Genomic DNA, 56,359 nt, shown 5'->3' with positions numbered 1-56,359 from the left:
CAGGCCACCGCAATCAGTAAACCGGCAGATTCACCGTGACTGAAGGCCAGAACCAGCAGTGGCAATGCCATTCCGCACAATGACAGCCGGTAAACCGCGTTCAGCCCGATACGGGCAGCGACCGGGCCGGTTGCGGCACCCACAATGCCTGCACCTCCGGCAACCAGCCAGAGTAAACGGGCGGTCTCTGCATCAACGCCGACATGCTGGCGCAGCAGCGCCGACCCAAAGCTCCACCAGGCCGCACTGACAAGACCCGACATTAACGCTATGCCCATCAGCCGCCGCATCGCGCGACGGTAAAGACGCTGGTACCAGCGGGTGACGCGGGCGGCGCGACCAGCCCCATGAACCGACAGCACGCGCATCACCGGCAGCAGACAGGCCAGTGACAGCAGGGCGAACAGCAGGCAGGCGGCCCGCCATCCGCCAGGCAGCACGCTCAGGATCACCACGGTCAGAATGATACCTGCGCTGGTGCCGGCGTTGATCAGGGTATTGATGCGCGGCTGATCGGCAACCGCAATCCGGTTACTGACTGCCGCGGCCAGAGCGGGCGATGCCAGCCCTGAACTCAATCCTGCAACAAACAGTCCTGTCGCCAGCAGTAGTGGTGAGGAGGCACAGGCGAGCAGCAGCAGCCCTGATGCTGCACTCAGGGCCGCCAGCAGCGCGGTCAGTCGGGCACCATAGCGGTCTGCCAGTGCGGCTGCGGTGAGAATAGTGAGGCAGTAGGCCACAAAGCTGCAGGCTGACAATAATCCCGCCTGCTGCGGGCTGAACGGAATATCTGCTGAAATCGAAGGCAGCATTAACCCCCACGAGAAGCGCGCCATGCCGTAAGTCACAGCAATCAGGCTAAAGCCTGTCAGCGCCAGCGTGGCGGGTGACCTCATCAGACCGCACCACTCTGCAATAACTGGCTGGCGACCTGTTCCGCCTGCCGCACAGCGTCAGGACCGGTAATCAGCGCTGTGGTAATCGCCCCCTCAAAGAGTATCCAGATGGCATCACTCAGCTGCTGATTAACGCCGCCGCGCAGATGCGTCACGCATTGCGTAATGTAAGCACGCATCGTGGCGCGAAAGGTCAGTGCCTGCGATGCCAGCTCACTATCCCGCTCGGCATACTCTCCCCAGGCTTTCAGAAAGAAGCAGCCACGCGCGCCGTTTACTACCGTCCACTCATTCAGCACTGCAAACAGATGCGCGATTGCCTCAGGCTGTTGCGCTGGCAACAGTTCCGCCATAAAGCGCTGCTCGCGGGCGTCAAGCACCGCGGCGGTAAGTGCTTCGCGAGAGGCGAAATGATGATAAAGCGTGCGTGTTGAGACGCCCGCTTCGCGACAGAGTTGATCGGTACTGGTGGCGTGGAAGCCATGGGTATAGAAGAGCCGCTCGGCGGCCTGAAGAATATCGTCTCTCTTTTTCATTCCTTAAAAGTAAACCGATCGTTTTACTTTTTCAAGCCAGTTACGGTTAATTACTCCCGCCGGTATTGATAAACCCCTGACTCTGCCTGTATCAGCGCTTCGCTAAAAGAGAGGCGCTCTGCCGCTTTCACACTTTTTCAGCCTCAGTTTATCAATACTCATAAGTACCCCTGCGGCGAGTAATATCGTTTGTTGTGGCTCTAATCATAACGGCCGTGACATATCAGGCTGGTTATAGTGAAATTTCAAATAAATGACTGTTTTATAACGATTATTAGGATTGCTGGCTTTTTATTGATGCATTAGAACCCTAAATGAAAGCGGGGCTGTAAAGCGGGGCGGGAAGTTTAAGCGCGCTGAATGACTGAAGCGATAATCGTGGCTGAAAAGGGCATATTCTCAAAGTCGGTTTGAGTTACGCAATAAAGTGGTTTTAGGGATAATTCTCAGTTAGTTTAATAAAGCTTCAGATTACAAATAAAAACTCTTACGAATTTTGGTTCGTTTTTTACGATACATACAGCAACTATCAGGATGACTACCATGCTCAAAGCCAGCTATTATTATCTGTGCCCGCGTCCCATGGGTGGATGGATTTTACACAAAGAAGGTTGCGTAAATCTGTCAAAGAACGATAAACGCGTTTTTATTGGTTCGCTTTATACCCGACAGCAGGCGCTGGCGGTGGCGAAAGTCCATCACGCTAATGCCATATTGTGTAATGCCTGTCTGAGCACCTTTATTTGCCCGACCACAATCAGCACGGCAATTAAACCGGCCCGGGCGGCAACGCCAACCCGCCACACGCCAAAACATTGATTGCTGAAATTAAATGGCAGCAGTAAAAGAGAATAAAAGGAATTAACAGGGCGGGGCGTTCAGAATAAAAAAGGCAGCGTAATACGCTGCCCTGATACTTATGCCTGCTTAGGCTGGCCATTTGAGGCGGTAATTCCGCCATCAACCGGCAGATTGACGCCGGTAATATAACTGGCTTCATCGCTGGCAATAAAGAGAATCGCACGAGCAATATCATCCGCTTCACCGGCACGGCGCAGCGGAATACGATCGTAAAAACGCTCCAGCAGTTCCTGATCCTGTTTGGCATCTTCGGTGAGATCGGTAAAGGTGAATCCGGGACAGATAGCATTGACCCGCACGCCATCCGCACCGTAATCCATCGCCAGCGCACGGGTGAAGTTGGTAATCGCCCCTTTAGCTGCGTTGTAGATGCTCATACCCCAGTCGCCGCCTAAGCCGGAAACGGAGGAAATGTTGACGACGTTACCTTTGCTCTTCAGCAGCGCTGGCATGAAGTAGTGAACACCGTGGAAAACGCCGTCGAGGTCAGTTTTCATCAGGGTTTTCCATGCGTCGAGGTCGACTTCATGGATGCGACCCTGAACGATAACGCCCGCATTATTTACCAGCACATCTACACGGCCATACTTCTTCAGCACCGTTTCTGACAGCTGTTTAACCTGTTCGGCTTCTGAGACGTCGCAGGCAGCCACCAGATGATCGCCCGCCGTCATTTCGGCCAGCGTCTCTTCCAGTTTCTGTCGGGTGCGTCCTACCAGCACCACGGATGCCCCTTCTTCAGCAAAGCGCTTTGCGCTGGCTTCGCCAATGCCGGATCCGGCACCTGTCACAACCACAACCTTCTGTGTAAATCTGGACATTATGCCTCCTTATCAGCATCAATTCTTACTGTTAACAACCGGTTAAGCCTGGCAACGATCTGCAAAAAAACAAGCGCAGCGCGAAATGCGCTGCGCCTGATGCCTGATTTTTAACCTGTTCAGTGACTAGGGACGTCTGAACAGGGCAAAGCTGCGTCCTTCCAGCTCGAAATCCTTCTCTTTGGTGATCACCAGTCCCCGCTTTGTCACGTCGCTGGTGGTCAGCTCCAGCACCCAGCCGCCTTCGCCAAACTGTGGAATGCGGAAGGGCACATTGCCTTCGAACGGATTAAGCAGCATCAGGACGTCATGCCAGATGCCTTCCTCGGTCTGCAGATCCGGCCGGCCGATATAGACGCCCAGCGTTGAGCCTTCATCCCACTGCTCACTCTGCTGGAAGCCGCCACCGGCGTTAAACCACTTGATATCCATGCCGTCGCGCCAGTTTTCACGGCGCAGCAACGGTTGCTGAGCACGCAATGTCAGGATCTGACGGGTGAACTCGCGCAGCGCCTCGGCAGATTCCGGCAGGTTATCCCAGTGTACCCAGGAGATTTCGCTGTCCTGGCAGTAGCCGTTGTTGTTGCCCATCTGGCTGCGGCCAAACTCGTCGCCTGCCAGCAGCATCGGCGTGCCGTGGGAGAAGATCAGCGTGGCGAGGAAGTTGCGTTTCTGTCGCTCGCGCACCGCGTTAATGCCTTCGTCATCGGTCGGGCCTTCAACGCCATAGTTGTAAGAGCGGTTGTCGTTGTGGCCATCGTTGTTGTCTTCACCATTCTCATCGTTATGTTTGTCGTTGTACGACACCAGATCGTTTAGCGTGAAGCCGTCGTGCGCGGTGATAAAGTTGACGCTGGCCCATGGACGCCGACCATGCTGATCGTAGAGATCGCCGGAACCCAGCAGGCGGGCAGCAAAGTCTGTGGAGACGTTGTTGCCTTTCCAGTAGTCACGCACCGTATCGCGATACTGATCGTTCCATTCTGCCCAGCCTGGCGGGAAGCTGCCCACCTGATAGCCGCCCGGACCGATATCCCAGGGTTCACCAATCAGCTTTTTCTGCGACAGGATCGGGTCCTGCATGATGGCATCGAAGAAGCCGCCGCGCGGGTCAAAGCCATCCGGTTCGCGCCCCAGAATCGTACCGAGGTCGAAACGGAAACCGTCGATATGCATCGACTCAGACCAGTAGCGCAGTGAATCGAGCACCATCTGCAGCACACGCGGATGCGAGGTGTTCACAGTGTTGCCGGTGCCGGTGTCGTTGATGTAGTAACGATGCTGGTCGGGCATCGTACGATAATAGGAGAAGTTATCGATGCCTTTAAATGATAGCGTCGGCCCCAGTTCATTGCCCTCGGCGGTGTGGTTGTAGACCACGTCGAGGATGACCTCAATACCGGCATCATGGAAGGCACGCACCATGTCACGGAAGCCCTGAATGCCGCGCGGCCCGAAGTAGCGGGTCGCGGGCGCAAAGAAGCCCAGCGTGTTGTAGCCCCAGAAGTTTTTCAGCCCCTTATCCAGCAGGTGCTGATCGTCCGGGAACCAGTGCACCGGCAGCAGTTCGACCGAGGTAATGCCTAAGCTTTTGATGTAGTCAACGGTCGATTTGTGGCTCATGCCGTCAAAGGTGCCGCGCATTTCAGGTGGCAGTGCGGTGTTGAGCTGCGTAAAGCCTTTCACGTGGGTTTCATAGATGACGGTTTTCGGCCACGGCACATTCGGGCGGTTTTTATCCTGCCAGTCGAATTCATCAGGGTCGATCACCCGGCACTTTGGCGTAAACGGCGCGCTGTCGCGGGTGTCGAACGTCAGATCTTTATCGTCATGGTAGAGATCGTACGCGAAGTGCGCCTCGTTCCAGGCGATGTCGCCCGCCAGTTCACGGGCGTACGGGTCGAGCAGCAACTTGTTCGGGTTAAAGCGGTGACCATTTTCCGGGTCATAAGGGCCATAGACGCGATAGCCATAGAGCGCGCCGGGCTTCAGACCTGGAATGTAGCCGTGCCACACTTCATGGGTATATTCCGGTAGCTCCAGCCGGGCAATTTCCGTTTTGCCGCTGGGATCGTACAGACAGAGTTCAACCCGCTCGGCGTGGGCGCTGAACAGGGCGAAGTTCACGCCCTGGCCATCAAAATTGGCCCCCAGCAAATGGCTGTAACCCGCCGTAATTTCAAAACGCTGACTGTTTGACATTTATGCCTCGTTATTCAATGAACAGATTGACGCGTAATAAACAAATTCTTTCTGACTTCACTGTGCCACCAGCACGGCGCACCACTGTGACGCCAGTGCGGTAAGCGGCAGCGGGTCGCCTGCATTGAGGGTTTTACCGCTCAGCACATCCTGATAGCCGCGCTGACCGAGTGCCGCGGGCAGGGCGATATGCGTATCAGCCCAGCGCGCCTCAGACGGCTGATCGAGATTCTCCGGCAATGCGTTAAAAACCCGGCGTGAGACAATCACGATGACCGCCTGATCCTCATGGGTGCGGGCAAAGGCGAGCACGTTATCCTGCTGCGCGCCCTCTGCGGACAGCGGCAGGTAGTCACCGTGGCGGAACAGCGCAGGCTGCTGCTGACGCAGCGTTAACAGCTTTACAATCGCCTGCTGATTGACCTGACCGCGCAGCCAGTGCGTCTCACTGTCATCGTGCTGTGGCGCGTTAAGCATCGCCGCCAGCGCATCAAAGTCGGGTTCGCGGCGGTTATCGGGATCAACCAGGCTGAAGTCCAGCGCCTCGCTGCCCTGATAAATATCGGGTACGCCAGGTGCGGTCAGTTTTACAACGGTCTGGGTAAGGCTGTTGACCAGTCCGGCGCGCATAAAGGGTTGCAGCGACTGACAGAAATCAGTCAGGAAGGTGCTGTTGCCGGGCGCAAGCAGATGACGGGCATAGCTCAGCACCGCCTCTTCATAGTCATCGTTATTGTCGGCCCAGTCGGTGCGCAGTTTGGCTTCACGCATCGCTTTCTCAACATAGACCACAAAGCGGGCTTCCAGCGCCGCCAGACCTTCCGCATCCTGCGGCTGCAGGGTGGTCGGCCAGACGCCGGCCAGCGCTTCATACAGCATCCACTCAACCGCCGGTTCCGGTGCCGGGCCATCTTTCAGGCGTACGACGTGATCCCTGTTCATCTCCCGCCAGCGGCTCACGCACGCCGCCCAGCGCTGTGGCGCTTCGGTCAGGGTATAGAGCCGCGCACGGGCATCTTCACCGCGCTTGGTGTCGTGCGTTGAGGTGCCCGACAGCGCATCGGGTTGATGTTCGCGCCGCGCCTGCATTTCCGCATGGAATTGATCCAGCGAGAAGTGGCGCGCCAGCGGCTCAGCGCCGACTTCATTCAGCGCCAGCGCCATATGCTGGCGGAAGAAGAGGGTGTCCTCGACGGATTTCGCCATCAGCGGACCAGTCAGCTGCTGGAAGCGGGTGCGGAACTGCGTGGCATCGTCACGAGCCGTGTCGCCCACCTCTGCACGCAGAATGCGGGTCAGGAAGTCGAGCGCCTGTGTGTCGGGCGCGTGTGCACTGGCTTTGACCTGGCTGACCACCTGGTCCAGCAGCGCGGTATCGGCTGGCGTCAGGCCTTCCGGCGTGCCATAGGTGCGGTAAACCGGGAACGCGACCAGCAGCTCACGCAGGGCATTTTTCAGCTCTGCTTCCGGCTGAGTCGTGCCTTCTGCCTCAGCAATCTTCAGTGCCAGTTGCAGTAAGCGGTTAAATTCGCCAGCAAAGTTGCGGTTGGCCATCAGCAGCTTAGCGGCACGCAGCTCCGCTTTCATGTCGACGGTTTTGCCAATCACGGCCTGGTAGGCTTTACGCAGTCCGCTCAGGCGCTCGCTGTCGACCAGCAGATTAGCGAGTGCAGCCATAAACTCATAACCGGTGGTGCCGGAGACCGGCCACTCGTCCGGCAACTGTTCATTGTCACCAAGAATTTTTTCCACGGTGAGATAGCAGTCGGGACCGGCAGCCTGGCGTAACTGCTCCAGATAGCCGCGCGGATCGGCCAGACCATCCACGTGGTCGACGCGCAATCCCTGCACCGCGCCGCTGTGGACCAGTTCGAGGATCAGCTGATGAGCGGCATCAAAGACGGCCTTGTCTTCCACGCGCACGCCGACCAGACCGGTCACTTCAAAGAAGCGACGGTAGGAGAGATCGTTGGGTGCGTCGCGCCATGACATCAGTCGCCACGGCTGCTGGTCGTGCAGCTCGGCGATCTCTGCGGCATCGCGCAGGGCGAGTACCGCCTCTTCACGATCCTGCCAGGTCTCAGGTTTCAGCGGATAGAAATTGTCAAAGTAGGCCAGCGCCGGTTTACCGGTCTGCGGATCGCGCTGCACGCTGATATCACCGTTTTCCAGCACCGCCTCAAACGTGTCACCGAGGAACGGCAGCGTCAGGCGGCGTGACCAGTCGATATCGAAATAAGTGGCATAGCGACTCTGTTGGCCATGCTCAATGACGTCGCGCCACCACGGGTTCTCCAGCGAGGCGGCCATATGGTTAGGCACGATGTCGAGGATCAGCTCCAGCCCGGCCGCTTTCAGCGCGGCCACCATGCGGTCAAAACCTTCCCGGCCGCCAATCGACGGCTCAATCTGGTTAACGTCGGTCACGTCATAGCCGTGGGTTGATTCAGCGGTAGCGCTGAAGATCGGCGAGGCATAAAGATGGCTGATGCCCAGCTGTTTCAGGTAGGGCACCAACGCCGCCGCACGGTCAAAGGTCATGCCATTGCGGAACTGGATGCGGTACGTTGCGGTTGGAATAGTCATTCTGCTTCTCTCTTAGCCAGACGCACCACGATAGCGTTGGGAATCAGTTCGGTTGCGGTCTGCGGCCAGGCAAACAGCGTTTCACCCGGCAAATCCGGGATTGGCTGCGTGCTGTCGCCAACGTTCAGCGCCAGTGATAGCGTGCCCAGCGGGAAGTCCCAGCGCACCGCCAGGAAATCGTCTGCTGTTTTCACTATCTGCCCGGCATCACCACCAGCGGTCTGTAGCAGCGGCACAATATGTTCCTGACGCAGCGCCAGCAGATGACGCGTCAGCGCCAGCCACTGCTGACCTTCAGGCGTTTCTGTACGCGGCCAGTCAAGTTTCGACTGTTCAAAGGTGGTGATATCGTTAGGATCCGGCACGGTTTCGCCGTGACCGGCATGGCCTTCAAACTCGCGGGCGCGACCTTCACGCACCGCTTTAGCCAGATCGCCGTGGAAATCGGTGAAGAACAGGAACGGTCGGGTTTCGCCATACTCTTCGCCCATAAACAGCAGCGGAATGTGTGGCGAGACCAGCAGCATGGCCAGCAGCACCTGCGTCCGCTCTGCACCCGCCAGCGAGACCAGCCTTTCGCCCTGCGCACGGTTGCCCGTCTGGTCATGGTTCTGGATGAAGTCGACAAAGGCGACCGGCGGCTGACTGCTGCTCTTCACGCCGCGCGGCTCACCCGACTGCTTTGAGATTTCGCCCTGATAGACAAAGCCTTCTGCCAGCGCCCGCGCCACCCGCTGTGCCGGCTGTTCAGCGAAATCCTGGTAATAGGCGTGAGTTTCACCGGTTGCCAGCACATGTACGGCGTTGTGGAAGTCATCGTTCCATTCGCCGGTAAACAGCGGAGCGTCTCCGTTTTCGTCGCGCGGATGCAGGAAAGTGACGTTGCGGCAATCTTCCGTGGTGAGATGAATGGGGCGATCGGTAATGGTGGCGCGGATGCGCTCGGCAATCTCAACCAGCACATGCTTTTCGCTCGGGTCATCAATCTGATCGATGGCATCAAAGCGCAGGCCATCCAGATTAAACTCCTGCAGCCAGTAGAGCGGTGCTTCCACGATATAGCGGCGTACTGCATCAACGTCATAGGCGATACCGGCGCCCCACGGCGTCTGCCGCTCTTTATGAAAGAAGTCTGGCGCGAGCAGCGGAAGATAGTTGCCCTCCGGGCCGAAGTGGTTCAGCACGATATCCAGCACCACCGACAGGCCGTGACCGTGCGCCGCATCGATAAAAGCTTTGAAATCATCGGGTGATCCGTAGGCGGCATGCGGTGCATAGAGCAGCACGCCATCGTAGCCCCAGCCGCGATTACCGCCAAACTGCGACACCGGCAGCACTTCAATCATGGTGATGCCGGTCTCAGCCAGCACTGGCAGTTTCTCAATCGCCGCCCGGAAGGTGCCTTCCTGGGTAAAGGTGCCGATGTGCAATTCATAGACCACTGACTCTGTCCATGGACGACCCTTCCAGCCCATGTTCTGCCACTGATACGCGTCAGGATCGATCACCAGTGAGGGACCGTTGACCTCCGCTTTCTGGGCGCGGGCGGCGGGATCGGGCACTGCCGTACCATCTGCCAGCACAAAATCATATTCGGCATTCGCCGCCACACCGGCGACCTGGGCTTCAAACCAGCCGTCAGCCTGCGGTGTCATCTCAATGTCTTGACCGGCGAGACGCAGCGTCACGCGTTGCTGACCGGTTGCCCAGAGGCGGAAACGCACCTCGTCACTGGCAACCCGTTCAGCGCCCCAACTTTTAGAAAAAGATTTGGATTCCATTCAGTTGCCTCATTTAGCCTGGAATTACGCGATGGTGACCATCGCGCGAATAGGATGTCGATGACGCAAGCGTCAAAAAATCGTAAAGCTATCAGTGAGACCCGGATGCCAGGTGGGCTGGCGCGCCTCTTCAGCCAGGAAGCTGGACTGGTATTCAGCGTGGTGCGTCGGGAAGGGAAAAGTGAGACCGCTTCCACGCGGCATACAGAGAGTAATCATAGACTAAGATGTTGCAGTCGCAGGGCGGCAGGCGGTTCAGGCGCATTAATTTGCGTTAATTGCCTGGAATCGGCCTCTGACAGGGGGAAATCATGGAAGGCAGGTTCAGAAAACCCTGCCGGATGGCGCGGATTCGCTATAAGCTTAAGCGCGATCGCGCCGGTCACGCTGGAGGACCGGCGACACTGAACATATCAAAAGGATATTACGTGAGGAAACGCGTTCTGTTAGTCACGCTGCTGCTACTGATTTCCGCCTGTTCTAACCGGGTCGGGCACCGGCTGGACAGCCGTAATCTGCAGCAAATTCATGCCGGTCAGACGACTAAAGCCCAGTTGATCGCGCTGTTTGGTCAGCCTGACAGTGAGACGCCTTATCCGGACGGTCAGCGGTTGCTGAAGTGGACCTACAGCGAGGCGCGCACGCTGAACACCACCGAGGGGCAGACGCTGACCGTGCAGATGAAAAATGACAAAGTGCTGAACTATGCGCTGAGTAAGAGCTAATGACCTGAGCCTCAGTGAGCTGCTGTGGCGGTGCGGGACTGCCCCAGCAGGTCACCGGTTACGGCATGCCGTTTGGCTCTGCATCCCCGCTGACGGGACGCGGCTGCGCCAGACGGGCGAAATCAGACCCTGCCGGATGCTGGTAAATCTGTAGCTCAAAGTGGCGGGCCATGGCAAAAATATACTCAAAAATCGCCGCCTGGGTATTTTCATAATCGGCCCAGAAAATGGATGAGGTGAAGCAGTAGATCTCCACCGGCAACCCATCCGGCGACGGTTTCAGTGGCCGTACCACGATATACATCTCTTTCTTAATATCATCACGCTGCGCCAGCCAGGCGGTCAGGAATTTACGGAACACCATCAGGTTAGTGATGCCGTTCTCCATAAACCAGCGGTCGCCAACGGCGCTGATATCCCGTCCATCCAGCAGCTCAGTAATTGATTCGCTGGCGATGCGGATCTGGCTCATCGCCTGCAGCATCTCCTGATTTACAAAAGTGATCGATTTCTGATCAAGATAAAAGCTGCGCATGATGCGGCGTGCGCCCGAGGAGAACATCGCCTGCCAGTTGGTGTAGGTTTCGGTCAGGAAGTTCTTGGTCGGAATGCGCGAAATGGTGTTATCCCAGTTGCGGATGGTGATGGTATGCAGCGCAATATCGATCACCTCGCCGCTGATATTTCTGTCCGGCATCTCAATCCAGTCACCCAGTTGCAGGACATCGTTGGAAGAGAGCTGGATATTCGCCACCAGCGACAGCAGCGTATGCTGGAAGATCAGCATCAGCACCGCGGCGACCGCACCCAGCGAGGAGATGATAATCGCGGGCGACTTGTTGGACATAATCGCCAGAATCATGATCGCGGCAATAATATGCACCAGGATTTTGCCAATCTGGATATAGCCCTTGATCGAGTGATTCTTGCGCTTCGATTTGCGTGAGTAAGAGTTGTTAACAATCTCCAGCACTTCGTTGAAGAAGATCGAGAGATAGACAAAAAACAGGATGCCGCAGATGGTCTGAATCGCCACTTTCAGGTTTTCAGGCAGGCCCGGCATAAATTGCAGGAAATTGTAGACCACAATCACCGGCACAAAATTTGACAGCTTCTGAGAGAGGCGGACATCTTTATCCAGCGGAACGTCTTTTTTATGACCGCTGAAAAAGACCTTCCTGATCACTTTGACGATGAAAAATTTGCAGATCAGGTGAGTGACCATCCCGGCCATAATCAGCAGCAGCAGGCTGAAGCCGATCGACAGCACCCGGTTTCCCTCAATAAAACTCATCAGACTCTGAATGTAATGCATGTTAACCACGTGCGAAAAATGTAAGGGGCGAATTCAACCACAGCATGGGGTTGCTTGTTAAGCGCGGAATGCGTTCAGGCCCCGTCGCCCCCTTTTTTCAGTGCAGTACGACGGGCTGGCTGCATCCGGCGTGTTGCGGAGAGCAAGCTTCTCAGCGACTGTGCTCAGATAAATGCCTCGCTGGCCGATAACAACTTTATCTTCTCTGATATGAGTCTGCGGACATGCTTAAAAATCTTAAAATAACTCACGGTATTCTGGCGGTGCTTGCCGTCTTTATTACGTTACTGACCCTGACCGGATTTCTGTTCTACAACGGCGTATCCAAAGCCGACAAAAACTTTGTGGCGGCCGAGCAGTTGACGCTGCAGCAGCAGCACCTGAGTGATGCCGTAAAAACCCTGATAAAAACCCGCGTCACCATCAACCGCGTGGCGATCCGCTTCCTGAAAAATCAGCAGGACCCAAAATCCCTTGCGGCGATGGCTGCGCTGCTAACACAGGCAGGTCAGTCAGCGGAAAAAGCGGATGCAGACTTTAAAGCGTGGCAGGCGATGCCGCGTAAAGCAGGACAGGGCGAAGCCCAGTCAACGCAGGTTCAGACTGCCTATCAGCAGATGCGTGACACCATGCTGGCCTCCATTACCTTTCTGAAGCAGGGCAACTACCCGGCGTATGGCAATCTCGAAGCACAGGCGGCGCAGGACCAGCTCGACACGGCCTATGAAGCCTGGCGTGCGGTGAACATCCAGCTGATGAAAGATACCTCTCTGCACAACCAGCGCAGCCTGACCGACGCGCTCTGGGCGCTGCTGACTATCGGCCTGATTACGGCTGTGATTGGTGTGGCAGTCTGGATGGGACTGCAGAAGCTGCTGATTAACCCGCTGGCCAGGCTGACCGCGCATATGCGCGCTATCTCGGCCGGTGATTTAACCTCTGATATTCAGCACGAGGGCCGCAACGAGATGGGCCAGCTGATTCAGGAGCTGCAGCAGATGCGCGATGCGCTGGTGGTCACCATTACCTCGGTCGATGACGCCACCCGCTCGATCTTCACGGGTGCAGCGGAAATTTCCGCCGGCAGCACCGATCTCTCCTCGCGTACCGAACAGCAGGCAGCCGCGCTGGAACAGACTGCCGCCAGCATGGAGCAGCTTACCTCGACGGTGAAACTCAACGCAGACAATGCGCAGCAGGCGACCACGGTGTCGAAAGAGGCATCAGCTACGGCTCTGCAGGGCGGTGAGACCGTTGCCCGGGTGATCGCCAACATGGATCAGATCAGCGAAAGCTCGAATCAGATCGCCGGTATTATCGCCATTATCGACAGTATCGCCTTCCAGACCAATATTCTGGCGCTGAACGCTGCGGTTGAAGCCGCGCGTGCCGGTGAACAGGGTCGTGGATTTGCGGTGGTGGCGGGTGAAGTGCGCTCGCTGGCCGGACGCAGCGCCAGCGCCGCGCAGGAAATTCGCGGACTGATCGACCGCTCAGCCGAGCGGATTAAAACCGGTGCCGGCCATGCTGCGCAGGCGGGCGTCGCGATGGAGAGCATCGTGACGTCGGTGAGTCGCGTCACGCAGCTGATCGAAGAGATCGCCGCCTCCTCGACGGAACAGACCCGTGGCATTGAGCAGGTCTGCAAAGCGGTCTCGGAAATGGATGGCGTGACGCAGCAGAACGCCGCGCTGGTGGAGGAATCCGCCACTGCCGCCGCCTCACTGGAGGAGCAGGCGAGCTACCTGCGTAAAACGGTATCGGTATTCAAAACCGGCACGCTGCATACGGCGTTCTCTGCCGCACCGGTAGCGAAGGCGATTGTTGTGCCAAAACGTCAGCCTGTCGCTGTGATGGATAATGAGAACTGGCAGACCTTCTGATAATGGAACGTCTGACGGATCACCGCACATGCGACAGTGCTCCGGTTTTCAGCATAAAAAAACCGCCCCTGGAGGCGGTTTTTATTCACTCAACGCATCAGGCCGGGACGGACTGTGCCTTCTGGCTGCGCGACCAGACGCGGTGCGCTTTCATCGCCTGCGTGAACTCTGACATCAGCGCGCTCTCCGCCGAGTCGCCCTGCACAATACCTTCTTCCTGATCCGCATCTTCCAGACCGAACTGCGCTTTAAAGCGACGCGCGTTACCCACCAGACCAATCACCTTAAGGTGCTTGTAGGCTTCCAGCAGGAAATAACGGGCATCGCCGCTTAACAGCAGGGCATCGATATTGCCATCCGGTACGATGACCGCATCAAAGGTCAGAGAAGGCAGGCCGGCAAAGGTGGCATCAACCGGCAACACAGAGCCGTCATCCGCGCGCACCTGACCCATATGCGGCGCCAGCAGTTTGGCATGCACACCTTCCGCTTTCAGCGCCTGCAAAATCGCCAGCACATCAGCGGCTTTTACACCATCGCTCAGCAGCAGCGCCACCTGACGACCTTTAATCTCACCATCCGGGATAGCGTAAAGGCTCAGGCTGTCATCTTTGGTCAGGCCGTTCACCGCAGCCGGTGGCTGGAGATTGAGCTGCTCATCAGTCAGGGCAAGTCCGAGGTTATCCGCCACGCCCTGCGCCAGTCTGGTATCAATGCGTGCCAGATGATCGACCACACGCTCACGAATATAGGCGCGCGCCACTTTACTCAGCTCAAACGAGTAAGCACCGATGATGTGCTGCTGCTCGACTTCAGTCTGGCTGTTCCAGAACAGGCGCGGCTGGGAATAATATTCGCCGAATGACGGGCTGCGCTCGCGCACTTTGTGGCCCTCAACCCGCTCCTGATAGCTTTCGAAGCCGCCGCCTGTTGCAGCAGGTGGGGTTTCGCGCGGCCAGTTGTCGTTGATTGAGTTCGGCTCGTAGTTTGCCGGATTGGTGTCGATATCCTGACGATGCATGCCCTGACGCTGGAAGTTATGGTACGGGCAGGTCGGTCGGTTGATCGGGATCTCATGGAAGTTCGGTCCGCCCAGACGACTGATCTGCGTGTCGGTATAGGAGAAGAGGCGACCCTGCAGCAGCGGATCGTTGGAGAAATCCAGACCCGGCACGATATGGCCAGGGTGGAACGCCACCTGCTCGGTTTCGGCAAAGAAGTTGTCCGGGTTACGGTTCAGCACCATCTTGCCGACAATTTCCACCGGCACCAGTGCTTCCGGGATCAGCTTGGTGGCATCCAGAATATCGAAGTCGAATTTGAACTCATCTTCTTCCGGGATCAGCTGCAGGCCCAGCTCATATTCCGGGAAATCACCCGCTTCAATCGCTTCCCACAGATCGCGGCGATGGAAATCGGGATCGCGACCGGTCAGTTTCTGCGACTCGTCCCACAACAGCGAGGCTTTACCCGCCACCGGCTTCCAGTGGAAACGGACAAAGGTCGCTTTGCCTTCGGCGTTAATCAGGCGGAAGGTGTGGATACCGAAGCCTTCCATGGTGCGATAGCTGCGCGGAATGCCGCGGTCTGACATCGCCCAGATGACGTTATGCATGGTTTCCGGCTGCAGAGAGACATAATCCCAGAAGGTATCATGGGCACTCTGGCCCTGCGGGATTTCGTTGTGTGGCTCTGGCTTCACGGCATGCACAAAGTCAGGGAATTTGTGCGCATCCTGAATGAAGAATACCGGCGTGTTGTTGCCGACCAGGTCAAAGACACCCTCTTCGGTGTAGAACTTGGCGGCGAAACCGCGAATATCACGCACGGTATCAGCCGATCCGGCTCCGCCCTGAACCGTAGAGAAACGCACGAAAACCGGCGTGGTCTGCTCGGGATCGCTGAGGAACTGCGCTTTGGTCAGATCTTTCAGGGAGCGGTAAGGCTGAAAATAGCCATGTGCGGCAGAGCCACGGGCGTGCACGATGCGCTCCGGGATACGCTCATGGTCAAAGTGCGTGATCTTCTCACGCATAATAAAGTCTTCCAGCAGCGTCGGACCGCGCGAACCGGCACGCAGTGAGTTTTGATCGTTGGCGATGCGTGTGCCCTGGTTGGTTGTAAGGGCGCGGTCGGTGCCGTTTTTACGGCTGGCTTCAAGCTGGTCAAGTTTGGCGTTGTGCGTCTGTGGTGCTTTCAGGCTGCCTGGGGCGGTAGGCTGCTTGCCTGGCGGGGTCGGTTCGGCTGGGGGCAGATGCGAACCATCTTTCGGTGCCAGCGATCCCAGCCCCGGCTCTGATGATTCCGGGCCGGTGGTCGGTGCGCGTTCGCTCAGGGGTTTCTTCTCAGTTTCTTTCGACATTAATTCATGCTCCAGCTGGTATTTTACGTTCGGCGACACTAAATATAGAACAACCTGAACAATGCTGAGGTTAATTCGGCCATTTAACTGTAGTGACAGCGCCTTTTTCATCCGACAGCAAAACCGGGCTTATCGCTGACTGCTGATTATCGCTTCGCTTATTTACACCTTGTGCCGTCTGGCTTAGCGGCCTGCCAGCTCGCGCCTGCTGTGCTGGCAACGCGCTTTACAACCCCGTCAGATTGCTCTGCGACAGGAGAAGGCTATGCACCAGAAGATGACTCTGATCATTAAAAAAATTAATAGGGCGACAGGCAGATTTAGGTTGAATTGTGAAATGTTATATCATAACATTTCATCCTGTTACATGAATCGGGGATCGGGCTTTGAAAAATCATGCAGGTAAATGGATAGGAATCGCAGGCACGCTGTTAATCAGTCAGCAGGCGCTGGCACATGGTACGCATGCCCATGGAAAACCGCTGTCAGCGATGGAGCAGAAGGCGGCTGAAGGCATCTTCGCTGACAGCGATGTAAAAGATCGTCCGCTCTCTGACTGGGACGGAATCTGGCAGTCGGTCTATCCGCTGCTGAAAAGTGGCGAGCTGGACCCGGTCTGGCAGAAGAAAGCCCAGCAGGACAACAGTAAAACGGCAGAACAGTACAAGGCCTATTATCGCAAAGGCTACGCCACCGACGTCGATACCATTGGCATCGAAAATGGCGTGATGGAGTTCCATGTCGGCGATAAGATCAGCGCCTGCCACTATCACTATTCAGGGCACAAAATCCTGACCTACACGTCCGGGAAGAAAGGGGTGCGCTATCTGTTCGAGTGTCAGGACGCCAGCAGCACCGCCCCGAAATATGTGCAGTTCAGCGATCACACCATCGGGCCGCGTAAGTCCGCCCATTTCCATATCTTTATGGGTAACGCCTCTCAGCAGGCCCTGCTGGCGGAGATGGACAACTGGCCAACCTATTACCCTTACCAGATGTCGAACGCACAGGTGCTGGATGAGATGCTGCACCACTGAGTGCCGGGGCGGGGGCTGATGGCGTGCTGGTCAGGGCGGGTTTTCATTATTACCTTTCGCCGCCTTTATCCCACCCACACCGGGCGGCGTGAGGCAGGGATGCCGCGCACCACCCGCTGATATGACTCCTCAACCAGCTGCTGAATCAGGCCTGGCGACAGGCCGTCGCCGGGATAAACCGTAATCCAGTGGCGCTTATTCATATGGTAACCGGCGGTAATCGAGGGATAGATCACCCGGTGCAGCTCCGCCTGTTGCGGTTCGCATTTCAGGGTGATAATCGGCACTCCCCGCAGTTCGGTCAGCAGTAAAAACACTTTCCCACACACTTTAAAAACCTGATGTTCCGGCCCGAACGGATAGCCCGATTCGGCGGCGGGCAGCCGTTCAGCTGCGTCGATAGCGATACGCTGGATCGCGTGACCCTGCATAGTCTCTCTCCCTGTCATTATTCACTCTGCCTCTGTGGCCCGCGACTGGCTGGTCGCCAGAGGCCTGTTACACTTCTGATAAGCATCAATCAGGAGCAGTCATGAAATTAGGCTTTGCATGTAAGTATCTCAATAGCGACGGCAAACAGTTTTTCCCGTTTCGCGCGACTACCCGTAAACGATTTCTGAGTTTACCGCACGCTGAACGTCACCAGCTGGTTCATGAGATCACCGTTACCAATCTCAATAATCTCTACCTGACGCTTGAGCATCTGGCCACGTTACCCGCGCCGCTGCGAATGATGCGTATCGGCAGCGATCTGCTGCCGCTTTATACGGTGCCCGAAGCGACGCCGTTGTTTGCGGAATTCCTGCCTGAACTCTACCCGCTGTTTGCCCGCTGTGGTGAGCTGGCGCGGGCGCATGACATCCGGCTCTCATTCCATCCGGGCCAATATACCGTGCTGGCTTCCGACAATCCCGATGTCGTGGTGCGAGCCCTGGAAGATGTGGAGTATCACACGCTCTGCGCCTGTCTGATGGGCTACGGCAAAACCTTCCAGGATTTTAAAATCAACATTCATATGAATGGTAAGGCGGGATTCGACGGCTTTAAACACTCATTTAATCAGCTCAGCCCGGAAGCGCGACTGATGCTGACGGTGGAGAATGATGAGATTTCCTGCTCGCTGGATGATGTGCTGCAGGCGGCACCCCTCTGTCCGGTCGTGCTGGATATCCACCATCACTGGGTAAAAGAGAGTGAGTTTATTCAGCCGGATGATGCGCGCGTTGCCAGAGTAATCGACTCATGGCGCGGCGTACGGCCGGTGCTGCACTATTCGATTTCGCAGGAGGGGATTATTCCGCAGGCGGGCTGGCCCGATCAGCAGCAACTGGGCGTGAGCAAAAGCAAACTTCGGGCGCACTCCGACTTCTTTTTCAATCCGACGCTGAATGGCTGGGCGCTGTCGTTCCACGCTTTCGACATCATGTGCGAAGTGAAAATGAAGAATCTGGCGCGGGAGCCGCTTTATCAGTGGGGAATAACGCAGAAGCTGATAGAGAATCCCCTGGCCGAAGCGACCAGGGAATCGGCAAACGTTAAATAATCGCCACGCCGCCTGTGACGGCGATGGTCGCCCCGGAAATGTAGCTGGCTTCATCACTGGCCAGCATCACATAGGTTGGCGCCAGCTCAGCAGGCTGACCGGCACGCTGCAGCGGCACTTCACTGCCAAAGGTCTTCACCTGTTCAACCGGCATGGTCGACGGGATCAGCGGTGTCCAGATGGGGCCGGGCGCAACCGCATTGGCTCGGATGCCTTTTTCCGCCAGCAAGGCGGCCAGGCTACCGGAGAAGTTAACGATGGCGGCTTTGGTGGCGGAGTAGGCGAGCAGTTTCGGTTTCGGCTGGTCAGCATTGATCGAAGCCGTATTAATGATCGACCCGCCTGCAGGCATATGTTTTGTGGCCGCTTTAGTGATGTAAAACATCGCGTACAGGTTAGTCTTCATCGTCCGATCAAACTCGTCGTCGCTGATCGCATCCAGCGAGTCGCGCGTCATCTGATACGCCGCGTTATTCACCACAATGTTAATCTCACCAAAGGCTTCAACGGCTTTATCAACCAGCGCGTTGCAGTGTGACGCATCGGTAATGTCGCCGGGCACCAGGACGGCTTTCTGACCGGCGGCCTCAACCAGTCGGGCGGTATCCTGCGCATCCTCATGCTCATCAAGATAAGAGATCAGCACGTCAGCACCTTCCCGGGCAAAAGCAATCGCCACGGCCCGGCCAATGCCGGAATCGCCGCCGGTAATAATCGCTTTTTTACCCGCCAGACGGCCTGAACCCTGATAACTTTCTTCACCATGATCGGGCTGTGGCTGCATCGCGGCGGTGCTGCCAGGCCACGTCTGCTGCTGCTCTGTGAATGGGGGTTGTGGACGCTGAGTGGATGACATGACTTCTCCTCCGTAAAAAATGGAAAAACCTGTCAGGGCATTGGTCCCTGACAGGCGGGTAATTATGGTTTCGGTGGCGTAACGCCATCAATCTGCTCTGACTGTGCACCGGAGCCGGGACGGGCATTGCCCAGCAGCGGCTCATCACCCAGAATCTCGGGCTGCTGCTTCGCGCTGAACTGCCCATGACCATCGTAAGCCGGGCCACTGCTCCAGCGACCTTCCGGCAGCGGTTTGTCCAGTGAGGTATTCAGGCAGTAGTACGAGTGCTCCTGCGCCTCATGTTCCTGCGGGAAGCTGTTCGGGATCGGCAGCGATGCGTTCAGGCCACCCATCTCTTCGATCACCGCCAGCCACTGCTGCTGGTGCATCGTGTCACGGGCGATCAGGAAGGAGAGGAAGTCCTTCATCCCTTTGTCTTCGGTCATGTTGTAGAGCCGGGTAGCCAGTACGCGGCCGGTGGCTTCTGCAGTGACGTTAGCCAGCATATCTGCCGCCACGTTGCCGGAGGCGTAGATGTGGCTCATGTCGAACGGCATGCCGTTGGCATTCACCGGCATCGCAGCCAGACCGGAAGAGAGGATATGGCGTGGGTTCATGCCACCCAGAATGGCATTAACCACCGGGTCTTTGGCTGACGCTTCCTGGTAAGAGAGCGGTGCGCCTTCAAGGTTCAGCGCCACGGCGTAGCCCAGCATTTCGATATGGCTCAGCTCTTCGGTGGCGGTGGAGATCAGCAGATCCCGAATCCGCACATCACCCCGCGCGCCCATCGCCTGGAAAAAGTATTGCATCGCTACACGAATCTCACCTTCGACGCCGCCGATGGCCTGCTGTAACAGCATGGCAAACTCTGGATCGGGCTTCTCTACACGAACCGGGAATTGAAGTTTTGATGAATGATGAAACATGATTATTTTCCTCGTCTGTGTTTGCAGTAGATGCAGAAAAAGCCTGGGCACAGATATCGGATAAATAAAGCGAACCGAGAGCAATTAATCGCAATTTAAGGTGAAATAAGCGGCAAAAACGCTAAATAGTAGAGCTATATCTGGTCCGGCAGGGCAGGCAGTACGGGAGGTGAATATAGAAGCGGGTGATGCAGTGCAGCAGAAATAAAAAAGCCCCTTTAAAAGGGGCCGATTCCGTAGTGGAAAAGCATCCGTGCTAATTCGCGTTCCGTCATGACAGACACAGGTTTTTAGCTTTCGCTGGTGGCCGTTGCACGCTGCAGAACATGTTCAAGAGCCTGACGGTAAATATCCTGCTTAACCATGTCGCGCTCGCTCTCCAGGCGGTGAATCAGACCCAGCACAATGTCTTTATCGGAGACATGGGCTTTGGCTCGCGCAAGTTCAGCATGAACTGCGGCGATCACCTGTTTTTCTGTGGTCAGCGCTGTACCAGAGTTCATGAAGTAATCAGAAATCTGAGACTCTGTATTCATCGTTGTTTGCATGTCAGGCCTCATAAGAAATTGGGAAGGAATGCGTTGATTCAGATCCGGTAACCGGCTGACGCAAAAAAATTGCATCTGAAGGTGGAAATCCACAACACCTTCAGATGCGGTGCAAAGCACGCTCGTTACAAGTGATTTAACATCACGAGGTAAAGTTATACAAAAATGGCAAAGTTGTACAATAAAATTTGACAAAAGATCACTGGTCAGATGTGTTGAGGGAAAGATGGCACACAGGACAAAGCGAGGCTTTCACTCTTTATGTTATATTATTCAGTGAATTAACAGGGATTTCCCATAAGATGATAACGTCTGCTGGTGAGTGCCAGCTATTTTTCTGCCGTCCTGTAAAACGATACAATAGCCGTTCAGGCAGACATTTTTGCAAAAAACCTGTACAGCCCGTACAGGTTTTTTTGCGCAGGAAAAGCGGACAACGCAACACAGCTGCTGCAATCCTGTCCGCCTGACAGGTCATGCCACATAATTCACTTCCCACGCCTGATGCAGAAGGCTAAGGTTGAGCCCTTATTCATCACAAGGAAATGATCATGGTTCACGACTATTTTGCGATTCCGCCTGCGGGCGTGACGCAGGAACAACATAAACGTTCAGTGGCTGTGGCAGCGGCGCTGTCAGTGGCAAAGGAATCCGTCAGCGCTTCAACGTCAGCAACCGGTTCAAAAGCCTCCTGGGACCTGCAGGCCGTGGCGAATGAAATTGGTAATCTGGCCGATGCGATTCAGGATGCGCTGGAGAGTGATAGCCAGGCTTAAAGGCTAATCCGCAGCGTCTCAGACGGCTGCCGGGACGGGGCAGGGGATGGCAGTGTTCAGGAGCCGGTAACGTCCGGTGAGCGGACGCTGCCGGAGAGTCCTATTCCATCGTGGGTGGCTCATATTTAATATACTGACGCAGGGCGTCATGGATTGCCTGATTATTGCCTTCCTCCAGACCACGTTCGGCATATTCTTTCGCCAGCGCGGCCAGCACATCGTCAAATTTCCCTTTGTAGTTGAGATTATTGAGCGCAATTTGCTGACCGAGTATCGCTTTTAATACCGTGGTCTCAACCGTTAACTGCGCAACGGCTTCTTCCAGATGTTTAATTCTATCGTCGTCTGTCATAACCCCTCCATGCCTTAAAAAAGGCAGAATAACCAGCCCGCTCTGAATATTCAAACCTCGGCGAATGCCACAGAGACGTTGTCAGATTTTCCTTAAGTAAAAATAATCAGCGGGTGAATTTATAAGATTAGTTACTGAAAGAAAAAAACGCTGATATTCCCGTGCTGCGGCAAAAGTAACCCGTTTCCGCTTACTCTCACAGCAGTGAGAAAAAAGAGGATTAAAAAAGTGTATTACCATCAACTCCTTTGCTTAAAAATGTTCCGTGTCACTTGATTAAAAGGGGGATTAGCTATTACTGTATTTATATACAGTAATCTGAGCAAGGAGTGAAATTGTGGAATTCATTAAACCTGCGGACATTCGCGCCGTTATGCCTTTACCGCTTTATATCGAACGTGTGCCGTGCGGATTTCCCTCCCCGGCGCAGGATTATGTCGAACAACGTATCGATCTCAATGCGCTGATGGTGCAGCATCCCAGTGCCACCTATTTTGTCCGCGTCAGCGGCGAGTCGATGATTGAGGCGGGCATTAACGATGGTGATATGCTGGTGGTCGACAGCTCGCTCACCGCCTCACACGGCGATATCGTGGTGGCCGCCGTCGATGGTGAATTTACCGTTAAACGTCTTCAGCTTCATCCCTGCCTGCAACTGATGCCGATGAACACCAAATTTAAACCGATCGCTATCCAGACCGAAGATGCGCTGGAAGTGTTTGGTGTTGTGACCTTTGTTATTAAATCGACGCACTGACCATGTTCGCGCTGGTCGATGTGAACTGCTTTTATGCATCGTGCGAAACCGTTTTCCGGCCCGATCTGAAAGGCAAACCGGTGGTGGTGCTGTCGAATAACGACGGCTGTGTGATTGCGCGCAGCGCCGAGGCAAAAAAAGCCGGCATTAAAATGGGTGCACCCTATTTTAAAATGCGTGAAGAGCTGACGCGTCATGCGGTACAGGTCTTCAGCTCAAATTACGCGCTCTATGCCGACATGAGTGAGCGGGTGATGACCATCCTCGAAGAGATGGCTCCCTCGGTGGAGATCTACTCGATCGACGAGGCGTTTATGGATCTTACCGGCGTGCAGAACTGCATGGCGCTGGAGACCTTTGGCCGGCAGGTTAAAGAACGGATCCGCAAAGAGACCCATCTGACCGTCGGCGTCGGCATTGCACAGACCAAAACGCTGGCTAAGCTGGCGAATTTTGCGGCCAAAAAGTGGAGCAAAACCGGCGGCATTGTCGATCTGTCGGACCCCGAACGACAGAAAAAGCTGCTGGCGCTGATTGATGTGGCTGACGTCTGGGGCGTAGGGCACCGGATCGGCAAACGGCTCAACGCCATGGGCGTTATGACGGCGAAAGATCTGGCCGATCAAAGCACCGAATCCATTCGCAAACAGTTCAGCGTGGTGATGGAGCGTACCGTCAGAGAACTGCGTGGCGAATCCTGCCTGGAACTGGAGTCAGTGACACCGGATAAGCAGCAAATCATGTGTTCCCGTTCGTTTGGCAGCCGCATCTCCGATTATGACCAGATGCGTGAAGCCGTCTGTGCCTATGCTGAGCGTGCGGCAGAGAAGCTACGCCGCGGTAACCAGTATTGCCGTCAGGTGGGGGTCTTTGTGCGTACCAGCCCGCATGCTACGGATGAACCCTTTTATGGTAATCAGTCTACCGGCCAGTTGGTCATCCCGACACAGGACACGCGCGATATTGTCGGCGTTGCGATGGCGTGTCTGGATAACATCTGGATTGAGGGGCATCGCTATATCAAGGCGGGCATCGTGCTGGGGGATTTTTTCAGTCAGGGCGTGGCCCAGCTTGATCTGTTTGACGAGCATCAGCCGCGCCGCAACAGCCAGGAGCTGATGCAGCTGATTGATAAAATTAATAAAATCGGCAGCGGAAAACTCTGGTTTGCTGGGCAGGGGATCAACAAGGCCTGGGCAATGAAGCGCGAGATGCTGTCACCTGCCTATACCACGCGGGTAACGGATTTGCCGGTGGCGGCGGTTAAGTAGGCGCGGGTCCGGCTTCCTCTGTTGCTGACGTAGCAGCAGCTGTTATACGCTTTTTTATCACGCGATTAAAGTGACAGGAAGTGATGCTTTGCCTGGCCCGATGAGTAGTTTTTCATCGGGCATTTTAAAAAAATAACCACGTAAATATAGTGGGTTTCAGAGCGTTTGAAGCCAGAGTCATGCTCTGGCCTGCAATACATTTCACAGCAATCATTCAATCCCGCCACCATGACGACGATGAGATTTATGTGGTCGACGGCAACAGCACTATAAAAACCCGACTCTTTTTATGTTTTGCTGACAATGAGCACCACGCCAGCCTGCTTATTAAGCAGTCTATGTTATGGCTGATTAAAATAAACACGCAGCAACGGGCAGATCGCCGCAAAGAGACCGCGTTATTATCTGAGTAAATCGTGACCGGTTTGCTCTGTAACCTCTGCCGGGTTGCAGGGTACAACCGGTTACTCCCCTTGATCATCAGGCGACAGAAACGGACAGGCGTCAGTGTCAGGCCGCTATCTATACTTGTTACCCATGCCTGGGATAGAATCCGGGCTGATTCTGACAGGAACGTCCTTACCAGACCGGTAACAATGATCATGACAGCGACAGCGCAAAAAAACAAAGAGCGGGGACGTCCCAGAGAGTTCGATATTGAACAGGCTCTGGATCACGCCATGATCGTTTTCCGACAAAAAGGGTATCACGCCACATCAATAAGCGATCTGGGTGAGGCGATGAACCTCTCTGCTGGCAGCATCTACAAGGCCTTTAAAGATAAGCGCTCGCTCTTTCTGCAGGTGTTTGAACGTTATCTGTTGCTCAGAAATACCGAGCTGCGCCGTCGTCTGGCACCCTGTGTCAGCGGACGGGAAAAAATAACCGAGCTATTGCAGTTCTATCTTGACTCGGCGCGCGCCATCGAAGGGCGGCGCGGCTGTCTGGTCGTTGCCAGCGCCATTGCGCTGCAGACGATGGATCAGGCGCTGGGGCAGCGCATTGATGAGGTGGTTCAGCGTAATCAGCGCTTCCTGGTCTCGCTGCTGGAGCTGGGGCAACGGGATGGCTCAATCGATAACACACTGGACAGTGAAGCGGCAGCCGGTTTAATCCTCTGCATGGCATACGGTATGCGGGTTGCAGGCAAGGTCAGCGATGTGACCAACGAACAGCAGACGCTGGCGCTGGCATTGAAAGTGCTGGGGTAATCATTACGGGGAGGGGCATCAGTAAACCGGCATTTCCCCGCCCACGTTTTTCGGACAGAAAAAGTCTGCAGTGCGCTTTTCCCGACGCTGTTTATGTGCCAGGCTTTTACGCTTTATTCTGTAGCGTAGAAAATTAAGGCCTGCTTCGTGAAAACCTCAATCTTACTGACACTCGTCGCCGCTATTGGCTGCTCTGTCTTTGCTGCACAGGGGGGATTTGAAACCCGCGCAGTGAAACATCCGCTGCAACAGCAGGTGACGGAAAGCGGAGAGCCCTGACGCGCTGACAGAAGTCGCTGGCAGAGAGCGTCCGCTGCTTAACGGCCAAACAGCAGGCTGATGAGGGCACGGTAATGACGCTCCTCTTCCTGCGTGGACGCTGTCTCCAGCCGACGGAGAAGTTTGGTGCAGATCGATTTACGGTTTACGTTCCCGCCTGCATGCAGAATTTCCACCACCACCTGACCCAGCGTTTCCTGCTGTGAGGGCAGGCTTGCCGCATTAAAATAACGGGCAATATCGTCTGCCGTCCGCGGCAGTCTCTGGTTCGGGTACATGGATAATTTCCTGTGAGGTGATGGAAAAACGATCAGCTTGCGCCAAAGTTATACAAAAAAATCGAATCTGTATAGCTATTTCAGCGCAGGACCGGTGGTTTTCGTGCGATCTGCATAGCTTCTGGCGATAAACAGAAAAAATGCAAAAACTGGCGTGATGCCGCGGAGTGGTGAGTGGCACCAGGCGAGGCCTGGCACCCTGAACCGACAGGACATTCTTTAGCACATTAGCGGTAATCTTTAAGGTAAACCGGCGCCTGTCCGGTTTCAACCAGCCAGTTTAATTCGGCGCGGTCGCGCGTTGAGGCCTCGATAAAGCCTTTAAGCCAGTTACGTGTATCAGCAATCTGCGCGACGCGCTCATCGCTGCGTTCGTTTTCAGCCATTTCAGCCAGCTGGCGAATCAGTGATACCAGCGTGATCTCCTGCTCTTCAAACGCCAGATTAATGGCGGCTTCACCAAGAATGATATGACCGATTGTTTTATCATGGTAAACCATCAGCGACCTCCTGATTGAATAACGATATGAATAGTCTAGTTAAAGGTCATCCGGACTAAAAGATCGGAAACCGCCGATAAACACAGTTGAAATGATTAAAAAATAAAATGAACCTTTAAGCGAAGCGATAAGCCTCTAATAAAAAAGAATAAAAACAGAGTTCTGTTTTACGGGTAAAAGAGCTTGAGCTATTAAGCTGGTTAAAAAGGGTAGGGGTTGCCTGAAATTCAGATAAGTAATAAGCAGGTGAATCACGATTACTGTCATGTTGACTGCCATATTATGGCTATAACATAACGGATATTTCTGATTCGAATCGGCAGGTGGCGGGAAGCTTCGTTCGTACCACATGTTGCGCTAAGCACAGGAAAAAATAAAGCCGCCCGTAGGCGGCTTTATTAAATGAACGATAGTGCCCGGTTTATTTCTTCGGTACTTCAGAAACCGCTTTAACGTCCGCTTTATTAATCTGTTGCTTCACGCCATTGGCGTCGGTGTAGGCCAGCAGACCGGCATCTGACTCAGAAGGCTTGCCATCACTAATAATGGTACGTCCATCATTAGTCTGAATCGCATAACTGGTACGGGTGCAGCCGGTTAATACGGTCATACCAATCAATGCGGCGAGAGGTAAAATCAGCGCTTTTTTCATCTTATTCACCTTATATTAGTTGTCGAGTTCACTCATATTACTGATCTCATTGCGATTGATCTGCTCAGTTTTTCCTGTCTGAGCATCGCGATAAGAAACCAGGCCAGTATCTGAATCGATCTGCGGTTTACCATCAGTGACAATGGTACGGCCATCAGTGGTCTTAATTGACTGATTCGAGGCGCAGCCTGCAAGCGTACCTAAAGAAAGCGCCAGCAAAGCAATGGCTGACAGGGATTTCATTTTCATTTTTTTTAACTCCATGAAGTATAACCAGACGTTTACAGCATAGACGGCTTTATAGAGTTTGCTGACCCTGTCACGTTTCGCTGCCGGTTTTTTAGACAAAAAAGGGGGGTGTAGCGATTATTCACGGGAATGACGGTGGGGAATAGCATTTATTGCAAATGTGCACGGCTGTTTATGCCGTTTCAGCAGAGGCATTACATGGCCTGAATAAAAGTGAGGTCAGGGTGGAAAATAAGCACGGCAGCCGGAGCAGATATTCTTCGTTAAAGCCAGCGTCGCCATAGGGGTAATCGTCTGCACCAGCGTTAACGGCTGCTTATATCCGCTGGCCCGATACCCTGATGACTATCGGGCCAGTGAAGAAGGGGATCAAAGAATGGAGTCTTCGCCGGCTTTGGCTGCCGCTTTTTCCGCTTTCATGGCGCTGACCGGATCGGATGCGCTCAGCCAGCGATCAAATTTCTGGTAGGTGTCGATAAAGGTTTTAAAGTAGCTGCTGGCGACGGTGGCATTCTCTTTGTGGTTCATAAACGCCACAGCCAGCTTAAATGCATCTTCGTTATCAAATTTCATATTTGTTTTCCTCGCTTAAGATCTATAGAGCGTAGCCTGAGAACGCGGCCTGTGCATTCAGACAACCGCCTGAAAATGCGGAATAATTCAGGCGGCATGACAGCATCCACCAGATTGGCGCGGATTCCCACTTACTTCGCGCAAAATCCTTCTTATAATGCCAGCTTCACTCGTGAAGGAGACCCGCTTATGTTGAAAGGATTGACCGTTGCCGCGGTGCTGTTGCTGTCGGGCTGTAGTCTGATGCATAAACAGCCACCGTTGCCGCAGACCCTGCATTATCGCTGTGGAACCCTGCCCCTGACCGTGACACTGGATGAGGCGAACGAGCAGGTGAGCTTCATCATGGATGGCCAGCCCCTGACGCTGAAGCAGACGGTATCGGCTTCCGGCGCACGCTACAGCGACAACACCTATGTGTTCTGGTCCAAAGGAAACGGCGCATTTATCGAACGTAACGATAAAATCGTCGTGAACGATTGTGAGCTGCAACCTGCCAGCTGACTCTTTATCTGAATAGGCGAGCATTATGAGCGACAGCGAAACGCTACACACCATTGCCCATCTGCGGCGTGAATATACCCGCGGCGGATTGCGTCGTAAGGATCTGCCGGATGATCCGATTACGCTGTTTGAACAGTGGCTGAGCCAGGCGTGTGAAGCAAAACTGCCCGATCCCACGGCAATGACCGTGGCCACCGTGGATGAGCAGGGCCAGCCGTGGCAGCGTATCGTGCTGCTGAAGCACTTCGATGCGCAGGGCATGGTGTTTTACACCAATCTTGGCAGCCGCAAGGCGCTGCAGCTGGCGCACAATCCACGTATCTCCCTGCACTTCCCGTGGCACTACCTGGAGCGTCAGGTGATGGTGCTGGGCGAAGTGGAGAAACTGTCGCCGCTGGAGGTGCTGAAATATTTCCACAGCCGCCCGCGCGACAGTCAGATTGGAGCCTGGGTGTCGAAGCAGTCGAGCCGTATTTCGGCCCGTGGCATTCTGGAAGGGAAGTTTCTGGAACTGAAACAGAAGTTCCAGCAGGGTGATGTGCCGCTGCCCAGCTTCTGGGGTGGATACCGCGTGAAATTTCACACAGTGGAGTTCTGGCAGGGCGGCGAACATCGCCTGCACGATCGTTTCATCTATCAGCGCGATCGCGATGGCTGGAAAATCGACCGTCTGGCACCCTGAATCTGCATGATTTCCCCCTATCAGCGCTGGCACAGAAGGCGTCAGCGCTTTATGCTATAGCCCTCATTTTTTTCGATTCCGCAACTCAGCGGAAAGCTGTGTACCAGCATAGGTGCAGTCTGATCAATTTGGAGTCAGTAATGACCAGCAGTAACCTGATACAACAATTGCAGGAGAGGGGCCTTATCGCCCAGGTGACGGATGAAGACGCGTTAACAGAGAAACTGGCGCAGGGGCCAATTTCGCTCTATTGCGGCTTTGACCCCACTGCTGACAGCTTGCATTTGGGCCATCTGGTACCGCTGCTCTGCCTGAAGCGTTTTCAGGATGCCGGCCATCAGCCGGTGGCGCTGGTCGGGGGTGCAACCGGCCTGATTGGCGACCCGAGCTTCAAAGCCGCAGAGCGTAAACTTAATACCAGCGACACCGTCAACGAATGGGTTGAGAAGATCCGCCAGCAGGTGGCGCCATTCCTCGACTTCGATTGCGGCAGCAACAGCGCAATCGCCGCCAACAACTACGACTGGTTTGGCAGCATGAACGTGCTGACCTTCCTGCGTGACATCGGTAAACACTTCTCCGTTAACCAGATGATCAATAAAGAAGCGGTGAAGCAGCGTCTGAACCGTGACGATCAGGGCATCTCCTTTACCGAATTCTCTTACAATCTGCTGCAGGGCTATGATTTCGCCTGCCTGAACGAGCGTCACGGCGTATCGTTGCAGATTGGCGGTTCCGATCAGTGGGGTAACATCACCTCCGGTATCGACCTGACCCGTCGTCTGCATCAGAACCAGGTCTTTGGTCTGACCGTTCCGCTGATCACCAAGTCTGACGGCACCAAATTCGGTAAAACGGAAGGCGGCGCAGTCTGGCTCGATGCGAAGAAAACCAGCCCGTACAAGTTCTATCAGTTCTGGATCAACACCGCTGACGCCGATGTCTATCGCTTCCTGAAGTTCTTCACCTTCCTGAGCATTGAAGAGATTAACGCGCTGGAAGAGGAGGACAAAAACAGCGGCACCGCGCCACGTGCGCAGTATGTGCTGGCTGAGCTGGTAACGCGTCTGGTGCATGGCGAAGCGGGTCTGTCGGCGGCAAAACGCATCACGGCCAGCCTCTTCTCTGGCTCCGTGAGCGACATGACCGAAGCCGATTTTGAACAGCTGGCGCAGGATGGTATGCCCACTATCGTACTGGGCGCTGACGACGATCTGCAGCAGGCGCTGGTGAAAGCCGAGCTGGTGCCGTCTCGCGGTCAGGCACGCACCATGATCGGCTCCAATGCCGTTTCTCTGAATGGTGAAAAGCAGTCTGACGCGGAATACCGCTTCAGCGACAGCGACAAACTGTTTAACCGCTTTACGCTGCTGCGTCGCGGTAAGAAACATTACTGCCTGATTAACTGGCAGTAAGATTTCAGGGCCGGTTTCCGGCCCTTTTTTATGGCAAGGCAGGACAGGGCAAACAAGTGAAAAATATTTTAGCGATTCAGTCGCATGTTGTTTTTGGTCACGCCGGTAATGCGGCGGCTGAGTTTCCGATGCGCCGTCTGGGAGCAAACGTCTGGCCGCTGAACACCGTGCAGTTTTCCAACCATACGCAATATGGTCACTGGACCGGCACGGTGATGCCTGCCACGCATTTAACTGACATCGTTAAAGGCATCGCAGATATTGACCGTCTGAAGACCTGCGACGCGGTGCTGAGCGGCTATCTGGGTTCGGCAGAGCAGGGTGAGCAGATTCTGCAGATTGTTCAGCAGGTCAAAGCGGCTAATCCAGATGCCTGGTACTTCTGCGATCCGGTGATGGGTCATCCCGAGAAAGGCTGCATCGTGGCACCCGGCGTGGCGGAGTTTCACTGTAAAATGGCGATGCCGGCCAGCGACATCATCGCCCCGAACCTGCTTGAGCTGGAGATGCTGAGCGAACGCACTGTCACCGACGTCGACGCGGCAGTCGACGCTGCGCGGGCGCTGATTGCCCAGGGACCACGCGTGGTGCTGGTGAAGCATCTGGCGCGCGCCGGTCGTCGCAGCGATCGCTTTGAGATGCTGCTGGTGACGGCGGAAGACGCCTGGCACATCAGCCGTCCGCTGGTCGATTTCGGTGTGCGTCAGCCGGTCGGCGTAGGCGATCTTACCAGCGGTCTGCTGCTGGTGAATCTGCTGCACGGCAAATCATTGCAGGATGCGCTGGAGCACGTCACTGCGGCGGTCTATGAGGTGATGCTGAAAACCCATCAAATGGGCGAGTATGAGCTGCAGCTGGTGGCGGCCCAGGATGCCATCGCCAGTCCAACCCAGCACTTCACGGCAGAAAAGCTGTAATGCATCAGGGCCGGTTGACCGGCCCTGTTCACTCAGGCTAAGCCTTCCGCTTTCAGCGCCGCCTGCACCGCAGGACGTTCCGCAACACGATCAAACCACGCCTCCAGCGCCGTAAAGCCGGACAAATCCAGTCCCAGCGCTTTTGCCCAGCGCGTCACCACAAACAGATAGGCATCCGCCACGCTGAAATGCAGCCCCATCAGCCACTGTTTGTCACGCAGTGACGCATCGACATAGCGGAATTTCGCTTCCAGCTGACTGCGCGTCTGCGCTTTCACCTCATCGGAGTAACCCGGGCGAAACAGCGGCCCGAAGCTTTTGTGCAGCTCACTGCCGATGTAGCTGAGCCACTCCACGGTGTGATAACGCGTCAGGCTGCCGACCGGTGCCAGCAGATGACGATCGGGCTTGAGATCTGCCAGGTACTGCACAATGGCATCGCCTTCCGTCAGCACGGTGCCGTCGCTGAGCAGCAGCGCGGGCACCTGACCTTTAGGGTTAATCTGGCGGAAATCATCGCCCCGTTCAGTGCGTTTTGTGGCCAGATCAACGTTCACCTGAGTGAAATCGAGACCGCATTCGCGCATGACAATATGGGGAGAAAGAGAGCAGGCTCCTGCTTTGCAAAACAGTTTCATGACCATGTACTCCTTGTTGCAATGGGATCACAGCATAGTAAAGGCTCAGGGTGGAATTACCAGTGATAAGGATCAGGGATCGATGAGGGGAAAGGGTCAGCAATAAAAAAAGCCGGGCAAAGCCCGGCTGATTCGTATCACGGCAGCGATGACGCCTGCACGTTATTTTTTCGCGTCAGGATCCTGCGCCATGCGGTTCAGCATCGGCGCCGTAATCAGCATCAGCAGGGCGATCACCGCCGTCACGATACCAATCTGCTGGAATACGCGGCTGTAGGTCGCCAGCGAAATCAGTGGATCGGTAACGTTTTCCGGCACCGCCATCAGGTTGGCCACTTTACCGGCAATGACCGCCGCGCCTGCGGTGGTCAGGAACCAGGAGCCCATGATAAAGCCCATCAGACGCTGAGGCACCAGCTGTGCCACCATCGCCAGGCCGAGGCCGGAGATCATCAGCTCACCGATACTCTGCAATGCATAGCTCAGGATCAGCCAGTTAACAGAAACGATACCGGCATCGCTGGCGAACTTCGCGCCCACCGGCAGCACCAGGAACGCCGCGGAGCAGAGCACCATACCAAAGGCAAACTTGTGCGGCATAGGCAGCTTATCGCCCAGCTTGTTGTAGAGCGCCGCCAGCAGCGGACTGGCCAGCATGATCCAGAACGGGTTCAGCGCCTGGAACTGCTCGGGCGCAAAGGTAATGCCGAGAATCGTGTGCTCAACGTTGCGGATAGCAAAGAAGTTGAGTGACGTTGGCATCTGCATGTAGAGCACGAAGAAGAGAATCGCTTCGACCATCAGCAGGAAGGCCACAATCATTTTACGACGCGCCGCGCCCTGCAGTGCAAAGGCTTCTTTAGCAAACACCAGCACGATACCCAGCGCAATGACCGCCAGCACCAGGCGTGCAATGACCTGATGATGCAGCATCCAGTTCGCCAGCGCGATTAGCACCACGACGCCAACCAGGGTCATCAGCAGTTTTCCAACCTGCAACGGTGCAAAGTCCGGCTTAGAACCGTAATCCTTGACCATGCGTTTGCAGAACAGGAAGTTAAACAGGGTGATGATCAGACCGATAACGCACAGTGAGAAGGCAACGCTGTAACCATATTTCGCCGCTAACCACGGGGTGAGCATCATCGAAAACAGTGAACCGATGTTGATCGACATATAGAACATGGTGAAGGCACCATCGATACGCGGATCATCTTTTTCGTAGCAGGTGGAGAGCAGAGAAGAGGGGTTCGCCTTGAACAGGCCGCTGCCCACGGCGATCGTTGCCATACCGATATAGACGATGCTGACGTTATGACCGGAGAATGCCACCAGCGCATAACCCAGCGCCAGCACCAGCACGCCCAGCACAATCACACGTTTGGTGCCCAGCACTTTATCGCCGAGCCAGCCGCCAATGGCGACAAGTCCATAAACCAGCGCGCTGAATGAAGAGAACAGGGTGATGGAGTCTGATTCAGACAATCCCAGTTGCTTCACCAGGTAAACCGCCATAATGGCCTGCAGGCCATAGAAGCCAAAACGTTCCCATAACTCAATCGAGAAGATTAAGTAGAACGCCTTCGGCTGTTTAAACGCATTGAGACTGACAGCCTCATCAGTGTGTTTGTTTGCAGTTGACACATGTACCTCAGTTTTTTCATACCCTGTTTCGGGACAGCAATTAAGTCCGCGTCATGTGAGTTTTTCATGCGCGAGATTGTTATTAGAAGGGAAAAGCGGCGACTAATTTGGCTGATTACGGGCGGCAGGGCAAGAATTTTCTGACAACCTGCCTGAGCTGATAATCCAGAGTTAAAAACCTTATAACAAACTGTTGATCAGGTTTTAATATTGATGGAAAAGAGTATATCAGTATAAATCAACTGAATGCGAGTGAGGCGCTGGATGAATTTAACATTAACTGCTAATGAAGAGTAATTCAGATGAAACGTTTGCCGCAGATTTTATCAGCAGCATTTACAGGAGGTTTCAGGCCATTATTCAGGCAATGTGACGAAAAAGTAAACGTTAACGTGTCTCATCTGGCGGCAAAGCATACAATTGCTGATCGAGAGCACAAACCAGCGATTTAATTCAGAAAGCAAAAGAAGAAACCGATTGCGTTGCTGCGCAGGAAAGCTAAAAAGCCTGTCGGCAGCATAAACCTGCAAAAAAGTTTTCGCTGAAGAAAAGAGAAGCAGACTGTGATGAAGGCATGATGCTCCCTGTACTGAGTGGCAGCATTATGACGCGACTGTCAGGCCGCTCGACTTGAAATTAACATTCCTGTAACCTCTCCATTTCTCCGGAAAGGATCATTCCAATGTCGTCTCCCCTGCGCTTATCTCTGGCTGGTGACTACCGCGCGGATGCGGTTGCCCATCAGGCCATTCCTCTTGCTATTGAACGTGCTGCCCGCTGGCTGAACATAGCGGTTGAAGCTGAATGGGTTGCCAGCGAAAAACTCGCTGAATCCGATCTCAGGCGCAGTGACGCAGTCTGGGTGGTGCCGGGCAGTCCCTATCATAATGATGAGGCCGTTTTTGATACCATTCGCTGGGCGCGGGAAAGTGGAAAGCCTTTCCTGGGCTCCTGCGGGGGATTCCAGTATGCGGTCATCGAGTATGCACGCAATGTACTGGGCTGGCACGATGCCAGTCATGCCGAAACCGACACCGGTGGGCGCATGGTCATAGCCCCGCTGAGCTGCTCGCTGGTGGAACAGCGCGGCGCGGTCAGATTCGAACCTGGTTCGGGTATTGCTACGGCCTACGGCATGCTGGAAAGCGATGAAGGCTATCACTGTAACTTTGGCGTCAACCCCGAATTCAGTGCGGCGCTGGGTGATAACACCCTGCGTATTACCGCCTGGGATGAAGCAGGTGACGTACGCGGTGTGGAGCTGCCAGATCATCCTTTCTTCGTCGCGACGCTGTTCCAGTCAGAGCGCGCGGCACTACAGGAGAAAGAGTCTCCCCTGGTCATTGCCTGGATGCAGGCGGCGCTGGCACAACGTTAAACGCGGCCATCCTGTGACACTGTCACAGGATGGCCGTCATCAGCGCAGCAACGCCGGGCGTTTGGCGTTAAACGACCAGTTATCAATCAGAAACTGCATGCCCAGCGCATCGTTACGATTTTTATCCGGCAGCGAATTGTAGAGTGCATGTGCCGCTTCGACTCGTTCCATATTCAGGGTAATACCCAGCCCTGGCCCCTCTGGCAGTTCCAGATGCCCATCCCGAATCTGCGGCGCATGCTGCGTCAGCTGTTGTCCATCCTGCCAGATCCAGTGTGTATCAAAGGCCGTCAGGCGATCGCCGGGTGCAGCCGCCCCCAGATGCGCCACCATCGCCAGTGAGACATCAAAATGGTTGTTTGAATGGCAGCCGGTGGTCAGCCCCCACTCCTGACAGAGCTGTGCCACGGTATGCGCATTGCGCATCGTCCAGAAGTGCGGATCGGCCAGCGGAATATCAATAGCATTGAGCTGTAACGCATGCTGCAACTGTCGCCAGTCATTGGCGATCATATTGGTGGCGACCGGAATACCGGTGGCCCGTTTAAACTCGGCCAGCGTTTCCCGGCCGGAGTAGCCCTGCTCTGCGCCACAGGGATCTTCCAGATAGGGAATGCGGCCCGCCAGCTGTTTACCATAATAAATGGCTTCGTCCAGCGACCAGCTGGCGTTAGGGTCGACCGTGACACGAGCCTGCGGAAAACGCGCCAGCAGGGCATTAACCGTCTCGACCTCCACTTCACCGTGGTGTACGCCGCCCTTGAGTTTGAAGTCGCGGAAGCCATAGCGTTCCGCTGCGGCCTCAGCCAGCCGCACGACGCCTTGCGCATCCATTGCTTTTTCATGGCGCAGTTGCAGCCAGGCATCACCGCCGGCCTGGCCTGCCTGATAGTTCATACTGGTCAGGTTGCGGTCGGCGATATAGAACAGATAGCCGAGCACCGGCACCCGATCGCGCTGCCTGCCGCTGGCAAGTAACTCGGCAACCGGCAGATTCAGGTGCTGGCCCATCAGATCAAGCAGCGCGGCTTCAATCGCTGCGGTGGCGTTGTAGAACTTCTCCGGGTTCATCTGCGGAATGTGGATGTCATCGGTATGCGCGGTCTGCTGATGTCGTGCATCACTCGCAAACAGCGTGGCGATCGTCGCATTCAGCCGCAGCAGCTCGCTGCCCTCAATCTGCGGTCGAAAACGTGCCAGCAGCGCCAGCGTCGAAGCGTGACAGGGACTTTCGCCAACGCCGGTACGGCCAGCGGAATCGGTCAGGATTACCAGGATGCGGGTAAAGTAGCAGTTATGCGCGCCACCAATGTTCAGCAGCATGCTGTCATACCCGGCGACCGGCACCACACGCATTGTTTTAATGACTGGACTGTCTGACATGGTGATTCTCCATAGGATCAAGGGAAGGCGGGGATGGCCTGCGGCGCAGCAGCAGCCACAACCCGGTCAGCAGCGAGACGCTGGTCAGGGCATAGAGGCCGCCGGTAGTGGAGCCGGTTTTCATCTCCAGATAGCCAAACACCGTCGGTGCGAAAAAACCGCCAAGATTGCCAACAGAATTCACCAGCGCAATACCCGGCGCGACAATCGAGGCGGGCAGTTCTCCCTGCGGCATCGGCCAGAAAAAGGTGGCGCTGACTTTTGAGCCGATGCAGGCCACGATCATCGCCAGGAAGCCAAACCACGGGGAACCTAACGTCGCCATAAAAGTGCCGCAGGCCGCGACCAGCATGGCGACGCCCAGCGCTTTATCGAGTCTGTCACGGTGGCGATCTGAAAAGCGGCTCAGCAGGTTGATGGCGATAATGGCGCACAGCCACGGCACGGCGGTGAGAATGCCGATACCAAAACTGCTGAAGCCCTGAATGCGCTGAATAATCTGCGGCAGCCAGAACACCAGCGTGTAACCGGTCATGGTCATGGTGAAGAAGATTGCGCAGAAGAACAACAGGCTGCGATTGCGTAACAGCGACATTTTTCCCGGCTCACGATTAAGCGCGTCACGCTGCGCCTCTTCACTATCCAGTTGCTGCACCAGCGCCTGTTTCTCCGCGTCACTCAGCCAGCGCGCATCAGCAGGACGCGACACCAGTACCCAGGCGGCGAGGATCCCGATCAGTACCGAGGCACCACCTTCGAGAAACATCACCCATTTCCAGCCCGCTATTCCCAGAAAATTATGCATCATCAGGATAGCGCCTGTGATCGGCCCGGAGAAGAGGAAGGCGCCAGCCGTGGCGCTCAGGACCATTGCAGTGGCCCGGCCGCGCCAGGCATTGGGCACCCACTGACGGAAATAGAACAGCACGCCGGGAAAGAAGCCCGCTTCGGCGACGCCCAGTAAGAAGCGCAGCAGGTAAAATTGAATGGGTGAGGTGACGAATCCGGTCAGGACCACCACGAATCCCCAGGTAATCATGATGCGTGTCAGCCAGACGCGTGCGCCAAATCGCTTCATCATCAGATTGCTCGGCACTTCAAACAGCGCATAACCAATGAAAAAGAGGCCCGCACCCAGACCAAAGGCGGCGGCGCTGATCCCGGCATCGGTGCGCAGCTCGGCTTTAATAAAGCCAATGTTGGCGCGGTCGATCTGATTAATGATCAGCATCACCACCAGCATTGGGATGATATGGGTGAAGAATTTTTTGATGGCGGAGGCGATCAGCTCATCGTGCTGCGGGGATAAGGCGCTATCCATCGTTCTTCCTCATGAGAAACGTAAAGAAGAGCAAAGTGTAGGGTACTGAAAAGGCGGGCTCTATGGGCATCCGCCCAGGACCGGATGGGCGTCCGGCCTGGGTGGCTGTGTTATCAAGATGTTACTCGAAAGGTGAGGCGAAGCGGCTGAGCAAAACTGTGGCAGTGATCAACGTTGTGTGTGTCAGTCGGCCACGCGGAATATGCCGACAGTACAGGATGCGCCAGCAGCGGTCAGACTTCAGCCGCTAAACTGACGGCGCTGCGCAATCTCTTCAGCGCGCAGCAGCAGCGCCTGCAAATCATCTTCGTCAATATCCAGCAGTTCGCCGCCCTGTAAAGCCTGATGCAGATCGGCACGCGTGAGCGGGACCGGCATGGCAACCGGCTCGGGTTTAACTTCCTGAGGCGCCAGCGGATGGGGGTAGCGACGACCGGCCAGATTATTTAACAGCAGGGCCAGCAGAGCCAGCGTCAGTGAGTTAAGCAGAATCGGCGTCAGGACAAAGTGATAACCCAGCTGCTGCACTGAAGGCCCGCCCAGAATAGCGGTCAGCGCCACTGCGCCGCCGGGCGGATGCAGACAGCGCAGCTGGAACATCAGCAGGATCGCCACACAGGCCGCGACACCGCAGGCGATGGCCGGATCGGGAATCAGCTGGCTGACAGTGACGCCTGCCAGCGCGGACAGGCTGTTGCCGCCGACGATTGCCCACGGCTGCGCCAGCGGACTGGCAGGCAAACCAAAGAGCAGGACTGCTGATGCGCCAACCGGGGCGACAAACCAGAGGTTCAGCTCGCCCAGCATCCAGTGGCTCAGCAGGCTGGTCAGCACCAGGCCAATGCCCGCACCCAGTCCGGCGATCACCACATGTTTTTTACTGACTGCCAGCGGATGCGGCCAGAGGCGTGCCAGAAGCAGGCGCAGACGATGCCTTCCAGCAGAAGGGCTTTTCTTCATTACGTTACTCACCGTGTCATAACTTTTTCTTATCATCAGGGGCGGCGATTTTCCATCATCAACATCAATGTAACAACCCGACAAACTGTGCCGGTATTCAGGCGCGTCGGAAAGCGTGGTGAAAAGGCGGATCGCGCAGGAGAGGTCATGCAGCGGGCACAGGCAGATAATAAAAAACCCGCCGCAGCGGGTCAGTTATCAAATCACTCGACTTTGTCGGGGTACTCGCAGAGATCTTCAATCAGGCAGGCGCCGCAGCGCGGTTTACGTGCCACGCAGGTGTAGCGGCCGTGCAGTATCAGCCAGTGGTGACAGTCAACCTTATAGGCTGCCGGAACTACCTTCAGCAGCTTCTGCTCGACCTCTTCCACATTCTTACCCGGCGCAAATTTTGTCCGATTGCTGACGCGAAAAATATGGGTATCAACGGCGATCGTCGGCCAGCCAAAGGCGGTATTGAGCACCACATTGGCGGTTTTACGGCCAACACCGGGCAGGGCTTCCAGCGCTGCACGATCTTCCGGCACTTCGCCGTTGTGCTGCTCCAGCAGAATGCGGCAGGTCTTAATCACATTCTCCGCTTTGCTGTTAAACAGGCCGATGGTTTTGATGTATTCCTTTACGCCATCCACGCCCAGCGCCAGCATCGCGGCAGGCGTATTCGCCACCGGATAGAGCTTCGCGGTGGCTTTGTTCACGCTGACATCGGTCGCCTGCGCCGAGAGCAGCACCGCAATCAGTAGCTCAAACGGCGTGCTGAAGTTCAGCTCGGTGGTCGGATGCGGATTGTTCTGCTGCAGCCGGTGGAGGATTTCGGTGCGTTTGGTCTGATTCACACCGCTTTCCCGGCTACGCCCTGAGGGGCCGCGGTTTCAGCCGCCTGAGCACGCAGCGCTGCACGCTGTTTCATCTTCTGATCGATCAGGTACTTGGCCGCCAGCATCATGCCCAAGCCGATAAACGCGCCAGGCGGCAGCATGGCCAGCAGCATCGGCGAGTCGAAATGCACCACTTCGATACGCAGCGATTTTGCCCACGGGCCAAGCAACTGGTCGGCACCGTTAAACAGCGTGCCGCTGCCGATGATTTCGCGCAGCGAACCCAGCACCACCATGGCGCAGGTTGCGCCCATACCGATGGCGAAGCCATCCAGCGCCGAGAGCGGGATGCTGCTTTTAGAGGCGACGGCTTCAGCACGGCCCACCACGATGCAGTTGGTCACGATCAGCGGGATAAAAATTCCCAGCGACTGATAGAGACCGTAGGCATAGGCGTTAATCAGCATCTGCACGCAGCTCACCACCGAAGCGATGATCATCACATAAATCGGAATACGGATTTCCGACGGCACCCAGCGGCGCGAGGCGGAAATGAAACTGTTGGTCAGGGTCAGCACCAGCGTGGTAGCCAGACCTAAACCCAGCGCGTTCGTCGCCGTCGCCGTTACCGCCAGCAGCGGGCAGAGGCCCAGCAACTGTACCAGTGCTGAGTTATTCTTCCACAATCCACCAACCAGCAGACTTTTAGCTTCACTCATTTGTGTCTCCACATGCCGGTAACGAAGAGAGTCTCTCCGGAAGCGTTTTCATCAATAGCGCGGTGCGTTTCGTCGCATTGACCACCGCGCGTGGGGTAATGGTGGCGCCAGTAAATTGATCGAAATCGCCGCCATCTTTTTTAACTGCAAAAGCTTTATCCGCCGGACCCTGCACCACTTTGCCATTAAAGCTGTTGATCCAGTCAGAGATGCGCAGTTCGATCTTATCGCCAAGGCCAGGCGTTTCATGGTGTTCAATCACCCGCACGCCCAGTACTTTACCCTGGAAATCGGCACCGACCAGCATCTGTATCGCACCAGAATAGCCGTCAGGTGCGGTTGTCTCCAGTGCAGCCGCGACCGGCTGGCCCCCTTTACGTGCCAGGAAGAGATGATGCGGCGCATTGTTGCCCAGTGCTGCATCCGTGACAACGTAACAATCCTGCTGAATGTTGTTGTCATACAGCTCAACCGGCACCACCTGGTCCAGCAAACTTTTCTGCTGTAACTGGGTCTGATGCTCCACCGTTGGTTTGGTGACCGTATTCACCACCGCGGTAGCGGCCGTGGTAATCGCGGCGAAAATCGCCAGCGTGACGCCATTTTTACGAATCGTCTCCAGCATCGCTTAATCCTTCTGATGGCCGTAAACGCGCGGCTGGGTGTAGTAATCGATGAGCGGCACGCAGATGTTGGCAAGCAGAACCGCAAACGCCACGCCATCGGGATAGCCGCCAAAGCTGCGGATCAGCCAGACCAGCAGTCCAATCAGCGCGCCATACACCAGGCGGCCACGGTTAGTCGTTGAGGCGGTCACCGGGTCGGTGGCAATAAAGAACGCGCCCAGCATGGTGGCACCGGAGAAAAGGTGAATCAGCGGACTGTTCAGCGATTCCGGGGAGAAGAACCAGCCCAGTGTGGCGCAGAACGCCAGTGACAGCAGCATGGCGGCCGGAATATGCCAGCGAATCGCACTCTTCCACAGCAGGAACAGGCCGCCCGCCAGGTAACCGACGTTCACCCACTGCCAGCCGAGCCCGGCCAGCACGCCGCTGTAAATCGGCTGCGCCAGCAGATGTTCGGCACTGTGGCCGGCACGTAAGCCGGTTTTAAAGGTATCCAGCGGGGTCGCCTGGCTGATGCCATCCACACCCAGCTGCAACTGCTGCATGGTGTCACCCGCCACCGTGTGGCCCTGGAACACCATGCTCAGACTGTCCATCAGTCCGGGTTTAATCGCCTGTAGCATGTCAGGCGGCAACCAGCTGGTCATCTGCACCGGGAAGGAGATCAGCAGCACCACATAGCCAACCATCGCCGGGTTAAACGGGTTCTGGCCCAGTCCGCCATAGAGCTGTTTGGCAATGACCACCGCAAACAGGGTACCAATGACCACCAGCCACCAGGGTGCCAGCGGCGGCAGGCTGATACCGATCAGGATGGCGGTCAGCAACGCCGAGTTATCCGCCAGGGTGCTGGCAACCGGTGCTTTACGCAGACGCAGGATCGCCGCCTCTGTCAGCCAGGCGGTAAGGGTCGCCAGTAAGACCTGTAAAACGGTGCCGTAGCCAAAAAAATAACACTGTGCAGCAAAACCGGGCACCGCCGCCAGCACCACCAGCAGCATGATGTTGCCGGTACTTCGGCGGTTATGGGTATAGGGAGAACTTGCGATACGAAAAGCCATTTAATCCTCAAGCGTCGTAGACGACTGCGCTTTACGCGCTTTGGCACGGGCGATGGCGGCGGCAATAGCGGCCTTGCGCGCATCATCGGGTTGATTCAGTTCAGGTGCCTGTTCAGGTTCAGCATTGGCGTTATTTGCCTGCTCCTGCGCCTGTTCCGCGTTCTCTACCGCAAAGTGTGCGGCGGTGGCGAGCGCTGCGGCGTCACGTGACGCGGCATCCGCCGCACTTTCAGCCTGTGCCGCTTTCTTCGCTTTAGCGCGGGCGATAGCCGCCTGAACCGCGGCTTTACGCGGATCGGTTTCTACGGCGGCGTCCGACGCGGCTTCTGGAACGCTCTCCGAAGCAGCCGGAGCCGTCGTATCAGCGCCTTCTGCCTGCGCGGCTTTCTTCGCTTTGGCGCGGGCGATAGCCGCCTGAACCGCGGCTTTACGCGGGTCGGTTTCAGCGGCAGCGTCCGACGCAGCTTCTGGAACGCTCTCCGAAGCAGCCGGAGCCGTCGCATCAGCGCCTTCTGCCTGCGCGGCTTTCTTCGCTTTGGCGCGGGCGATAGCCGCCTGAACCGCGGCTTTACGCGGATCGGTTTCTACGGCGGCGTCCGACGCGGCTTCTGGAACGCTCTCCGATACAGCCGGAGCCGTCGTATCAGCGCCTTCTGCCTGCGCGGCTTTCTTCGCTTTGGCGCGGGCGATAGCCGCCTGAACGGCGGCTTTACGCGGGTCGGTTTCAGCGGCAGCGTCCGACGCAGCTTCTGGAACGCTCTCCGAAGCAGCCGGAGCCGTCGTATCAGCGCCTTCTGCCTGCGCGGCTTTCTTCGCTTTGGCGCGGGCGATAGCCGCCTGAACCGCGGCTTTACGCGGATCGGTTTCTACGGCGGCGTCCGACGCGGCCTCTGTAACGCTCTCCGATACAGCCGGAGCCGTCGCATCAGCGCCTTCTGCCTGCGCGGCTTTCTTCGCTTTGGCGCGGGCGATAGCCGCCTGAACGGCGGCTTTACGCGGGTCGGTTTCAGCGGCAGCGTCCGACGCGGCCTCTGTAACGCTCTCCGATACAGCCCGCGTCGTCGCATCAGCGCCTTCAGCCTGTGCCGCTTTCTTCGCTTTGGCGCGCGCTACAGCGGCCTCGACGGCGGCTTTGCGCGGATCGACACTGGCGTCAGCAGCCGTATCAGCCGGTGAAACTTTCTTCGCTTTTGCCCGAGCAATAGCCGCTTCAACCGCCGCTTTACGCGGATCGACTGACTGACGCGTCACCGGCTGGGTTTCAGCCTGCGCCTCTGCCTGACGCAGACGCGCCTGCGCATGGCGGGCCTCACGCTGCGCTTCAAGCGACGCTTCATCCGGTTCAGCGGCCTGGCGGGCTTTCACCCGCGCTTTGGCTGCGGTCAGTTCGCTGGTATCGGTGCGGGCAACTCGCTGTTTCGCCTCTTCATGACGCGCTTCACGGGCCTGCTTCTCACGCTCCAGGCGCGCCTGACGCGCTTCGAAGCGGGCTTTGGCCTCCAGCGTGCGTTTCGCTTCCAGATCGATGGCGCGCAGTTCCGCTTTTTCCTGACGGTAATATTGCACCAGCGGGATATTACTCGGGCAGACATAGGCGCAGGCACCGCATTCGATGCAGTCATCAATATGATGTGCACGCGCTTTATCGTGATCGCCGCCCTGGCTGTACCAGTAAAGCTGCTGCGGCAGCAGCTTAGCCGGACACGCATCGGCACAGGCAGAGCAACGAATGCAGGACTGCTCTTCGTCGTTATTGCCCATCTCACTGGCAGAGGGCGCAAGAATACAGTTGGTAATCTTCACCACCGGCACATCCAGCGATGGCAGGGTAAAGCCCATCAGCGGACCGCCCATAATCACCATCTGACGCGGTGCAGGCGTGAAACCCACCTGATGCAGCAGATGGCTGATTGGCGTGCCAAGACGACTCCAGACGTTACGCGGCTGGGCAATCGCCTCGCCGGTCAGCGTCACGACGCGTTCGGTGATCGGTTCACCATTGATGATGGCCCGTTTAACCGCCCAGGCGGTACCGACGTTCTGCATCAGCACGCCGATATCGGTTGAGCGTCCGCCGTGCGGCACTTCCATGCCGGTCAGAATGCGGGTCAGCTGCTTGGCACCGCCGGAAGGATATTTGGTCGGGATCACCCGGATTTGCAGATCGCGCTCGCTGCCCAGCGCCTGTTTCAGTGCGGCGATCGCTTCGGGTTTATTATCTTCAATGCCAATCAGTACCCGTTCAGCCTGTAACACCCAGGCGAGAATGCGGCTGCCTTCCAGCACTTCGGCGGCGTAATCCTGCATCAGGCGATCGTCAGCGGTGATGTAAGGTTCACACTCCGCCGCATTAATAATCAGGGTTTTAACCCCGCGCAGGCCGCCTTTCAGTTTGGTGGCGGTCGGGAAGCCCGCGCCGCCCAGCCCCGCGATGCCCGCATCATGAATTCGCTGCACGATGTCGGCGCGCGGATGCTGACGGTAGTCTGGCAGCAGATCGAGCGGCATCCAGCGGTCTTCACCATCGGGCGTCAGGAAGATGCAAAGTTCGGACAGACCAGAAGGGTGCGCGGTCATATGCTGACCGATATCCGCAATTACGCCAGAGGTGGGTGCATGGACCGGCAGCATACGGCCGGTACCAAAGGTCAGGGGCTGACCGCGCAGCACTTTGTCGCCGGGCGCAACGCAGATCTCACCTTCATGTCCGATGTGCTGTTTCAGCGGAATAATAAAACGGTGCGGCAACGGCAGTTCGCTGAGCGGCGTGCCGTTGGACTGGGTTTTCATTTCGGGCGGATGAATGCCGCCCTGAAAATCCCAGACCTTCTCTTTTTTCAGGAAGTTAAACAGATTAAGCATGAGTTTCTACCGGGATCACCCGTACAGGAATGGTATTCAAATCCCACTTCCAGTTAGCTGGCGTGGTGGCGACCGGACGCATTTCAATACAGTCAGTCGGGCAGGGCGCGACACAGAGATCGCAGCCGGTGCAGACATCGCTCAGCACAGTGTGCATGGCGCGGGTTGCGCCGACAATCGCATCAACCGGACAGGCCTGAATACATTTGGTGCAGCCAATGCAGTTGGCTTCATCGATAAACGCCACGGTGCGCACCGGCTCTTTCGCCGTTTCATCGCCATCAATCGGCTGCGGTTCAACGTTAAGCAGCGCAGCCAGCTTGAGCATGGTCTGCTCCCCGCCCGGCGCGCATTTATTGATTGCTTCTCCGTTGTTGCCGACCGCATCGGCATAGGGTCGGCAGCCCGGATAGCCGCACTGGCCACACTGGCTCTGTGGCAGAATGGCATCAATCTGCTCAACGATAGGATCTTCTTCGACCTCAAAGCGGCGCGAGGCGTAACCCAGCAGGGCGCCAAACACCAGGCTCAGGGCGCTTAATACAGCTACAGCAATCCAGATCGCGGTCATCAGAATTTCACCAGACCGCTGAAGCCCATAAACGCCAGCGCCATCAGGCCTGCGGTAATCAGGGCAATGGAGTTGCCTTTGAACGGCGCAGGCACGTTGGCCAGCACCAGTCGCTCACGCATTCCCGCGAACAGCACCATGACCAGCGAGAAGCCGATAGAGGCACTGAAACCATACAGCGCGGCCTGCATAAAGGTGTGGTTAAGGTTAACGCTCAGCAGAGGCACGCCCAGCACTGCACAGTTAGTGGTGATCAGCGGCAGGAAGATACCCAGCAGGCGATAGAGCGACGGGCTGGTTTTACGCACCACCATTTCGGTGAACTGCACGACGACAGCGATCACCAGGATATAGGCCATGGTGCGCAGATAGACCAGGTCCAGCGGCAGCAGGATCAAGTGGTTGACCAGCCACGCGCAAATAGAGGCCAGCGTAATCACGAATGTCGTGGCGAGGCCCATGCCAATCGCCGTTTCCAGTTTTTTGGAAACGCCCATAAAAGGACAGAGGCCGAGAAACTTCACTAAGACGAAGTTATTCACCAGCACGGTGCCAACAAAGAGAAGCAGATAATCGGTCATTTTTTCGCCTGGGAGCCGGAAAGCGGCTTATTATCATTGATAGCGCGGCGTATCTCAATATCCGCGCCTCCCGCAAGGCGGCAGACCGCACTCAGAATTAAATTCCTGACATAACTCACAGCGTTACGGCGCGATAAAGGTGGTTTTTACCCGCTTTGAACGTTTGAAATAGGGTGCAAATACCGCCGCCGCGAGCAGTGACAGCAGTAACGTCTGAAGAGCACGGCTATCGGCAACCGGCGTAAAAGCAAAGGTTTTCAGCGCCAGCAGCACGGTTATGAGCAGCCAGAGCAGATAGTGGCGCGGCAAACGGCGCGAGCGCTTAAAGAAAAGCCAGCTGATCCAGAGGCTGTAGGCCCAGACCGCCACGGCGGTAAGCAGCGAGATGGCCCAGTAAGAAAGGAGGGTGCTGCCGTGTGAAAACAGCGCCACACGCCATTCCGGATTAAAGAGGGGGGTCAGATACATCGCCAGCACCAGAACGGTGGTTAACAGGGTCATTATCAGCCAGGCCAGCGGCAGCAAAAGCCAGCCACCAATACGCGGCGCAGCAACCTGTTCATTCATCGTGGTTATTCCTGTCTCGGGGAGTCGAAGCGCAGCAGAATAACATGTCCAGAGGGGCACGCCCATCCGGACAAGGTCAGAGGTAAAGAGAGCCATTAATCAGCCGGATATCAGACCACGTAGCGCCACACCGTTTTAGGGACACAGCCAAGATCATATAATCGTCCGCCAGAAACCAGTTCGGCACGACGATGATCGGCAGCCCGATACATATTGATGATTTCCATATCATTTGTAAGGGAGTAGTTAAGGTGATCGAAAAGCTTTTCCAGACTGTCTGAATTATTTACTTTGCGGAACTTAAGCAGGTAATCGTGCGCAGTCATCATTGCCATAACAGATAGAAGTACAAAGGAGTGCTCAGTATAGGGGGCAAGCCAGGGCTGTCCAGATCGGGCCGGTTAAAAAAGGCGAAAATCAGACTAAAGCACCTTATCAGCTATTAAAAGTCCAAATCTGCTATTTTTATCGCAGTCAGTGCCAGCCTGCCCGCGCAATGATAGTAAATATGGCATTAGCTCACACAAATGCATGCCGGAATACATCGTTGAACGCGTATTTTAAATATCATTTTGCATTCCTTCAGGCCAGCCAATGCATCAATGCCTCCTTTCTGACAATTTCCGGTCAGAAGAAATAATCCTTTTGAAACCACGCGCATAGAAACGTTTCGCGCCCAATCAGCACGCGCAAACGACTGTGCGGGCAATCACAAATCCCATTTTTTGTTCATCGCAGGCCGGATAACCCATTTAGTACGCCTGTCTGTAATCGTTTCCAGTGGCGTTAAGCATAAGCGATTCTGTTTATTACAATTATTTAACGGACATTGTTTTATTACTCAGTCGTTTTATCCATAACGCTGTGACCAGCGAACCCGTCTGGCTGCACGTAACTCCTTTAAATTGCTCTGATTTGTGAAGTGTGTCGCCATTATGCACGCTTTTTTAGTCCAGTCTAAGCAGGCTCTCTACCCTAAATAGCAAACGCCTTTCAGAGGATTAAAAACTATGTGGAAACGTTTACTTCTGACCACGCTGGTCAGCGCCGCGTTAACCGGCCCGGTGCTCGCTGCAGATATGACGGTCGGCTTCTCGCAGGTAGGTTCGGAATCTGGCTGGCGTTCGGCAGAGACCAGCGTGGCGAAAAGCGAAGCCAAAAAACGCGGAATCACCCTGAAAATCGCCGACGGGCAGCAGAAACAAGAGAATCAGATCAAGGCAGTACGTTCGTTTATTGCGCAGGGCGTTGATGCCATCTTCATCGCGCCAGTCGTACAGACCGGCTGGGAGCCGGTTCTGGAAGAAGCCAAAGATGCCAAAATCCCGGTTTACCTGCTGGACCGCGCCATCGTGGTGAAAGACAAATCGCTCTATCAGGCCGTAGTGACGGCGGACAACGTGCTGGAAGGCAAACTGATTGGCGACTGGCTGGTGAAAACCGTGGGTGACAAGCAGTGTAACGTGGTGGAACTGCAGGGTACTGTCGGTGCCAGCGTGGCAATCGATCGTAAGAAAGGCTTTGCTGAAGCGATCAGCAACCATCCAAATATTAAAGTGATCCGCTCGCAGTCCGGTGACTTTACGCGCAGTAAGGGTAAAGAGGTGATGGAGAGCTTTATCAAGGCTGAGAACAACGGCAAAAACATCTGCATGGTTTACGCGCATAACGATGATATGGCGATCGGTGCCATTCAGGCGATTAAAGAAGCCGGCCTGAAACCAGGCAAAGACATTCTGACCGGCTCGATTGATGGTGTGCCGGATATCTACAAAGCGATGCTGGCAGGGGAAGCCAACGCCAACGTGGAGCTGACACCGAACATGGCTGGTCCGGCATTTGATGCCCTGGAGAAATTCAAAAAAGATGGCACGCTGCCGCCTAAAGTCATCAAGACCGAGTCGAAGCTGTTCCTGCCTGCTGACGCGCAGGCGGAACTGGATAAGAAAAAGGGTATGGGTTACTGATCCACAGACCTGCCAAAGACCAGCCGCAGACCGCCCTACGGGGCGGTTTTTCATGACGTGAGGCGGAGTGAGCAGAATGACCACGCAAAATGAAACACCGCTGTTATCCATCAGCGGCGTCAGCAAAGGGTTTCCCGGCGTTAAAGCGCTGAGTCATGTTTCCTTTGATATTCGCAAAGGGGAGATCATGGCGCTGCTGGGGGAAAACGGTGCGGGGAAATCGACCCTGATAAAAGTGCTGACCGGTGTTTACAGCCGTGATGCCGGAACGATTACCCTCAATGGTGAACCAATTACCCCGCATAACACCGCGCAGGCGCAGGAGATGGGCATCGGTACCGTTTATCAGGAAGTGAATATGCTGCCGAACATGTCGGTGGCAGATAACCTCTATATTGGTCGTGAGCCGCGTCGCTTTGGCATGATCGACCGTCGCCGCATGGTACGCGATGCCGATGCGCTGATGCGGAACTACGGTTTTTCCCTCGACGTGACGCGCCCACTGGGCCACTACTCGGTGGCGATGCAGCAGATTATTGCCATCTGCCGCGCGGTGGATCTTTCGGCGCAGGTGCTCATCCTCGATGAGCCAACCGCGAGTCTGGATGCCAGCGAAGTCGAAATGCTGTTTACCCTGATGGCGCAGCTAAAAGCCAAAGGGATGAGCCTGATTTTTGTGACCCACTTTCTCGACCAGGTGTACCGCATTACTGACCGGATTACCGTGCTGCGTAACGGGCAGTTTATCGCCACCCGCGATACCGCCACGCTGCCGCAGATTGAGCTGATTAAGCTGATGCTGGGTCGCGAACTGCTGGAGACTGCATTACAGCGTCAGGGCAGCACGCTGCGAAGTAATCAGCCGGTGGTGTCGTTTGAAGATTACGGCAGGAAGGGCACCATCGAACCCTTCAACCTGGCGGTGCGTCCTGGTGAAGTCGTCGGCCTGGCCGGGCTGCTGGGATCTGGCCGCACAGAAACCGCTGAAGTACTGTTTGGTATTCGTCGGGCCGATCGCGGAACCGCGAAGATCAAAGGCAAAGTGCAGCGCATTCCCAACCCGGCGAAAGCCTCACAACTTGGCATGGGATTTTGCCCGGAGGATCGGAAGACGGATGGGATTATTGGCGCAGCCTCCGTTCGCGAAAATATTATTCTGGCGTTGCAGGCGCAGCGCGGCTGGTTAAGGCCAATTAAGAAGCGCGAGCAGCAGGCGATTGCTGACCGTTTTATTAAGAGCCTGGGCATTCGCACGCCACACGCCGAGCAGCCGGTAGAGCTGTTATCGGGCGGTAACCAGCAGAAGGTGCTGCTGTCGCGCTGGCTGGTGACTAAACCGCAGTTTTTAATCCTCGACGAACCGACGCGCGGCATTGATGTAGGCGCACACGCCGAGATTATCCGTTTAATTGAATCCCTGTGCGCCGATGGTCTGGCGCTGCTGGTGATCTCCTCTGAACTCGAAGAGCTGGTCGGTTATGCCGATCGGGTGTTGATCATGCGCGATCTGAAGCAGGTGGCAGAAATTCCGCTGGAGCAGCTTTCGGTGGCGTCGATCGTCAATGCTATCGCGGACGGAGGAGCAAAACATGCTTGAGTCGCCTATGACATCTGAAAAACCACCACGTCGTAAGCTGAAGTTTCCGCCAGGGATGCCGCAAATCGCCGCGCTGCTGCTGGTGCTGCTGATCGACAGTCTGGTAGCCAATAACTTTTTTGCCGTGCACCTGCAGGATGGTCGCCTGTTCGGCAGCCCGATCGATATTCTTAATCGTGCGGCCCCGGTTGCCCTGCTGGCAATTGGCATGACGCTGGTGATCGCCACTGGCGGCATCGATCTTTCCGTGGGTGCGGTGATGGCGATAGCGGGCGCGACCGCCGCCACACTGACCGTCGCCGGACACGGTGTGCCGTTCATTCTTCTCTGCACGCTGGGAACCGGTTTAGCCTGTGGGTTATGGAATGGGGTGCTGGTGGCGCTGCTGCGTATTCAGCCGTTTGTTGCCACGCTGATTCTGATGGTCGCCGGGCGTGGTATCGCTCAGCTGATTACGCAGGGGCAGATTGTGACATTCGACAGTGACAGTCTCGGCTGGTTTGGTAACGGCTCGCTGTGGATGTTGCCGGTCCCGGTCTGGATCACGCTGGTGGTGGCGCTGGCCGTCTGGCTGCTGACGCGCAAGACCGCGCTGGGTCTGTTTATCGAAGCGGTGGGGATTAACCTGCGCGCTGCCCGCAATGCGGGCGTGACGGGCTGGCTGGTGGTGATGTCCACCTATGCGCTCAGTGGCGTCTGTGCCGCTGTTGCGGGTCTGATCGTTGCGGCGGATATTCGCGGTGCGGATGCCAATAACGCCGGTTTGTGGCTGGAGCTGGATGCGATTCTCGCCGTGGTGATTGGCGGTGCATCGCTGATGGGTGGCCGCTTTAATCTGGTGTTGTCGCTGATTGGCGCACTGATTATTCAGTCGATGAATACCGGGATTCTGCTTTCCGGCTTCCCGCCGGAGCTGAATCAGGTGGTGAAAGCGGTAGTAGTGATGTGTGTGCTGCTGCTGCAGTCACCGCGGTTTATTGCGATGTTGAAACGGAGACGCCCGACATGATTAAACGTCATCTTCCGCTGATGATCACCTTGCTGGTGTTTGTGGCGGGTTACCTGTTTTGTCTGAGTCAGTTTCCCGGCTTTGCCTCTACCCGGGTGATATGCAATATCCTGACCGACAACGCCTTCCTCGGGATTATCGCCGTCGGCATGACCTTTGTGATTTTGTCGGGTGGTATCGATCTGTCGGTTGGCGCAGTCATTGCCTTTACCGGCGTGTTCCTGGCGCGGGCGATTGGCGATTTCCATGTCGATCCGTTGCTGGCGTTTGCGCTGATTCTGTCACTGGGCGCGCTGTTCGGAGCCATGATGGGCTGGCTGATCGATGCGCTGAAGATCCCGGCCTTTATCATTACCCTGGCGGGGATGTTTTTCCTGCGCGGCTGCAGTTATCTGGTGTCGGAAAACTCGATTCCTATCGATCATCCGTTTTACACCCTGCTTTCCAGTCTGGCGTGGAAAGTGCCGGGCGGAGGGCGTCTTAGTCTGCTGGCGGTGATTATGCTGGTAGTGGTGTTGGGCGGGATTATTCTGGCGCACCGCACGCGATTTGGTAACCGGGTTTACGCCATCGGCGGCAATATGACGTCGGCTCAGTTGATGGGTGTTTCAACCCGAGCCACCACTATTAAGATTTATATGCTTTCCACCACGCTGGCGACGCTGGCTGGCATCGTGTTTTCGATCTATACCTCGGCAGGTTATGCGCTGGCCGGGTTGGGTGTGGAGCTGGATGCGATTGCGTCGGTGGTGATTGGCGGCACGCTGCTGTCGGGCGGTGTCGGTACGGTGCTGGGCACGCTGTTTGGCGTGCTGATTCAGGGGCTGATTCAGACCTCGATTAATTTCGACGGCACGCTGAGTTCGTGGTGGACCAAGATCGCCATCGGGATCCTGCTATTTGCGTTTATCGCCCTGCAGCGGTTACTGACGGTGATCTGGGATCGTCAGCAGAACGCGCCGGTTAAGCGAATCCCTACCTGAATAAATGGCTGAATGGCGGCTCTCAGGAGCCGCCATTTATTGTGCCAGATGCAGTACCATCACCGTGACCGCTTCACCCGCTACCTGCCGCTGTTCCACCGCCTGCCATCCTGAACGCTGATAGTATGCCTGTTGATCGGGTGTATAGAGCCAGAGCTCGCCAATCTGCTGTTGTTTTGCCCGGACAATCGCCTGCTGGATCAAGGCTTTCGCCACGCCCCGGCCCCGGTATTTCTTGTCCGTCACCACTTCACCTATCCAGTATTCCCTTACCGCGATGTCGTCCAGTTCATAACGGATGACACTACAGGTCGCGATAACCGTTTCACCGTCCGATGTGGCGACGAGAGTAAATTCCGCCGAGCCGGTCTGATTCCGTTTTGTTAAACGCTTAAGGATAGTGTGATGATCCGACCATGCAGGAAGATGTGACCATTCAGTGTGCAACAGTTGTGCGGTTTGTGGGGCGTAGTCGGGATGTTGGTTCAGATCGGTAATTTGCATGGCGCTTTAACCTTGTTTTATCAGGTATGTAGCGATACAGGCTGGTGGGGGAAAGTGCAAGATGGTGAAAGAGTAGCGTTATAGCAAAGACTAAAGCGCTCTTTTGTATGTCCGGAAATACAATCGCTATGGGATTTGTGTGCAAGGTCAGGAAAGGTATGCCTGATCGCAAAGAATTCCCGCATCCATGCGGATCGGCCGCGCCATCCCTGGCGCGGACGCTTTGCTCTTCAGGCATACCATTCCTTCCCGGTTGGGTTTGATCATGGCTTTTAACAACTTGCACTGAGCTATCAAAAAGGAAGGAATCGTAGGCGGTTGAGTGAAACATCTGACGCATGAAGTTATTGCTAATACGCTTGATGCTCTGAGCTTTGAAATATTCGCTCAGACTCAACAAAAAGGAGGGGATGGCGGGCAGTGGAGTAAAGCGTCCGCCGCATGGATGCGGCGGCCGAGCCTACAGGGATGTATTTACGGCGACTTTACGTAACGCCCGCCATTCCCGACTGAATAGCACAGTTTTTATCAAAACCGACGCGGAATTAATTCCTGCGTCGGTCTTTTTTAATCACTTAGGCACGCTACCAATCAAAGAAAGGCAGCACCAATCACCTATTAACGTTTCAACCGGTAATACGCTTCGTTCCAGCGCAGCGCATCTTTAAATGCTGGCAAGGTGGTGTGCTCATCAATCACCAGCACTTCGATATCGTTCATCTCACCGTACAGATACATATCCTCAAGCGTCAGCGCCTGACTGAACACCGTATGGTGCGCGCCGCCGCCCAGAATCCACGCTTCGGAAGCGGTCGCCAGTGATGGCTGCGCTTTCCACAGTGCGCGGGCAACCGGCAACTTCGGCAGCGGTTTCGGCTGTTCGATAGCATCCACCACGTTAACCAGCAGACGGAAACGATCGCCCATATCAATCACGCTGGCGTTAACCGCACGACCGGCTGGCGTGGAGAAAATCATGCGTGCCGGATCGGCTTTGTCACCAATACCCAGGAACTGCACATCGATTAAAGGCTTCTCTTCAATGGCAATCGACGGGCAGACTTCCAGCATGTGCGAGCCAAGCACCAGATCGTTGCCTGGTGAGAAGTGATAGGTGTAATCCTCCATAAATGAGGTGCCACCTTTGCGATCGCCTGCCAGCACTTTGAAAATGCGCAGCAGCGCAGCAGTTTTCCAGTCACCTTCGCCTGCGAAACCATAGCCCTGACCCATCAGACGCTGAACCGCCAGACCGGGCAACTGCGTCATGCCGTGCAGCGTCTGGAAGTTAGTGGTGAAGGCGTGGCAGCCTTCCGCTTCCAGGAAACGCTTCAGACCGAGTTCTATGCGCGCGGCATCCAGCACGTTCTGACGTTTTTCGCCGCCAGATGCAGCAACATCGGTAAAGCGATACAAGCTTTCGTACTCGTCGATCAGCGCATTTACGTCTCCATCGCTGACGCCATTGATCACCTCAACCAGATCGCCTACACCCCAGCCATTCACTGAATAGCCGAACTGAATTTGTGCGGCGACCTTATCGCCTTCGGTCACGGCCACTTCACGCATGTTGTCGCCAAAACGGGCGACTTTCAGCTGCTGGCTGGCCTGTTTAGCCAGAGCCGCTCGCATCCAGTTGCCAAGACGCTGCTGGCTGGCACTGTCTTTCCAGTGACCGGTCACCACACTGTGCTGCAGGCCCATACGTGCGCCAATGAAACCAAACTCACGGCCGCCGTGGGCGGTCTGGTTCAGGTTCATAAAGTCCATGTCCATGCTGTCCCATGGGATCTCTGCATTGAACTGAGTATGAAATTGCAGCAGCGGCTTGTTAAGCACGCTCAGGCCGCCAATCCACATCTTGGCCGGAGAAAAGGTGTGCAGCCAGGTAATGATCCCGACGCACTGCTTGTCATAGTTGGCGTCGCGGCACAGGGCCAGGGCTTCATCCGGTGACTTCACCAGCGGTTTCAGCTCCAGACGCACGGGTAAACCGGCCTGATTCAACCCCTCGACGACCTGACGTGCATTCTCTTCAACCTGGCGTAATGTCTCCGGCCCGTAGAGGTGCTGCGTGCCGATGACAAACCACACGCTGTAGTTATTTGACTGTTCCATAAAACCACTCCTTCACTTAGCGGAAGCGGGGCGGGCGGCGTATTGTGGTTCTGCCGTCACGCACCATTGTTGATAGCGTTGATAAAGTTGTTGATAGCGGGCGACGCGCGCCGGATCGGGCTGCAGCGTCACGGCAATCGGGCTGGCCATGACCTGCTGTGCATCCGGTACGCTGGCGTGAACACCAGCGGCGACGGCGGCGAAAATGGCCGCACCCAGCGCACAGCACTCGTCAGAGGCGACGATATCCAGTGGGCGGTTCATCACATCGCAGCAGGCCTGCATAATCGCCGGGGATTTCCGCGCGATGCCACCGAGTGTCAGAATGCTCTCGACCGGAATCTGCTGCTGCTCGAAGCACTCCATAATGGCACGTGCGCCAAACGCGGTTGCCGCGACCAGACCACCAAACAGCGCGGGGGCATCGGTGCCCAGATTCAGGTCGGTAATCACCCCTTTCAGCCGCTGATTGGCATTTGGCGTGCGGCGACCGTTAAACCAGTCCAGTACCACCGGCAGATGGTCGAGCTGCGGATTGGCAGCCCAGGCCTCGGTCAGATCCTTAATCAGATTCTTTTGCATCTCAGCCAGCTGAGGCTTCAGCTCAGGATGCTGCTGCGCCGCCAGCTGTAACGGCCAGCCCAGTAAACGGCTGAACCAGGCGTAGATATCACCAAAAGCAGACTGACCCGCCTCCAGTCCGATAGCGCCTGGCACGACGCTGCCATCGACCTGACCACAGATGCCTTTAATAGCGCGATCGCCGACTTTATCTGCGTCAGCAATCAGAATGTCGCAGGTGGATGTGCCGATCACTTTCACCAGGGTATAGGGTTTAGCTCCGCCACCGACTGCGCCCATATGGCAGTCAAACGCGCCACCGGAGAGCGTGACGGTCTGCATCAGGCCCAGACGCTGTGACCATTCCGGACTGAGCGTGCCGACCGGCAGATCCGCGGTCCAGGTATCCTTGAATAACGGGGAGTCGAGCTGCTGGGTTAACAGCGGGTCGAGCGCACTAAGGAAATCGACATCGGGCAGGCCGTTCCAGTCGCCGTGCCACAGCGCTTTATGCCCGGCCGCACAGCGGCCACGGCGCAGCTTATCTGGCGCGGTCGTGCCGCTTAACAGGGCGGGTACCCAGTCGCACAGTTCGACCCAGGAGACCGCGGCCTCACGTACGGCCGCATCTTCACGCGACACGTGCAGAATCTTCGCCCAGAACCACTCCGAGGAGTAAATGCCACCGATATAGCGGCTGTAATCCTGGAAGCGGCCGCTGTGACACAGCTGATTAATCTCTTCTGCTTCTTCTATCGCCGTGTGATCTTTCCACAACACAAACATCGCGTTGGGGTTCTCCGCGAACTCGGGGCGCAGCGCCAGCACGTTGCCGTCGCGGTCAATTGGCGCCGGGGTTGACCCGGTGCTGTCAACGCCAATGCCGGCTACGGCGGCGCGTTGATCGTCGCTCAGTGCATTCAGCACGCCGAGCAGCGCCTGCTCCATCGCGTCGATGTAATCCTGTGGATGGTGACGAAAACGGTTAGTGTGCGGATCGCTGTATAAGCCCTGCTGCCAGCGCGGGTAGCTGCACACCGCACTCTGCAGCTCTTTGCCGCTATGACAATCTACGGCCAGCGCACGCACCGAATCACTACCAAAGTCCAGCCCAAGGGTGATGGCTCCAGCACGCATCGGAATCTCCTGTAGTTAGTTAACTCCTGTATCCTGGGTTCGGCGCGCCAAATCAGTTAGTCATCGCTGGCTGAC

General features: G+C 56.0%; 54 protein-coding genes (1 of these 54 running past the window's edge). 19 read left to right on the top strand and 35 right to left on the bottom strand.

What is annotated here, in order from left to right:
• A protein-coding gene (locus ACTJKZ_RS05775; protein ID WP_161732528.1) for an MFS transporter crosses the window boundary here: on the bottom strand, positions 1-896 show its 5' portion. 253 nt of this gene lie to the left of the window's left edge; 896 of the gene's 1,149 nt are visible here — the first part of the coding sequence; it begins with the start codon at positions 894-896; its stop codon lies beyond the left edge, outside the window.
• Entirely contained in the window at positions 896-1,432 is a 537-nt protein-coding gene (locus ACTJKZ_RS05770; protein ID WP_222924097.1) for a TetR/AcrR family transcriptional regulator, read from the bottom strand. Before ACTJKZ_RS05770 ends, ACTJKZ_RS05775 begins: the two co-directional genes overlap by 1 nt.
• 543 nt (positions 1,433-1,975) lie before the next feature.
• On the opposite strand from ACTJKZ_RS05770, the gene ACTJKZ_RS05765 reads away from it, so the two are divergent.
• Positions 1,976-2,251: a hypothetical protein gene (locus tag ACTJKZ_RS05765; protein WP_440829354.1), complete on the top strand. Its 276-nt coding sequence runs from the start codon at positions 1,976-1,978 to the stop codon at positions 2,249-2,251.
• Between the two features lie 98 nt (positions 2,252-2,349).
• Here the strand turns inward: ACTJKZ_RS05765 and ACTJKZ_RS05760 are convergent, their stop codons facing one another.
• The 4 genes from ACTJKZ_RS05760 to treZ form a co-directional block, all read right to left on the bottom strand.
• Positions 2,350-3,114 carry an SDR family NAD(P)-dependent oxidoreductase gene (locus ACTJKZ_RS05760; RefSeq protein WP_150038030.1) on the bottom strand — a complete coding sequence of 255 codons (765 nt, stop codon included), beginning with the start codon at positions 3,112-3,114 and terminating at the stop codon, positions 2,350-2,352.
• Positions 3,115-3,240: 126 nt separating this feature from the next.
• Positions 3,241-5,316, bottom strand: a complete 2,076-nt coding sequence (gene glgX / locus ACTJKZ_RS05755; protein WP_161732524.1) for a glycogen debranching protein GlgX — start codon at positions 5,314-5,316, stop codon at positions 3,241-3,243.
• A gap of 57 nt (positions 5,317-5,373) precedes the next feature.
• A complete protein-coding gene (gene treY / locus ACTJKZ_RS05750) occupies positions 5,374-7,902 on the bottom strand; it encodes a malto-oligosyltrehalose synthase (RefSeq protein ID WP_222924094.1) in 2,529 nt (842 codons plus the stop codon).
• Positions 7,899-9,683, bottom strand: a complete 1,785-nt coding sequence (treZ, locus tag ACTJKZ_RS05745) for a malto-oligosyltrehalose trehalohydrolase (protein WP_440829353.1) — start codon at positions 9,681-9,683, stop codon at positions 7,899-7,901. The genes treY and treZ overlap by 4 nt, the downstream gene beginning before the upstream one ends.
• Positions 9,684-10,111: 428 nt before the next feature.
• Here treZ and ACTJKZ_RS05740 point away from each other — a divergent pair, with 428 nt between their 5' ends.
• Positions 10,112-10,408 carry a hypothetical protein gene (locus ACTJKZ_RS05740; RefSeq protein WP_161732518.1) on the top strand — a complete coding sequence of 99 codons (297 nt, stop codon included), beginning with the start codon at positions 10,112-10,114 and terminating at the stop codon, positions 10,406-10,408.
• A 58-nt stretch (positions 10,409-10,466) separates the two neighbouring features.
• Here ACTJKZ_RS05740 and ACTJKZ_RS05735 read toward each other — a convergent pair whose 3' ends face one another.
• Positions 10,467-11,723, bottom strand: coding sequence for a mechanosensitive ion channel family protein (locus ACTJKZ_RS05735; RefSeq protein ID WP_161732516.1), 1,257 nt, complete (start codon positions 11,721-11,723; stop codon positions 10,467-10,469).
• A 224-nt stretch (positions 11,724-11,947) separates the two neighbouring features.
• On the opposite strand from ACTJKZ_RS05735, the gene ACTJKZ_RS05730 reads away from it, so the two are divergent.
• Positions 11,948-13,606, top strand: coding sequence for a methyl-accepting chemotaxis protein (locus ACTJKZ_RS05730; protein WP_222924092.1), 1,659 nt, complete (start codon positions 11,948-11,950; stop codon positions 13,604-13,606).
• Between the two features lie 97 nt (positions 13,607-13,703).
• Here the strand turns inward: ACTJKZ_RS05730 and katE are convergent, their stop codons facing one another.
• Positions 13,704-15,968: a catalase HPII gene (gene katE, locus ACTJKZ_RS05725; protein ID WP_161732511.1), complete on the bottom strand. Its 2,265-nt coding sequence runs from the start codon at positions 15,966-15,968 to the stop codon at positions 13,704-13,706.
• 386 nt (positions 15,969-16,354) lie between these two features.
• On the opposite strand from katE, the gene zinT reads away from it, so the two are divergent.
• Positions 16,355-17,005 (top strand): metal-binding protein ZinT, encoded by a 651-nt coding sequence (gene zinT, locus ACTJKZ_RS05720; RefSeq protein WP_222924090.1) that lies wholly within the window; start codon positions 16,355-16,357, stop codon positions 17,003-17,005.
• Between the two features lie 65 nt (positions 17,006-17,070).
• Here the strand turns inward: zinT and ACTJKZ_RS05715 are convergent, their stop codons facing one another.
• Complete coding sequence (locus ACTJKZ_RS05715; protein ID WP_150012898.1) at positions 17,071-17,436, bottom strand: MmcQ/YjbR family DNA-binding protein; 366 nt, start codon at positions 17,434-17,436, stop codon at positions 17,071-17,073.
• 101 nt (positions 17,437-17,537) lie between these two features.
• Here ACTJKZ_RS05715 and ACTJKZ_RS05710 point away from each other — a divergent pair, with 101 nt between their 5' ends.
• Complete coding sequence (locus ACTJKZ_RS05710; protein ID WP_222924089.1) at positions 17,538-18,548, top strand: UV damage endonuclease UvsE; 1,011 nt, start codon at positions 17,538-17,540, stop codon at positions 18,546-18,548.
• Here ACTJKZ_RS05710 and ACTJKZ_RS05705 read toward each other — a convergent pair.
• The 3 genes from ACTJKZ_RS05705 to ACTJKZ_RS05695 form a co-directional block, all read right to left on the bottom strand.
• Complete coding sequence (locus ACTJKZ_RS05705) at positions 18,541-19,404, bottom strand: glucose 1-dehydrogenase (protein WP_285085800.1); 864 nt, start codon at positions 19,402-19,404, stop codon at positions 18,541-18,543. The two genes, ACTJKZ_RS05710 and ACTJKZ_RS05705, sit on opposite strands and share 8 nt — an antisense overlap.
• Positions 19,405-19,466: 62 nt before the next feature.
• On the bottom strand, positions 19,467-20,315 hold the full coding sequence (locus ACTJKZ_RS05700; RefSeq protein ID WP_161732501.1) for a manganese catalase family protein: 849 nt from the start codon (positions 20,313-20,315) through the stop codon (positions 19,467-19,469).
• 290 nt (positions 20,316-20,605) lie between these two features.
• The gene (locus ACTJKZ_RS05695; protein ID WP_161732559.1) at positions 20,606-20,863 is read right to left on the bottom strand and encodes a biofilm development regulator YmgB/AriR family protein; all 258 of its coding nucleotides are present in this window, start codon (positions 20,861-20,863) and stop codon (positions 20,606-20,608) included.
• Between the two features lie 551 nt (positions 20,864-21,414).
• On the opposite strand from ACTJKZ_RS05695, the gene ACTJKZ_RS05690 reads away from it, so the two are divergent.
• Entirely contained in the window at positions 21,415-21,639 is a 225-nt protein-coding gene (locus ACTJKZ_RS05690) for a hypothetical protein (protein ID WP_033732545.1), read from the top strand.
• A 100-nt stretch (positions 21,640-21,739) separates the two neighbouring features.
• Here the strand turns inward: ACTJKZ_RS05690 and ACTJKZ_RS05685 are convergent, their stop codons facing one another.
• Complete coding sequence (locus ACTJKZ_RS05685) at positions 21,740-21,991, bottom strand: hypothetical protein (RefSeq protein WP_161732499.1); 252 nt, start codon at positions 21,989-21,991, stop codon at positions 21,740-21,742.
• A gap of 337 nt (positions 21,992-22,328) precedes the next feature.
• Between ACTJKZ_RS05685 and umuD the strand changes: the two genes are divergently transcribed.
• The 4 genes from umuD (at position 22,329) to ACTJKZ_RS05665 (ending at position 25,509) form a co-directional block, all read left to right on the top strand.
• On the top strand, positions 22,329-22,748 hold the full coding sequence (gene umuD / locus ACTJKZ_RS05680) for a translesion error-prone DNA polymerase V autoproteolytic subunit (protein WP_013357748.1): 420 nt from the start codon (positions 22,329-22,331) through the stop codon (positions 22,746-22,748).
• A 2-nt stretch (positions 22,749-22,750) separates the two neighbouring features.
• Positions 22,751-24,019 (top strand): translesion error-prone DNA polymerase V subunit UmuC, encoded by a 1,269-nt coding sequence (umuC, locus tag ACTJKZ_RS05675; protein ID WP_161732497.1) that lies wholly within the window; start codon positions 22,751-22,753, stop codon positions 24,017-24,019.
• Positions 24,020-24,615: 596 nt separating this feature from the next.
• Positions 24,616-25,230, top strand: coding sequence for a TetR/AcrR family transcriptional regulator (locus ACTJKZ_RS05670; protein ID WP_161732495.1), 615 nt, complete (start codon positions 24,616-24,618; stop codon positions 25,228-25,230).
• Positions 25,231-25,377: 147 nt separating this feature from the next.
• Complete coding sequence (locus ACTJKZ_RS05665) at positions 25,378-25,509, top strand: hypothetical protein (RefSeq protein WP_260058131.1); 132 nt, start codon at positions 25,378-25,380, stop codon at positions 25,507-25,509.
• A 38-nt stretch (positions 25,510-25,547) separates the two neighbouring features.
• Here ACTJKZ_RS05665 and ycgZ read toward each other — a convergent pair whose 3' ends face one another.
• The 5 genes from ycgZ to ACTJKZ_RS05640 all read right to left on the bottom strand — a co-directional run bounded on the left by ycgZ (position 25,548) and on the right by ACTJKZ_RS05640 (position 27,761).
• Positions 25,548-25,787 carry a regulatory protein YcgZ gene (gene ycgZ / locus ACTJKZ_RS05660; RefSeq protein ID WP_161732493.1) on the bottom strand — a complete coding sequence of 80 codons (240 nt, stop codon included), beginning with the start codon at positions 25,785-25,787 and terminating at the stop codon, positions 25,548-25,550.
• Between the two features lie 227 nt (positions 25,788-26,014).
• Entirely contained in the window at positions 26,015-26,287 is a 273-nt protein-coding gene (locus ACTJKZ_RS05655) for a hypothetical protein (protein ID WP_260058134.1), read from the bottom strand.
• A 421-nt stretch (positions 26,288-26,708) separates the two neighbouring features.
• Positions 26,709-26,939: a YgdI/YgdR family lipoprotein gene (locus ACTJKZ_RS05650; protein WP_010245445.1), complete on the bottom strand. Its 231-nt coding sequence runs from the start codon at positions 26,937-26,939 to the stop codon at positions 26,709-26,711.
• Positions 26,940-26,954: 15 nt separating this feature from the next.
• The gene (locus tag ACTJKZ_RS05645; RefSeq protein ID WP_010245442.1) at positions 26,955-27,188 is read right to left on the bottom strand and encodes a YgdI/YgdR family lipoprotein; all 234 of its coding nucleotides are present in this window, start codon (positions 27,186-27,188) and stop codon (positions 26,955-26,957) included.
• A gap of 369 nt (positions 27,189-27,557) precedes the next feature.
• Entirely contained in the window at positions 27,558-27,761 is a 204-nt protein-coding gene (locus ACTJKZ_RS05640) for a hypothetical protein (RefSeq protein WP_061062381.1), read from the bottom strand.
• Between the two features lie 189 nt (positions 27,762-27,950).
• Here ACTJKZ_RS05640 and ACTJKZ_RS05635 point away from each other — a divergent pair, with 189 nt between their 5' ends.
• From ACTJKZ_RS05635 to pdxY, 4 genes are all read left to right on the top strand, one after another.
• Positions 27,951-28,265: an MliC family protein gene (locus tag ACTJKZ_RS05635; RefSeq protein WP_161732489.1), complete on the top strand. Its 315-nt coding sequence runs from the start codon at positions 27,951-27,953 to the stop codon at positions 28,263-28,265.
• 25 nt (positions 28,266-28,290) lie between these two features.
• Positions 28,291-28,947, top strand: coding sequence for a pyridoxamine 5'-phosphate oxidase (pdxH, locus tag ACTJKZ_RS05630; protein ID WP_260058135.1), 657 nt, complete (start codon positions 28,291-28,293; stop codon positions 28,945-28,947).
• 140 nt (positions 28,948-29,087) lie between these two features.
• On the top strand, positions 29,088-30,362 hold the full coding sequence (gene tyrS, locus ACTJKZ_RS05625; RefSeq protein ID WP_161732485.1) for a tyrosine--tRNA ligase: 1,275 nt from the start codon (positions 29,088-29,090) through the stop codon (positions 30,360-30,362).
• A 56-nt stretch (positions 30,363-30,418) separates the two neighbouring features.
• Positions 30,419-31,279 (top strand): pyridoxal kinase PdxY, encoded by an 861-nt coding sequence (pdxY, locus tag ACTJKZ_RS05620; protein WP_161732483.1) that lies wholly within the window; start codon positions 30,419-30,421, stop codon positions 31,277-31,279.
• 32 nt (positions 31,280-31,311) lie between these two features.
• Here pdxY and gstA read toward each other — a convergent pair whose 3' ends face one another.
• Both gstA and dtpA read right to left on the bottom strand, forming a co-directional pair.
• A complete protein-coding gene (gene gstA, locus ACTJKZ_RS05615; protein WP_440829352.1) occupies positions 31,312-31,917 on the bottom strand; it encodes a glutathione transferase GstA in 606 nt (201 codons plus the stop codon).
• A 162-nt stretch (positions 31,918-32,079) separates the two neighbouring features.
• A complete protein-coding gene (gene dtpA / locus ACTJKZ_RS05610; RefSeq protein WP_253421800.1) occupies positions 32,080-33,561 on the bottom strand; it encodes a dipeptide/tripeptide permease DtpA in 1,482 nt (493 codons plus the stop codon).
• 682 nt (positions 33,562-34,243) lie between these two features.
• Between dtpA and ACTJKZ_RS05605 the strand changes: the two genes are divergently transcribed.
• The gene (locus ACTJKZ_RS05605) at positions 34,244-34,939 is read left to right on the top strand and encodes a CTP synthase C-terminal region-related (seleno)protein (RefSeq protein WP_161732476.1); all 696 of its coding nucleotides are present in this window, start codon (positions 34,244-34,246) and stop codon (positions 34,937-34,939) included.
• Between the two features lie 39 nt (positions 34,940-34,978).
• On the opposite strand, the gene ACTJKZ_RS05600 is transcribed toward ACTJKZ_RS05605, so the two are convergent.
• The 12 genes from ACTJKZ_RS05600 to ydgT all read right to left on the bottom strand — a co-directional run bounded on the left by ACTJKZ_RS05600 (position 34,979) and on the right by ydgT (position 46,734).
• Positions 34,979-36,322: an enolase C-terminal domain-like protein gene (locus tag ACTJKZ_RS05600; RefSeq protein ID WP_161732474.1), complete on the bottom strand. Its 1,344-nt coding sequence runs from the start codon at positions 36,320-36,322 to the stop codon at positions 34,979-34,981.
• Complete coding sequence (locus tag ACTJKZ_RS05595; RefSeq protein WP_161732472.1) at positions 36,300-37,643, bottom strand: MFS transporter; 1,344 nt, start codon at positions 37,641-37,643, stop codon at positions 36,300-36,302. The genes ACTJKZ_RS05600 and ACTJKZ_RS05595 overlap by 23 nt, the downstream gene beginning before the upstream one ends.
• A gap of 240 nt (positions 37,644-37,883) precedes the next feature.
• Positions 37,884-38,603, bottom strand: a complete 720-nt coding sequence (locus ACTJKZ_RS05590; protein WP_161732470.1) for an HPP family protein — start codon at positions 38,601-38,603, stop codon at positions 37,884-37,886.
• A 203-nt stretch (positions 38,604-38,806) separates the two neighbouring features.
• On the bottom strand, positions 38,807-39,439 hold the full coding sequence (nth, locus tag ACTJKZ_RS05585; protein WP_161732468.1) for an endonuclease III: 633 nt from the start codon (positions 39,437-39,439) through the stop codon (positions 38,807-38,809).
• Positions 39,436-40,140 (bottom strand): electron transport complex subunit E, encoded by a 705-nt coding sequence (locus tag ACTJKZ_RS05580; RefSeq protein WP_161732466.1) that lies wholly within the window; start codon positions 40,138-40,140, stop codon positions 39,436-39,438. The genes nth and ACTJKZ_RS05580 overlap by 4 nt, the downstream gene beginning before the upstream one ends.
• Complete coding sequence (gene rsxG / locus ACTJKZ_RS05575; RefSeq protein ID WP_161732464.1) at positions 40,133-40,765, bottom strand: electron transport complex subunit RsxG; 633 nt, start codon at positions 40,763-40,765, stop codon at positions 40,133-40,135. The genes ACTJKZ_RS05580 and rsxG overlap by 8 nt, the downstream gene beginning before the upstream one ends.
• 3 nt (positions 40,766-40,768) lie before the next feature.
• Entirely contained in the window at positions 40,769-41,827 is a 1,059-nt protein-coding gene (gene rsxD / locus ACTJKZ_RS05570; protein WP_222924080.1) for an electron transport complex subunit RsxD, read from the bottom strand.
• Positions 41,828-44,689 (bottom strand): electron transport complex subunit RsxC, encoded by a 2,862-nt coding sequence (gene rsxC / locus ACTJKZ_RS05565; RefSeq protein WP_440829351.1) that lies wholly within the window; start codon positions 44,687-44,689, stop codon positions 41,828-41,830.
• Positions 44,682-45,260, bottom strand: a complete 579-nt coding sequence (gene rsxB / locus ACTJKZ_RS05560) for an electron transport complex subunit RsxB (RefSeq protein WP_010245386.1) — start codon at positions 45,258-45,260, stop codon at positions 44,682-44,684. The genes rsxC and rsxB overlap by 8 nt, the downstream gene beginning before the upstream one ends.
• Entirely contained in the window at positions 45,260-45,841 is a 582-nt protein-coding gene (gene rsxA / locus ACTJKZ_RS05555) for an electron transport complex subunit RsxA (protein ID WP_003853423.1), read from the bottom strand. Before rsxA ends, rsxB begins: the two co-directional genes overlap by 1 nt.
• Positions 45,842-45,964: 123 nt before the next feature.
• A complete protein-coding gene (locus tag ACTJKZ_RS05550) occupies positions 45,965-46,408 on the bottom strand; it encodes a DUF2569 domain-containing protein (RefSeq protein WP_161732458.1) in 444 nt (147 codons plus the stop codon).
• Between the two features lie 110 nt (positions 46,409-46,518).
• Positions 46,519-46,734, bottom strand: coding sequence for a transcription modulator YdgT (ydgT, locus tag ACTJKZ_RS05545; protein WP_033782999.1), 216 nt, complete (start codon positions 46,732-46,734; stop codon positions 46,519-46,521).
• Between the two features lie 684 nt (positions 46,735-47,418).
• Here ydgT and ytfQ point away from each other — a divergent pair.
• The 4 genes from ytfQ (at position 47,419) to yjfF (ending at position 51,964) form a co-directional block, all read left to right on the top strand.
• Positions 47,419-48,375, top strand: a complete 957-nt coding sequence (ytfQ, locus tag ACTJKZ_RS05540; RefSeq protein WP_150009958.1) for a galactofuranose ABC transporter, galactofuranose-binding protein YtfQ — start codon at positions 47,419-47,421, stop codon at positions 48,373-48,375.
• A 76-nt stretch (positions 48,376-48,451) separates the two neighbouring features.
• The gene (locus ACTJKZ_RS05535; RefSeq protein ID WP_440829350.1) at positions 48,452-49,972 is read left to right on the top strand and encodes a sugar ABC transporter ATP-binding protein; all 1,521 of its coding nucleotides are present in this window, start codon (positions 48,452-48,454) and stop codon (positions 49,970-49,972) included.
• The gene (ytfT, locus tag ACTJKZ_RS05530) at positions 49,965-50,981 is read left to right on the top strand and encodes a galactofuranose ABC transporter, ATP-binding protein YtfT (protein WP_161732454.1); all 1,017 of its coding nucleotides are present in this window, start codon (positions 49,965-49,967) and stop codon (positions 50,979-50,981) included. Before ACTJKZ_RS05535 ends, ytfT begins: the two co-directional genes overlap by 8 nt.
• Complete coding sequence (gene yjfF, locus ACTJKZ_RS05525) at positions 50,978-51,964, top strand: galactofuranose ABC transporter, permease protein YjfF (protein WP_440829349.1); 987 nt, start codon at positions 50,978-50,980, stop codon at positions 51,962-51,964. The genes ytfT and yjfF overlap by 4 nt, the downstream gene beginning before the upstream one ends.
• Positions 51,965-52,000: 36 nt before the next feature.
• Here yjfF and ACTJKZ_RS05520 read toward each other — a convergent pair whose 3' ends face one another.
• The 3 genes from ACTJKZ_RS05520 to ACTJKZ_RS05510 all read right to left on the bottom strand — a co-directional run bounded on the left by ACTJKZ_RS05520 (position 52,001) and on the right by ACTJKZ_RS05510 (position 56,284).
• Positions 52,001-52,468 carry a GNAT family N-acetyltransferase gene (locus ACTJKZ_RS05520; RefSeq protein ID WP_260058139.1) on the bottom strand — a complete coding sequence of 156 codons (468 nt, stop codon included), beginning with the start codon at positions 52,466-52,468 and terminating at the stop codon, positions 52,001-52,003.
• 618 nt (positions 52,469-53,086) lie between these two features.
• Positions 53,087-54,586: an L-arabinose isomerase gene (gene araA, locus ACTJKZ_RS05515; protein WP_440829348.1), complete on the bottom strand. Its 1,500-nt coding sequence runs from the start codon at positions 54,584-54,586 to the stop codon at positions 53,087-53,089.
• A gap of 12 nt (positions 54,587-54,598) precedes the next feature.
• Positions 54,599-56,284, bottom strand: a complete 1,686-nt coding sequence (locus tag ACTJKZ_RS05510) for a ribulokinase (RefSeq protein WP_440829347.1) — start codon at positions 56,282-56,284, stop codon at positions 54,599-54,601.
• Positions 56,285-56,359: the final 75 nt, after the last annotated feature.

Source organism: Pantoea sp. 22096, assembly GCF_052045955.1.
In the GTDB taxonomy this organism is placed as follows: domain Bacteria; phylum Pseudomonadota; class Gammaproteobacteria; order Enterobacterales; family Enterobacteriaceae; genus Pantoea; species Pantoea alfalfae.
Note: the sequence above shows the minus strand (reverse complement) of the source record. Positions and strands in the feature narration are given on the sequence as shown.

What these genes read in the sequence shown, in the direction of transcription:
- ACTJKZ_RS05770 (WP_222924097.1), bottom strand. Translation starts at nt 1,432, where the DNA reads ATGAAAAAGAGAGACGATATTCTTCAGGCCGCCGAGCGGCTCTTCTAT.
- ACTJKZ_RS05765 (WP_440829354.1), top strand. Translation starts at nt 1,976, where the DNA reads ATGCTCAAAGCCAGCTATTATTATCTGTGCCCGCGTCCCATGGGTGGA.
- ACTJKZ_RS05760 (WP_150038030.1), bottom strand. Translation starts at nt 3,114, where the DNA reads ATGTCCAGATTTACACAGAAGGTTGTGGTTGTGACAGGTGCCGGATCC.
- glgX (WP_161732524.1), bottom strand. Translation starts at nt 5,316, where the DNA reads ATGTCAAACAGTCAGCGTTTTGAAATTACGGCGGGTTACAGCCATTTG.
- treY (WP_222924094.1), bottom strand. Translation starts at nt 7,902, where the DNA reads ATGACTATTCCAACCGCAACGTACCGCATCCAGTTCCGCAATGGCATG.
- treZ (WP_440829353.1), bottom strand. Translation starts at nt 9,683, where the DNA reads ATGGAATCCAAATCTTTTTCTAAAAGTTGGGGCGCTGAACGGGTTGCC.
- ACTJKZ_RS05735 (WP_161732516.1), bottom strand. Translation starts at nt 11,723, where the DNA reads ATGCATTACATTCAGAGTCTGATGAGTTTTATTGAGGGAAACCGGGTG.
- ACTJKZ_RS05730 (WP_222924092.1), top strand. Translation starts at nt 11,948, where the DNA reads ATGCTTAAAAATCTTAAAATAACTCACGGTATTCTGGCGGTGCTTGCC.
- katE (WP_161732511.1), bottom strand. Translation starts at nt 15,968, where the DNA reads ATGTCGAAAGAAACTGAGAAGAAACCCCTGAGCGAACGCGCACCGACC.
- ACTJKZ_RS05715 (WP_150012898.1), bottom strand. Translation starts at nt 17,436, where the DNA reads ATGCAGGGTCACGCGATCCAGCGTATCGCTATCGACGCAGCTGAACGG.
- ACTJKZ_RS05710 (WP_222924089.1), top strand. Translation starts at nt 17,538, where the DNA reads ATGAAATTAGGCTTTGCATGTAAGTATCTCAATAGCGACGGCAAACAG.
- ACTJKZ_RS05705 (WP_285085800.1), bottom strand. Translation starts at nt 19,404, where the DNA reads ATGTCATCCACTCAGCGTCCACAACCCCCATTCACAGAGCAGCAGCAG.
- ACTJKZ_RS05700 (WP_161732501.1), bottom strand. Translation starts at nt 20,315, where the DNA reads ATGTTTCATCATTCATCAAAACTTCAATTCCCGGTTCGTGTAGAGAAG.
- ACTJKZ_RS05695 (WP_161732559.1), bottom strand. Translation starts at nt 20,863, where the DNA reads ATGCAAACAACGATGAATACAGAGTCTCAGATTTCTGATTACTTCATG.
- ACTJKZ_RS05690 (WP_033732545.1), top strand. Translation starts at nt 21,415, where the DNA reads ATGGTTCACGACTATTTTGCGATTCCGCCTGCGGGCGTGACGCAGGAA.
- ACTJKZ_RS05685 (WP_161732499.1), bottom strand. Translation starts at nt 21,991, where the DNA reads ATGACAGACGACGATAGAATTAAACATCTGGAAGAAGCCGTTGCGCAG.
- umuC (WP_161732497.1), top strand. Translation starts at nt 22,751, where the DNA reads ATGTTCGCGCTGGTCGATGTGAACTGCTTTTATGCATCGTGCGAAACC.
- ACTJKZ_RS05670 (WP_161732495.1), top strand. Translation starts at nt 24,616, where the DNA reads ATGATCATGACAGCGACAGCGCAAAAAAACAAAGAGCGGGGACGTCCC.
- ycgZ (WP_161732493.1), bottom strand. Translation starts at nt 25,787, where the DNA reads ATGTACCCGAACCAGAGACTGCCGCGGACGGCAGACGATATTGCCCGT.
- ACTJKZ_RS05655 (WP_260058134.1), bottom strand. Translation starts at nt 26,287, where the DNA reads ATGGTTTACCATGATAAAACAATCGGTCATATCATTCTTGGTGAAGCC.
- ACTJKZ_RS05650 (WP_010245445.1), bottom strand. Translation starts at nt 26,939, where the DNA reads ATGAAAAAAGCGCTGATTTTACCTCTCGCCGCATTGATTGGTATGACC.
- ACTJKZ_RS05645 (WP_010245442.1), bottom strand. Translation starts at nt 27,188, where the DNA reads ATGAAAATGAAATCCCTGTCAGCCATTGCTTTGCTGGCGCTTTCTTTA.
- ACTJKZ_RS05640 (WP_061062381.1), bottom strand. Translation starts at nt 27,761, where the DNA reads ATGAAATTTGATAACGAAGATGCATTTAAGCTGGCTGTGGCGTTTATG.
- ACTJKZ_RS05635 (WP_161732489.1), top strand. Translation starts at nt 27,951, where the DNA reads ATGTTGAAAGGATTGACCGTTGCCGCGGTGCTGTTGCTGTCGGGCTGT.
- pdxH (WP_260058135.1), top strand. Translation starts at nt 28,291, where the DNA reads ATGAGCGACAGCGAAACGCTACACACCATTGCCCATCTGCGGCGTGAA.
- tyrS (WP_161732485.1), top strand. Translation starts at nt 29,088, where the DNA reads ATGACCAGCAGTAACCTGATACAACAATTGCAGGAGAGGGGCCTTATC.
- gstA (WP_440829352.1), bottom strand. Translation starts at nt 31,917, where the DNA reads ATGAAACTGTTTTGCAAAGCAGGAGCCTGCTCTCTTTCTCCCCATATT.
- ACTJKZ_RS05605 (WP_161732476.1), top strand. Translation starts at nt 34,244, where the DNA reads ATGTCGTCTCCCCTGCGCTTATCTCTGGCTGGTGACTACCGCGCGGAT.
- ACTJKZ_RS05600 (WP_161732474.1), bottom strand. Translation starts at nt 36,322, where the DNA reads ATGTCAGACAGTCCAGTCATTAAAACAATGCGTGTGGTGCCGGTCGCC.
- ACTJKZ_RS05595 (WP_161732472.1), bottom strand. Translation starts at nt 37,643, where the DNA reads ATGGATAGCGCCTTATCCCCGCAGCACGATGAGCTGATCGCCTCCGCC.
- ACTJKZ_RS05590 (WP_161732470.1), bottom strand. Translation starts at nt 38,603, where the DNA reads ATGAAGAAAAGCCCTTCTGCTGGAAGGCATCGTCTGCGCCTGCTTCTG.
- ACTJKZ_RS05580 (WP_161732466.1), bottom strand. Translation starts at nt 40,140, where the DNA reads ATGAGTGAAGCTAAAAGTCTGCTGGTTGGTGGATTGTGGAAGAATAAC.
- rsxG (WP_161732464.1), bottom strand. Translation starts at nt 40,765, where the DNA reads ATGCTGGAGACGATTCGTAAAAATGGCGTCACGCTGGCGATTTTCGCC.
- rsxD (WP_222924080.1), bottom strand. Translation starts at nt 41,827, where the DNA reads ATGGCTTTTCGTATCGCAAGTTCTCCCTATACCCATAACCGCCGAAGT.
- rsxC (WP_440829351.1), bottom strand. Translation starts at nt 44,689, where the DNA reads ATGCTTAATCTGTTTAACTTCCTGAAAAAAGAGAAGGTCTGGGATTTT.
- rsxB (WP_010245386.1), bottom strand. Translation starts at nt 45,260, where the DNA reads ATGACCGCGATCTGGATTGCTGTAGCTGTATTAAGCGCCCTGAGCCTG.
- rsxA (WP_003853423.1), bottom strand. Translation starts at nt 45,841, where the DNA reads ATGACCGATTATCTGCTTCTCTTTGTTGGCACCGTGCTGGTGAATAAC.
- ACTJKZ_RS05550 (WP_161732458.1), bottom strand. Translation starts at nt 46,408, where the DNA reads ATGAATGAACAGGTTGCTGCGCCGCGTATTGGTGGCTGGCTTTTGCTG.
- ydgT (WP_033782999.1), bottom strand. Translation starts at nt 46,734, where the DNA reads ATGACTGCGCACGATTACCTGCTTAAGTTCCGCAAAGTAAATAATTCA.
- ytfQ (WP_150009958.1), top strand. Translation starts at nt 47,419, where the DNA reads ATGTGGAAACGTTTACTTCTGACCACGCTGGTCAGCGCCGCGTTAACC.
- ACTJKZ_RS05535 (WP_440829350.1), top strand. Translation starts at nt 48,452, where the DNA reads ATGACCACGCAAAATGAAACACCGCTGTTATCCATCAGCGGCGTCAGC.
- ytfT (WP_161732454.1), top strand. Translation starts at nt 49,965, where the DNA reads ATGCTTGAGTCGCCTATGACATCTGAAAAACCACCACGTCGTAAGCTG.
- yjfF (WP_440829349.1), top strand. Translation starts at nt 50,978, where the DNA reads ATGATTAAACGTCATCTTCCGCTGATGATCACCTTGCTGGTGTTTGTG.
- ACTJKZ_RS05520 (WP_260058139.1), bottom strand. Translation starts at nt 52,468, where the DNA reads ATGCAAATTACCGATCTGAACCAACATCCCGACTACGCCCCACAAACC.
- araA (WP_440829348.1), bottom strand. Translation starts at nt 54,586, where the DNA reads ATGGAACAGTCAAATAACTACAGCGTGTGGTTTGTCATCGGCACGCAG.
- ACTJKZ_RS05510 (WP_440829347.1), bottom strand. Translation starts at nt 56,284, where the DNA reads ATGCGTGCTGGAGCCATCACCCTTGGGCTGGACTTTGGTAGTGATTCG.